The sequence below is a fragment of the Streptomyces sp. NPDC046465 genome, assembly GCF_040646035.1.
Classification (GTDB): Bacteria; Actinomycetota; Actinomycetes; order Streptomycetales; family Streptomycetaceae; genus Streptomyces.
The window spans coordinates 112,112-167,651 of record NZ_JBEYZK010000002.1; the positions used below are offsets into that span (position 1 = coordinate 112,112).

Here is a 55,540-nt window from a genome sequence, read left to right on the forward strand (position 1 = left end):
AGACGCAGCCGCTGTTCGCGCCGAACATCCTCACCGGCTTCGGCCGCATCGAGGGCCGCCCGGTGGGCATCGTCGCCAACCAGCCGACGCAGTTCGCCGGGTGTCTGAACATCGACGCCTCCGAGAAGGGCGCCCGCTTCGTCCGCACCTGCGACGCGTTCAACGTCCCGGTCATCACGTTCGTCGACGTGCCGGGCTTCCTGCCGGGCGTCGAGCAGGAGCACACGGGCATCATCCGCCGCGGCGCGAAGCTCATCTACGCGTACGCGGAGGCCACCGTCCCGCTGATCACGATCATCACGCGCAAGGCCTTCGGCGGCGCGTACGACGTGATGGGCTCCAAGCACCTGGGCGCCGACCTGAACCTCGCCTGGCCGACCGCGCAGATCGCGGTCATGGGCGCGCAGGGGGCGGTGAACATCCTGCACCGCCGCACGATCGCCGAGGCCGGGGACGACGTCGAGGAGGTCAGGGCGCGGCTGATCCGGGAGTACGAGGACGCCCTGCTCAACCCGTACACGGCGGCCGAGCGCGGCTACGTCGACGCGGTGATCATGCCGTCGGAGACCCGGTCACACCTCGTACGCGGGCTGCGTCAGCTGCGGACGAAGCGGGAATCCCTTCCTCCGAAGAAGCACGGCAACATCCCCCTCTAGTCCCTCAGGGAGGGCTCATGATCAAGGTCGTACGGGGCAACCCGACCCCCGAGGAGCTGGCCGCCGCCCTGGCGGTGGTCCAGGCGCGCGCCGCGGCCCTGGCCGACGGGCCGGCCGGCGCGCCCGCGCTGCCCGACTCCTGGGCCGACCCGGCGCGCGTGGCCCGCCACCGGCTCCCCGCGCCCTCACCCACGGCGTGGGGCCGTAGCTACTGGCCCGGCTAGGGCCACCCGTCCTGGGCACGTCGGGCCGGGGAACTTGAGTACGCGTACTCAGGTGTCCCGGCCCGCCCGGTCGCAGTATCGATTGCATGCTGTGGTCGGACCCTGAGAACAACCCTCCCAAGGACATGCGGGACCTGCAGGCGAAGATGCGCCGCGCGGGCCTCGTCCTTGCGCTCGCCATGGTCGTGGCGATGTTCGTGCTGGGCATCCGCTGAGTGCCCCGCCGCCCCGCGCAGCGCCTACGCTGACCCGCATGAATGATCAGCCCCGCCGTCTCGTCCTCGCCTCCCAGTCGCCCGCCAGGCTCGGCCTGCTCCGGCAGGCGGGCCTCGCCCCCGAGGTGATCGTCAGCGGCGTCGACGAGGACAAGGTGACCGCGCCGACGCCCGCCGAGCTCGCCCTCGCCCTCGCCGAGGCCAAGGCCTCCGTGGTCGCCGCGCGGCCCGAGGCCAAGGGCGCGCTGGTCGTGGGCTGCGACTCGGTCCTTGAGCTGGACGACCGGGCGCTCGGCAAGCCCGCCGACGCCGAGGAGGCCACCGCCCGCTGGAAGGCCATGCGCGGCCGCGCGGGCGTACTGCAGACGGGCCACTGCGTCTACGACACCGTCTCGGGGCGGTACACGTCGGCGACGGCGTCGACGGTGGTCCGTTTCGGCGAGCCCTCCGACGACGAGATCGCCGCGTACGTCGCGAGCGGTGAACCGCTGCACGTGGCAGGGGCGTTCACCCTCGACGGCCGCTCGGCGCCGTTCATCGAAGGCATCGAGGGCGACCACGGCAACGTCATCGGCCTCTCGCTGCCACTGCTCCGCCGCCTCCTGGGCGAACTGGGAGTGGGCATCACGGAGTTGTGGCAGCGGTAGGTGTCGGGACCGCCCGGGAGGGGCTCAGGCCGTCTGGGGCGCCCCCACCGCGTCGTCCGCCCCGCCGTCCCGCTGCGCCTTCTTCTCGTACGCCACGAGCGGCAGCACGATCAGGCCGAGCACGACCATCATGAAGACGAACGCGACCCAGCCCACCAGGCCGACGCAGAAGGCGCCGAGCAGTCCGTGTACGACGGCGCAGCTGATCAGGAGCAGTCGGCCGAAGGTGCCGGGGGCGCGGTCGCGGACGGCGGTGCGGGCCAGGACGACGGCGCACAGCGCTAGGTAGCCGCCGAAGAGGAGGCCGGCGATCCAGGTCGAGACGGTCATCGCGTGCGGGTCGAGGCCCGCGAGGGACATGTCCTGCTTGTCGACGACGAGGCCGAGGAACCAGTTGAGGAGTGCGATCCCGACCGCCTCCGCGAGAAGTACGATCGCGCCCACCCAGGCCACCGGTCTGCGCGCCACGGCGCCCCACCCACTCTCCGCTGCTGTTACCCCAAGTACGTTCGAGCCACGGCGAACGCTACTAACGGGTAAACCCCGGGACAAGAGCTGTGCCACAGGCAAAGAATCGTTGAGCCATTCGTAGGGACTCCACAAAGAAAGCCGTGCCGCCGCAGCGCGGACACACAGAGACCTTGACCACACCGGCGGGCTACGCTGCCGTGGAGAGACCCCGTCTACTCCGGTACGACAAGGGATTTCGCGGACCTAGCCGGCCTCGAGTCACACTCCGTGTGGGCAAGCTCACCATTGGGGACGGGTCGTAAGCCCGTGTCGGCAGTCCCTAAACTCGGCTTGTTTCAAGGAGGGAGCCATCGTGCGCAAGGTGCTCATCGCCAACCGTGGCGAAATCGCTGTCCGCGTTGCTCGGGCATGCCGGGACGCAGGGATCGCGAGCGTAGCCGTCTACGCAGACCCGGACCGGGACGCTCTGCATGTACGGGCAGCCGATGAGGCGTTCGCGCTGGGCGGTGACACTCCGGCCACCAGCTACTTGGACATCTCCAAGGTGCTGGCCGCGGCCAAGGACGCGGGGGCGGATGCCATCCACCCCGGCTACGGCTTCCTTTCGGAGAACGCCGACTTCGCGCAGGCCGTCATCGAGGCGGGCCTGAACTGGATCGGCCCGCCGCCGCAGGCCATCCGCGACCTGGGTGACAAGGTCGCCGCGCGGCACATCGCGCAGCGCGCCGGTGCCCCGCTGGTCGCCGGTACCCCCGACCCCGTGTCGGGCGCCGACGAGGTGGTGGCCTTCGCCGAGGCGAACGGCCTGCCCATCGCCATCAAGGCCGCCTTCGGCGGTGGCGGGCGCGGCCTGAAGGTCGCCCGCACCCTCGAAGAGGTCCCCGAGCTGTACGAGTCCGCGGTCCGCGAGGCCGTGGCGGCCTTCGGCCGCGGCGAATGCTTCGTCGAGCGCTACCTCGACAAGCCGCGGCACGTGGAGACCCAGTGCCTGGCGGACAAGCACGGCAACGTGGTCGTCGTCTCGACCCGTGACTGCTCGCTGCAGCGCCGCCACCAGAAGCTCGTCGAGGAGGCGCCCGCGCCGTTCCTGACGCCCGAGCAGAACGCCGAGCTGTACGCCGCGTCGAAGGCCATCCTCAAGGAGGCCGGGTACGTGGGCGCGGGCACCGTCGAGTTCCTCGTCGGCGTCGACGGCACGATCTCCTTCCTGGAGGTCAACACCCGCCTGCAGGTGGAGCACCCGGTCACCGAAGAGGTCGCCGGCATCGACCTGGTGCGCGAGATGTTCCGCATCGCCGACGGCGAGGAGCTCGGCTACGGGGACCCCGAGCTGCGCGGGCATTCCTTCGAGTTCCGCATCAACGGCGAGGACCCGGGGCGTGGCTTCCTGCCCGCGCCCGGCACCGTCACCACGTTCGCCGCGCCGAGCGGCCCCGGCGTCCGCCTGGACGCGGGCGTGGAGTCCGGCTCGGTCATCGGCCCGGCCTGGGACTCGCTGCTCGCCAAGCTGATCGTCACCGGCGCGACCCGCGAGCAGGCGCTGCAGCGTGCCTCGCGGGCGCTGGAGGAGTTCACCGTGGAGGGCATGGCCACCGCCATCCCCTTCCACCGTGCGGTCGTCAAGGACCCGGCGTTCGCGCCGGAGCTGACCGGCTCCAGCGACCCGTTCACCATCCACACCCGCTGGATCGAGACGGAGTTCGTCAACGAGATCCCGCCGTTCACGTCCGCCTCGGACACCGAGACGGACGAGGAGCCGGGCCGCGAGACGGTCGTCGTCGAGGTGGGCGGCAAGCGCCTCGAGGTCTCGCTGCCGTCCTCGCTGGGCATGACCATCGCGCGCACCGCGGCGGCGGGCGGCGCCCGTCCCAAGCGGCGCGCGGCCAAGAAGTCCGGCCCGGCCGCCTCCGGTGACACCCTCGCCTCGCCCATGCAGGGCACGATCGTCAAGGTCGCGGTCGAGGAGGGCCAGGAGGTCAACGAGGGCGACCTGATCGTCGTCCTGGAGGCCATGAAGATGGAACAGCCCCTGAACGCGCACCGCTCGGGCACCATCAAGGGCCTCACCGCGGAGGTGGGCGCGAGCCTGACCTCCGGTGCGGTGATCTGCGAGATCAAGGACTGACCTTCGACGGCGCGAGGTCTCCCGGGGCTCCGCCCCGGACCCCGCTCCTCAATCGCCGGAGGGGCTGAATTCTCAGCCCCTCCGGGTGATTTCGGCGCAACCACCCCGCTCCCGCCCCGCGTCCTCCCCCCGTAGAACCGAAGACCACGGGGGGACTTCAGTGAAACGCACGGGGGACATATTCGGCCTGCTCGCCGCGGCGGGCGCCATCACCACCGGCGGCTGGCTCGCGGCGACCGCCCATGCCGGGCAGCGCTACGAGGCGGGACTCGTCCTGGGCCTTGCCGCAGGCCTCTCCGTGGCGCTCCTGCGCCGCTTCACGCACCTGCCGCTTGGCAGGCGCCGCCCCTACACCTTCGCCCTGCCGCGGCCCGCGCCCGACTGGCGCGCACCGCTGCCGGATCCGGGGGGCGATCCCGAGGCCCTGCGCCCGGACGCCGAGCGGCGCGCGGAGCTCCTCAGCGACGCGGCCGCGCTCGGCGACACCCTGCACCACACCTGCTCGCTCGCGGGGCAACTCCGTGCCGAGCTCGCCTCCTTCGCCGTCACGGCGGCCATCCAGGCGAGCAATTCGGTGATCCGCCCGGCCTGCGACGGGCCGCGGAGCCCGGACCCCGCCTACGACTCCGCGTACGCCCTCGGGGAACTGGTGGCGGCGGTCGAGTTCAGCCGCATCGGGATGCGCGCCCTGGCGGCCCTGGTGACGGAACAGCCGCTGCGGCCCGATCCGCCCTGCTACTTCAACCCGCTGCACGAGCGCGGGCACGCGCGCGTGGCGCTCCCGGACGCACCGGACATCCCGGACGGCGTCGAGGAGGTCGCCGCCTGCCACGCCTGCGCACGGCGGCCCGCGCCGCTCCTGGTGCCGTCGGCGGCGGGCCCGGTGCCGTATTACGAGAGCGACGCCGTGGACGTCCGCTGGCGGCTGCTCGGTTATGGCGCGGTGGTGCCGGACAACGGCGCCACGATGATCGACACGGCCCGCGACGGCTTCCACCATCCGAACTCGGCCAATTCTGGCAAAACCCCCAAAAAGCTCCACACGAAGGCGAGTTGATGATCATGAGCGAGTTGGCCGCCGGAGTGCTGAGCGGTGCGCTCATCGGCACCTGCGTCACGTATCCGCTGGTCCTGTGGCTGACCCGGAACCTGCGCGGGGGCGCCCTGCCGCCGCACCGGCGCGAGCGCAGGGCCAGGGCCGAGCTGGACGCGTTCTTCACCCGCGGGGAGCCCTGACCGGACCCGCCCGCACCCCCGCCCTCACCCGTGGGGGCCGCGCGGTCAGTGGCATCCTTGAGGTACGCGTACGTTCACGAAGGGTGCGGGGATGACCACCGGCACGGGCCAGCAGGCGAGAACGCCGCAGCAGACGGCACAGTCGGCGCGGGCCATGCGGGCCGACGCCCGCCGCAATTACGACCGGCTCCTCGCCGAGGCGCGCTCCGCCTTCGCCGAGCACGGCACGGGCACGTCCCTGGAGGACGTGGCGCGCCGGGCGGGCGTCGGCATCGGCACGCTCTACCGGCACTTCCCCAACCGGCACGCGCTGATGAGCGCGGTGTGGGAGGACGCGGTGAGCGATCTGCTCGCGCGCTCGCACGCGCTGCTCGACGACCCGCAGCCCTGCGCCGCACTGGTGGTGTGGCTGCGCGCCATCATCACTCATGCGGGTGAGTATCGCGGTCTGTCGAGCGCCCTCATGTCGGCGTCGCACGACGACACTTCGGCGCTCGCGCGGTGCAGCAAGCCGATGCGCGAGGCGGGCGCGGCACTGCTCGCCCGCGCCCAGGAGGCAGGGACCGTGCGCCCCGACGTCTCCATCTCCGACCTGCTCCAGCTGACCAACGCGATCTCGCTGGCGGCCGAAGAGACCCCGGACGATCCGGAGTTGGCCGACCGCCTGCTCACGCTGACCCTGCGGGGCCTGAAGGCGGACGGACAGCTCTGAAGGCGGGCGGGCAGCTCTGAAAGCTGACCGGCAGCTCTGAAAGCTGACGGGCAACTCTCAAGGCGGACGGGCAGGCGGCGGCGTGACACCACCTGCCACGCCACCCGCCACACCAGCCGTCCGGCTCAGCGGCGGCGCAGGTCGGCGACGCGCGCGGCCCGCTCCCCGGGCGGCTGCTCCCCGAGGACGGCGCTCCGGAGCTGCTGGCCCGGTCCCGCGCCGTGGTTGCGGCGCTGACCCGGCAGGGGCACGTCCCGGCGCGGCTGGCGCCCCTTCTGGACCGCGTCGGGACCGGGCCCCGCGTTAGGGCCGACGGCACCGCCCGCCACCGCGATCTGCACGCCCTGGTCGGCCAGGGCCTGCAGTTCCGTTGCCGCACGGTCGTCGTGCCCCGGTGGCTCGTCGGTGACCAGGCGCGTGATGACGTCCGTCGGCACCGTCTGGAACATCGTGTCGGTGCCGAGCTTGGTGTGGTCCGCCAGGACCACGACCTCGGCCGCCGCCTGGACCAGCGCGCGGTCCACGCTCGCGGAGAGCATGTTGGACGTGGAGAGGCCGCGCTCCGCGGTCAGACCACTGCCCGACAGGAACGCGCGGGTCACCCGCAGCCCCTGGAGGGACTGCTCGGCACCGCTTCCCACGAGCGCGTAGTTCGAGCCGCGCAGGGTGCCGCCGGTCATGACGACTTCGACCCGGTTGGCATGGGCCAACGCCTGAGCCACCAGCAGGGAGTTGGTGACGACGGTCAGGCCGGGAACCCGCGCGAGCCGTCGGGCCAGCTCCTGCGTGGTCGTACCCGCCCCGACGACGATGGCTTCGCCTTCTTCGACGAGACCCGCCGCGAGATCGGCGATAGCCGTCTTCTCGGCGGTCGCGAGATGTGATTTCTGCGGAAAGCCGGACTCCCGCGTGAATCCGCCCGGCAATACCGCACCGCCATGTCGGCGGTCGAGGAGTCCTTCTGCCTCCAGCGCGCGCACGTCCCGCCGTACGGTCACTTCGGAGGTCTGGACGACGCGGGCGAGCTCACGGAGCGATACCGCCCCGTTGGCCCGCACCATTTCGAGGATCAATTGGCGACGTTCTGCAGCGAACACGAAACTGACAGTAACCCCAACGACCGTCTGCTTTCAGCAGTTTGCGCCGAATTACAGAAGTTGTTCGCACGACAGGGTGGGAAGTGGTATAGGTGCTTACGCCCGGCGCCTATGCCGCGCGAATGGGCGACAACACTCCGTGACCTGCAAAGAGTTGTTTCAGGCCGCGGCCCGGATCAGCCCTCGCCCGCCGTCTTCCGCGTGTGGAGCTGACGCGCCACCTCGGCGATCGACCCCGAAAGCGAGGGGTACACGGTGAACGCATTCGCGATCTGCTCGACCGTCAGATTGTTGTCGACCGCGATCGAGATGGGATGGATCAGTTCCGAGGCGCGCGGTGCTACGACCACACCGCCGACCACGATCCCCGTTCCCGGCCGGCAGAAGATCTTGACGAAACCGTCGCGGATGCCCTGCATCTTCGCGCGCGGATTGCGCAGCAGCGGCAGCTTGACGACGCGGGCGTCGATCTTGCCGCCGTCGACATCGGCCTGGCTGTAACCGACGGTCGCGATCTCCGGGTCGGTGAAGACATTCGCCGAGACGGCCTTCAGATTCAGCGGCTGCACCGCGTCGCCCAGGAAGTGGTACATCGCGATGCGGCCCTGCATGGCGGCGACGGAGGCCAGCGCGAAGATCCCGGTCACGTCACCGGCGGCGTACACACCGGGGGCGGAGGTCCGCGAGACCTTGTCGGTCCAGATGTGACCCGAGTCCTTCAGCTTGACCCCGGCCTCCTCCAGGCCCATGCCGCTGCTGTTCGGGATGGCGCCGACGGCCATCAGGCAGTGCGTGCCGGAAATGACGCGGCCGTCGTTGAGCGTGACCTCGACCCGGTCCCCGACCCGCTTGGCGGAGGCGGCGCGGGAGCGGGACATGACGTTCATGCCGCGGCGACGGAAGACGTCCTCAAGGACGGCGGCGGCGTCCGGGTCCTCGCCCGGCAGCACGCGGTCCCGGCTGGAGACGAGCGTGACGTTGGACCCGAGGGCCTGATAGGCGCCGGCGAACTCGGCACCCGTCACGCCCGAGCCGACCACGATGAGCTCTTCGGGCAGCTCGTCCAGGTCGTACACCTGGGTCCAGTTCAGGATCCGCTCGCCGTCGGGCTGGGCGTCCGGGACCTCGCGCGGGTGCCCGCCGGTCGCCAGCAGCACCGCGTCCGCGACGAGGGTCTCCTCGCTGCCGTCGGCGGCGCGCACCACGACCTTGCGCGAGCCGTCGGTGTCCTGCTGGCCCTCCAGACGGCCGCGACCGCGCAGCACGCGCGCACCGGCCCGCGTGACGGACGCGGTGATGTCGTGGGACTGCGCGAGCGCGAGCCGCTTCACACGGCGGTTGACCTTGCCCAGGTCGACACCGACCACGCGCGCGGGGGTGTCGATGTGGGGGGTGTCGTCCGCGACGATGATCCCCAGCTCCTCGTACGAGGAGTCGAAGGTGGTCATCACCTCGGCCGTGGCGATCAGAGTCTTGGACGGCACGCAGTCGGTGAGCACCGACGCCCCGCCCAGACCGTCGCAGTCGACGACGGTCACCTCCGCGCCGAGCTGGGCGGCCACAAGGGCCGCCTCGTATCCGCCGGGTCCGCCGCCAATGATCACGATCCGAGTCACGTACTCCATTGTCCCGCACGCTTCAAGGTGCTCACGCGCGGGGGCCCTCCGTCCGTGGCACCGCCCCCGTGCGAGCGGTCCTCCCGCTACGTGAGGGGCCTACGTGATTGCTGCCGTACCCTCGACCACATGTCGCTCTACGCCGCGTACGCCGGCAATCTGGATCCGCGGCTCATGTCACGCCGCGCCCCGCACTCACCGCTGCGCGCGACCGGCTGGCTGACCGGCTGGCGGCTCACGTTCGGCGGGGAGCACATGGGCTGGGAAGGCGCGCTCGCCACGCTGGTCGAGGCGCCCCGTTCCCAGGTCTTCGTCACGCTCTACGACATCGCTCCCATGGACGAGGACTCCATGGACCGGTGGGAGGGCGTGGGCATGGACATCTACCGGCGCATGCGGGTCCGCATCGACACGCTGGAGGGCGAGGAACCCGCCTGGGTGTACGTCCTCAACGGATACGAGGGCGGGCTGCCCTCGGCGCGGTACCTGGGCGAGCTGGCCGACGCGGCGGAGTCGGCGGGCGCCCCCCACGACTACGTGATGGAACTGCGCAAGCGCCCCTGCTAGCCGCGAAGGCCCCGGGTACCGGCTGCGGTCACCACGGCTGCGATCACCACGGCTGCGGCCACCACGGCTGCGGCCACCACGGCTGCGATCGCCCTCGTCGGAAACGACAAGACAACGATCGCAATCCCGTAAGCATCGTCATCTACGCGCGTAGGCCCTGAGCGGCTACTCTCGTCCGCGTGAACGCTTCAGTTATTCCGGACCACATCCAGGGCGACCCCTACGCCGCCGCCGACGCCGCCGCCGCGCGCCTGCGTGAGCTGACGGGCGCCGAGACCCACGACGTCGCCCTCGTGATGGGCTCCGGCTGGGCCCCCGCCGTCGGCGCGCTGGGCGAGCCCGAGGCGGACTTCCCCGTCACCGAGCTGCCCGGCTTCCCGCCGCCGGCCGTCGAGGGCCACGGCGGCCGCATCCGCTCCATCAAGATCGGCGACAAGCGCGCGCTGGTCTTCCTGGGCCGCACCCACTACTACGAGGGCCGTGGCGTGGCCGCCGTCTCGCACGGTGTCCGCACCGCCGTGGCCGCAGGCTGCAAGACCATCGTCCTGACCAACGGCTGCGGCGGCCTGCGCGAGGGCATGCGCCCCGGCCAGCCGGTGCTGATCAGCGACCACCTCAACCTCACGGCGACGTCCCCGATCGTCGGCGCGAACTTCGTCGACCTGACGGACCTGTACTCGCCGCGGCTGCGCACCCTCTGCAAGGAGATCGACCCCTCCCTCGAAGAGGGCGTCTACGCGCAGTTCCCCGGCCCGCACTACGAGACGCCCGCCGAGATCCGCATGGCCCGCACGATCGGTGCGGACCTGGTCGGCATGTCGACCGTCCTCGAGGCCATCGCCGCGCGCGAGGCGGGTGCGGAGGTCCTCGGCATCTCCCTCGTCACGAACCTCGCGGCGGGCATGACCGGCGAGCCGCTCAACCACGAGGAAGTCCTCCAGGCGGGCCGCGACAGCGCGACGCGCATGGGCGAACTCCTCGGCAAGGTGCTGGGCCGGATCTAACGGGCGGGGCGCTCCCGCGGTGGGGCGGGAGGCTAGTCCTCCCACCCACCCACCCACCCGTTTGCCCCGCGACGTTCAGCGGGAGTAGGGGCATGAGCAAATGCCCCCCATCCGCAGCCGCCCACGCCCCGCACCACGAGAGGCTGAAGAACCCGTGCAGGACACCGAACTCATCGCACGTGCCCAGGCCTGGCTGGCCGAGGACCCGGATCCCGAGACCCGCGAAGAGCTGGCCAAGCTCATCGACGCCGAGGACACCGCCGAACTGACGGCCCGTTTCGCCGGCACCCTCCAGTTCGGCACCGCCGGCCTCCGCGGCGAGCTGGGCGCGGGCCCCATGCGCATGAACCGCTCCGTGGTCATCCGCGCCGCCGCGGGCCTCGCCGCGTACCTCAAGGCGAAGGGGCAGACGGGCGGCCTGGTCGTCGTCGGCTACGACGCCCGCCACAAGTCCGCCGACTTCGCCCGCGACACGGCCGCCGTGATGACCGGCGCCGGTCTCCGCGCGGCCGTCCTGCCCCGCCCCCTGCCGACCCCCGTGCTCGCCTTCGCCATAAGGCACCTCGGCGCGGTCGCGGGCGTGGAGGTCACGGCCAGCCACAACCCGCCGCGCGACAACGGCTACAAGGTGTACCTCGGCGACGGCTCCCAGATCGTGCCGCCCGCCGACGCGGAGATCGCCGCCGAGATCGACGCCATCGCGAGCCTGAACGACGTACCGCGCCCCGAGGCGGGCTGGGAAACCCTCTCCGACGACGTCCTGGCGGCCTACCTGGCCCGTACGGACGCCGTCCTGGCCCCGGGCTCCCCGCGCACCGCCCACGCCGTCTACACGGCCATGCACGGCGTCGGCAAGGACACCCTCCTGGCCGCCTTCGCCCGCGCCGGGTTCCCCGCGCCCACGCTCGTCGCCGAGCAGGCCGAGCCCGACCCGGACTTTCCCACGGTCGCGTTCCCGAACCCGGAGGAGCCGGGCGCGATGGATTTGGCCTTCGCGACGGCGTCCCGCACCACGCCCGCCCCGGACCTGATCATCGCCAACGACCCGGACGCGGACCGCTGCGCGGCAGCGGTCAGGGACGGTGACGGCAACGGCAACGGCAACAGCAACAGCAACAGCAACAGCAACAGCAACAGCAACAGCAACAGCAACAGCAACAGCAACAGCAACAGCAACAGCAACAGCAACAGCTGGCGGATGCTCCGGGGCGACGAGGTGGGCGCGCTGCTCGCCGCGCACCTGGTCGGCCGCGGCGCCCGCGGCACCTTCGCCGAGTCGATCGTCTCCTCCTCGCTGCTCGGCCGGATCGCCGAGAAGGCGGGCCTCCCGTACGAGGAGACCCTGACCGGCTTCAAGTGGATCGCCCGCGTGGACGGCCTGCGCTACGGCTACGAAGAGGCGCTCGGCTACTGCGTGGACCCCGAGGGCGTACGCGACAAGGACGGCATCACCGCCGCCCTGCTCCTCACGGAGCTCGCGTCCGAGCTGAAGGAGCAGGGCCGTACGCTCCTCGACCTCCTCGACGACCTGGCCGTGGAGCACGGACTGCACGCCACCGACCAGCTGTCGGTGCGCGTGGAGGACCTATCCCTGATCGCGGACGCGATGCGCCGCCTGCGCGAGCAGCCGCCGACGGAGCTCGCGGGCCTGCCCGTGACGAAGGCGGAGGACCTGACGCGGGGCACGGACGCCCTGCCGCCCACCGACGGCCTGCGCTACACGCTCGACGGCGCCCGGGTGATCGTGCGCCCGAGCGGCACGGAGCCGAAGCTCAAGTGCTACCTGGAGGTGGTGGTCCCGGTGGCGTCCACGGCGGACCTCCCCGCGGCGCGCGCCGAGGCGGCCCGGACGCTCGCGACGATCAAGCGCGACCTGTCGGCGGCCGCGGGCATCTGACGGCGGCGCACCACCACGCGCCGCCCCCGGAACCGCCACAGCCACCCGTGCGAGTGGTTCCGCTAGCGCAGCTGCCGCAGTGATCCGGTGCGCTGCCGGTCCCCCAGGAAGGGACGACCGGTAGCGCACGATCACGTTCCGGGAGCTGCCGCAGTGCCGTACGGAATCTCCGAGTCCTCGACCGCCACCGCCGCCCCGTCCCGCGTACCCGTACCCGTACCCCCGTCCAGGGGCCCCGGCAGCGTCGCCCGCCCGCCCGCGGGCTTCGGGGGGCGCGTGGTCCGGGCCCTGCGGCACGCCTCCCCCGCGCTCCTCGCGTACGCGGCCGTGCGCACCCTGGGCCTGCTGGTCCTCACCGAGTGGGCGCACCGGGAGCACCGCGGGGTCCGGCACCTGCTGATGAGGTCCTGGGACTGCGACTGGTACCTGAGGATCGCCGCGCACGGGTACGCGCACACCCTCGGGGACCGGATCGACGCGAACAACCTGGCGTTCTTCCCGCTGCACCCGATGCTCGTCAGGGCGGGCGACACGCTGTTCCCCTGGCTGCCGCGCGGCGCGGCGGGCCTGGGCGTCGCGCTGGTCTGCTCCTTCCTCGCGGCGTGGGGGATCTTCGCGGTGGGCGACCGGCTGTACGGCCGCCGGGCCGGAGTCGTCCTCGCGGTTCTCTGGGGCAGCCTGCCGGTCGCCCTGGTGCAGTGGATGGGCTACACGGAGTCGCTTTTCACGGCGCTCACCGCGTGGTCGCTGTTCGCGGTGCTCACCGGCCGCTACGTGTGGGCGGGCTCCCTGGCCGCGCTCGCGGGGCTCACCCGTCCCACGGGGGTGGCGCTCGCCGCGGCGGTGTCCGTGACGGCGCTCCTGTCGCTCTGGGGCCGCTTCTCCGTACCCCGCTCGCCCCACCCTTCCCTGCACCCCTCCCCTCACCCCCTGCGCCCCGTCCTCGGCGCCCTGCTCGCCCCGCTCGGCTGGCTCGCGTACGTCGCGTGGGTGGGCCTGCGCCTGGGCCGCTGGGACGGCTACTTCGCCGTGCAGAAGCTGTGGCGCAACGACTGGGACGGCGGCGTGGAGACGCTCCGTCGCATGCAGGGCGTACTCGTGGTCGAGCGGCCGCCGCTGTTCCTGGCCATGGTGACGGTGACGCTGCTGGGCGCGGTGGTCCTCTTCGCACTCTCCGCGGGCGACCGGCAGCCGCTGCCGCTGCTCCTGTTCACCGGCCTGCTGCTGCTGATCGTCCTGGGCAGCAGCGGGGTCTACTTCCCGCGGGCCCGCTTCCTGCTGCCCGGCTTCCCGCTGCTGCTGCCGCTCGCCGCGGCGCTCGCGCGGGCGAGGACGCGGGTGATGGTGACGGTGCTGACGGTGGGGGCTCTCGGTTCGGCGGCGTTCGGCGGCCACATGCTTCTGGGGTGGCTGGGCCCGCCGTAGTACGACGGTCAGCCCCGCCCCGACCGCGTCACGTCACGTCACGTCACGTCACGTCACGTCACGTCACGTCACGTCACGTCACAGCGAGCAGCACCGCGAGCAGCACCGCACCCGCGAGGGCCGGCGCGATGATCTCGTACGCCCAGCGCACCACCGGCTCGCCCTGCGCGGACTCCTCGGCGGCCTGGCGTTCGGCGAGTTCGCGGAGGTCGTCCATGGACTGGTCGCCCGCGGAGCGCGTGGACGGCGCGTTGGGGTCGAGGAAGGTGCGGCCCGTCGTCGGGTCGCCGGCCGCGGCGGCCTGCGACTGCCTGCGCGCCGCCCTCTTGCGGCCGCGCAGCGAGACGGGGATCGCCCAGAGCTGGAACTTGGCGCCGGTGCCGGTCAGGACCTCGTTGGAGTATCCGGAGCGGAGCGTCGCGACGGAGGCCCACGGCAGCGTGATGGTGCGGAACGGGTTGCGGATGCGGAGCCGGTCGTCGTTGGCGTACACGACGGGCCGCACGGTGTACGCGACGACCAGCGGCACCGCGAGCAGCAGCCCGGCGAGCGCGAGCCACGGGGCGCGGCCCTCGCCGCGGACGGCGGCGTCGATGCCGAGCCAGGCGCCCAGGGCGAGCAGCAGGACGCCGCCGGCGATGCCGGCGGGGGACCGGAAGGTGCGGTCCTTGTACGCGGGCTCCGCCACGGGGTTCTGGGGGTCGCTCATACCCTGATTCTGCCTGAAGCCCGCCCGGCCCCCCAGCGCCGGTACCCACCCACCCCGGCGAGCACCCCACCCCTGTACAGCAGCTACGCGCGTAGATATGCTCCCCTCGTGACCATGCCCACTGCATTCGCTGACGTGACAGCGTCCGACAGCACGCTCCGCCGCTTCCTTCACGGGCTGCCCGGCGTCGACGCGGTCGGCCTGGAGGCGCGTGCCGCCTCGCTCGGTACCCGTTCGATCAAGACCACGGCGAAGGCGTACGCCATCGACCTGGCCATCTCGATGATCGACCTGACGACGCTCGAGGGCGCCGACACTCCGGGCAAGGTCCGGGCGCTCGGCGCGAAGGCCGTGCACCCGGACCCGACCGACCGTGAGACCCCGCGCACCGCGGCCGTCTGCGTCTATCCGGACATGGTCGCCACCGCGAAGGAGGCCGTCGGGTCCAGCGGCGTGAAGGTCGCCTCCGTGGCGACCGCCTTCCCCGCGGGCCGCGCCGCCATCGACGTGAAGCTCGGCGACGTGCGCGAGGCCGTCGCGGCGGGCGCCGACGAGATCGACATGGTCATCGACCGGGGAGCCTTCCTCTCCGGCGACTACATGACGGTGTTCGAGCAGATCCGGGCCGTGAAGGAGGCCTCGGGCACCGCCCGGCTGAAGGTCATCTTCGAGACCGGTGAGCTCTCGACGTACGACAACATCAAGCGCGCCAGCTGGATCGGCATGATCGCGGGCGCCGACTTCATCAAGACCTCGACCGGCAAGGTCGGCGTCAACGCCACCCCGCCCAACACGCTGCTGATGCTGGAGGCCGTCCGCGACTTCCGCGCGCAGACCGGCGTGCAGATCGGTGTGAAGCCCGCGGGCGGCATCCGCTCCACCAAGGACGCGGTGAAGTTCCTCGTCCTGGTGAACGAGACGGCCGGGCCCGACTGGCTGGACAACCACTGGTTCCGCTTCGGTGCCTCGTCGCTCCTCAACGACCTGCTGATGCAGCGCCAGAAGCTGGCCACAGGACGCTACTCCGGCCCTGACTACGTGACGGTGGACTGACCCATGACCTCCACTCCTTTCGAGTACGCACCCGCGCCGGAGTCCCGCTCCGTCGTCGACATCGCGCCCAGCTACGGCCTGTTCATCGACGGCGAGTTCACCGAGGCCGCCGACGGCAAGGTCTTCAAGACGGTCTCCCCGTCGACCGAAGAGGTCCTCTCCGAAGTCGCGCAGGCCTCCTCCGAAGACGTCGACCGCGCCGTGCGGGCCGCCCGCAGGGCCTTCGAGAAGTGGTCGGCCCTGCCGGGCGCCGAGCGCGCCAAGTACCTCTTCCGCATCGCCCGGATCATCCAGGAGCGCAGCCGCGAGCTGGCCGTCCTGGAGACCCTCGACAACGGAAAGCCCATCAAGGAGACGCGCGACGCCGACCTCCCCCTGGTCGCCGCGCACTTCTTCTACTACGCGGGCTGGGCCGACAAGCTCGACCACGCGGGGTACGGCCCGAACCCGGCGCCGCTCGGCGTCGCGGGCCAGGTCATCCCCTGGAACTTCCCGCTTTTGATGCTGGCCTGGAAGATCGCCCCGGCGCTCGCCACCGGCAACACGGTCGTCCTGAAGCCCGCCGAGACCACCCCGCTCTCCGCCCTCTTCTTCGCGGACATCTGCCGCCAGGCGGGCCTGCCCAAGGGCGTCGTCAACATCCTTCCCGGGTACGGCGACGCGGGCGCGGCGCTGACCTCCCACCCCGACGTGAACAAGGTCGCCTTCACCGGCTCGACCGCCGTCGGCAAGGCCATCGCGCGCCAGGTCGCGGGCACGGACAAGAAGGTCACGCTCGAACTGGGCGGCAAGGGCGCGAACATCGTCTTCGACGACGCCCCCATCGACCAGGCGGTCGAGGGCATCGTCACGGGGATCTTCTTCAACCAGGGCCAGGTCTGCTGCGCGGGCTCGCGCCTCCTCGTACAGGAGTCGGTCCAGGACGAGGTGCTCGACGCGCTGAAGCGGCGCCTCTCCACCCTGCGCCTGGGCGACCCGCTCGACAAGAACACCGACATCGGCGCCATCAACTCCGCCGAGCAGCTCGCCCGCATCACCGCGCTCGCCGAGACCGGTGAGGCGGAGGGCGCCGAGCGCTGGTCGGCCCCGTGCGACCTGCCGTCCTCCGGCTACTGGTTCGCGCCGACGCTCTTCACCAACGTCACGCAGGCGCACACCATCGCCCGCGACGAGATCTTCGGCCCGGTGCTCTCCGTGCTGTCCTTCCGCACGCCGGACGAGGCGGTCGCCAAGGCCAACAACACCCAGTACGGGCTCTCCGCCGGCATCTGGACGGAGAAGGGCTCGCGCATCCTCGCGGTCGCGAACAAGCTCCGGGCGGGCGTCGTCTGGGCCAATACTTTCAACAAGTTCGACCCGACCTCGCCGTTCGGCGGCTACAAGGAGTCGGGCTACGGCCGCGAGGGCGGCCGGCACGGCCTGGAGGCGTACCTCGATGTCTGACCGACTCACGGTTCTCAAGACCTACAAGCTGTACGTCGGGGGCAAGTTCCCCCGCTCCGAGAGCGGCCGGGTGTACGAAGTGACGGACTCGAAGGGCACGTGGCTCGCCAACGCGCCGCTGGCGTCCCGCAAGGACGCGCGTGACGCCGTGGTGGCCGCCCGCACGGCGCAGGGCGGCTGGGCGGGCGCGACCGCGTACAACCGCGGCCAGGTCCTCTACCGCGTCGCGGAGATGCTGGAGGGCCGCAAGGACCAGTTCGTACGGGAGGTGGCGGACGCGGAGGGCATCTCCAAGCCCAAGGCCACCGCGGTCGTGGACGCGGCGATCGACCGCTGGGTCTGGTACGCGGGCTGGACCGACAAGATCGCCCAGGTCGTGGGCGGGGCGAACCCGGTGGCGGGCCCGTTCTTCAACCTCTCGACGCCGGAGCCGACCGGTGTGGTCGCGGTTGTCGCGCCCCAGGAGTCGTCGTTCCTCGGCCTCGTGTCAGTGCTCGCCCCGGTGATCGCGACGGGCAACACGGCCGTCGTCATCGCCGCCGAGAAGTCCCCGCTGCCCGCGCTGTCCCTCGGGGAGGTCCTCGCGACGTCCGACGTGCCCGGCGGCGTGGTCAACATCCTGACCGGCAAGACCGCCGAGATCGCGGCCCCGCTCGCCGCCCACCAGGACGTCAACGCGATCGACCTGACGGGCGCCGGGGCCGACCTGGCGCGCGATCTGGAGATCGCCGCCGCGGACAACCTCAAGCGCGTGCTGCGTCCACAGCCTGTGGACTTCTCCGCCGACCCCGGCACGCACCGTCTGACGGCCTTCCTGGAGACCAAGACGGTCTGGCACCCGACGGGCTCGCTCGGCGCGTCCGGCTCGGCGTACTAGTACGGGCCACTCCCGGCCTCCCGCACCGCGAAGCCCCGGTCTCCTCCGTCCAGGAGGCCGGGGCTTCGTCATGCCGGATGTCATGCCGGATGTCATGCCGGTCCGTGTCCGCCGGACAGGTGCTCACAGGCGCTCACAGGTGCTCACAGGCCGAACCGCGCCGCGATCCCGTCGAGCACGCAGTCGAGGCCCGTCTCGAACTCCCACGCGGGGTCGTCCTTGCGCCGCGCCTCGTGGATGTAGCGCCGGTAGGTGGGGTAACGCCCGGTCTCGATCAGGTAGTTCATCTGCGGGGCGAGGCCGCGCCGCATGTCGTCCGGGCTCTGCCAGTCCTGCTGCCGCAGATACTCGCTCAGCGCCACCTCGGACCGGACCATGGCGCCCACATAGGCGGTGACGGTGCGGAAGACGACCATCAGCGTGTCGACGTCCAGACCGTGCCCGTCGAGCGCGGCGAGCTGACGCTCCGCGGACGCGAACCGGTTCGGGGTCAACGCGTGCAGCGGAGTGGGCAGTTCGGCCATCCACCGGTGACGCAGCGTCATCTCGCGGGTCGCGTGCGCGGACTCCCGCAGCACCTCGCGCCAGCCCGTCACCTCTGCGGGCGGCCCCAGTTCGGCCGAGACGGTGTCGACCATCAGCGCCAGCAGGTCGCCCTTTCCCGAGACGTGGCGGTACGCGGCCATGGGTGCGACGCCGAGCTCGGTGGCGAGGCGGCGCATGGTGACGGCCGCGATGCCCTCGGCGTCGGCGACCTGGACCGCGACGGTGGCGATGCGCTGCGGAGTCAGGGTGGTGCGGGGCGCGGACGCGGGGCGCTCCAGGCGCTCCCAGAGGGTGACCTCCGGGCTGTCCTTCTTCTGCGTGACCATGCGTACAGCGTATCCCTTGTGGACGCCGTACACATTGGTGTGTACGTTGTACGCATACCGATACGGCGTACACGACCGTGTCGTCCACACCAGGCCGTCCACACCAGGTCGTCCACACCAGGTCGTCCACACCAGGGGGTCCCCATGAGTACTCAGCCGCAGAAGCTCCGTATCGCCGTCATCGTCGGCTCCACCCGCGAGGGCCGCTTCGCCCCCGTCGTCACCCGCTGGGTCAAAGGCCACCTCGACCAGCGCGACGACATGCACGTCGACGTCGTCGATCTCGCCGAGACCCCGCTGCCCGCGGTCCTCCCCGCCTTCGGGCAACCACCCGCACCCGGCACCACCGAGGCCCTCGCGCTGGTCACCCCGCGTCTGGCGGCGGCCGACGCCTTCGTCTTCATCACACCGGAGTACAACCACAGCTACCCGGCGTCCCTGAAGAACGCCATCGACTGGCACAACGGGGAATGGCATGCCAAGCCGATCGGCTTCGTCTCCTACGGCGCGATCTCCGGAGGGCTGCGTGCGGTCGAGCATCTCCGGGTCGTCATGGCCGAGTTGAACGCGACGACCATCCGCAACACGGTCAGCCTGCACAACGCCTGGGGCCTGTTCGACGCGGACGGGCGCATGACGGAACCGGCCAGCGACGCCGCCGTCAAGACCATGCTCGACCAGCTCGCCTGGTGGGCCCTTGCACTGCGCGACGCGAAGGCCGTCCGCCCGTACGCCGCCTGACGTCACGTCACCCATCGCGAGGACGCCATGAACCAGCGCACGGAAACCACCGCGCCCGCCACCCCCAGCACCCCCAGCACCCCCAGCGCCCCGGAACCCCCCTCCCGCCTCGCCCTCCTCGGACTGCTCCTCGGCATCATCCTGGCGACGCTCGACGGCACGATCGTCGGCACCGCGCTCCCGACGATCGTCGGTGACCTCGGCGGCCTCGGTCACTTCTCCTGGGTGGTGACGGCCTATCTGCTCACCGCCGCCGTCTCCACCCCGATCTGGGGCAAGCTGGGCGACCTCTACGGCCGCAAGGGCAACTACCAGACCTCGATCACGGTCTTCCTCGTCGGCTCCGTGCTCTGCGGACTCGCCCAGAACATGGAGCAGTTGATCGCCTTCCGCGCCCTGCAAGGACTCGGCGCGGGTGGGCTCTTCGTGGGGGCGATGGCGCTCATCGGGACGCTGCTGCCACCCGCGCAGGCGGGCCGCGCACAGTCCATGATCGGTGTGCTGCTGCCCGTCGCGATGATCGGCGGCCCGCTGCTCGGCGGCTTCCTCACCGACCAGTTGGACTGGCGCTGGGTCTTCTACGTCAACGTGCCGGTCGGCGTGGCCGCGCTCCTGATCGTCGGCCTCCTCGTCCACGTGCGCGGCGAGCGCAGCACGGCCCGTATCGACGTCGCGGGCGCCGCTCTGCTCACGGTGGGCATCCTGGCCCTGACGCTGCTCGGGACCTGGGGCGGCGCGACGTACGACTGGCTCTCCCCGCAGATCGGCTCGCTCACGCTGCTCGCGGTGGCCGCGCTCGCCGCCTTCGCACGGGTGGAACGGCGCGCCCCGGAACCGGTCATCCCGCCCCGCCTGTTCCGCGACCGCAACTTCACGCTCGCGCAGGTACTCACCTTCCTCGCGGGCGCGGCGATGCTGGGCGCCGCCAGCTATCTGCCGCAGTACATGCAGTTCGTCCGCGGCCAGTCGTCGACGGCGAGCGGCCTCCTGCTGCTCCCGCTGATGCTGGGCATGATGGGCGCGCAGCTATACATCGGGCGGGCGGTCGGCAACGGCGGCGGGTACCGCGCGTACCCGATCGCGGGCGGCGCCATCGCCACGGTGGGCGCCCTCGCCCTGCTTACGGTCGACGTGGACACGGCCACGCCCGTCGCCTCCGCGCTCACGTTCGTGCTCGGCGCGGGCCTCGGCTGCCTGTTGCAGCCGTCGCTGCTGATCACCATGAACAGCGCGGAACCCCGCGACCTGGGAGCCGCGAGCGGCACCACCACGCTGCTGCGCACCGTCGGCGGCTCGCTCGGCGTCGCCGTGCTCGGCTCGGTCTACACCGGCCGCGTCACCGACACCGTCACCGACCGGCTCGGCCCGGACGGCGAGCGTCTCGCGGGCGGCCACGAGCTGACCCCCGCGGTCCTGCACGGCCTGCCCGAACCGGTGCGGGACGCCTTCCGGTCCGGGGTCACCGGCGGACTGCACGGCGTCATGGCCGGTACGGCCGTCCTGTGCGCCGCCACCTTCGCGGCCGCCTGGCTGATCCGCGAGGTGCCGCTGCGGTCCTCCCGCACGAACCCGGAGCCGCCGACGGAGACGGGGGCCGCCACCGCCGACTAGCCGGGCAGCAGCTTCGTCACCGGGCCAAGCGCGGGCAGGTCGGCCAGCGAAGCGCCTTGGGTCAGCGGGCCGGTGACGAACCCCGTACTGACCGGCTTGAAGTCGGCGATCTGCGTGCCGAGCGTGTTGTCGAGCGGGTCTGCGCTCGTGTTCGCCAGCGGGTCGAGCTGGAGGTTCTTCACCGGCCCGAGCCCACCCGCCGTCGAGTGGTGCACGGCCGACGAGAGGACCTGGAGGGGCATCCCCGCGTCGACGGCGCCGAGCGGCGTGGCGAACCCTGCGGGCGCCGCCGCCGGTCCCGGCTCCACCGCGGCGGCGGCACCCGCGCCGCCCACCCCGAGCGCGGCGCCCGCGGCCGTGACGGTGAGGCCCGCGCGCAGCAGTGCGCGCTTGGCGGGCCGGTGTGACGAGGTTGCTGCGTGTCGTGCCAGTCGTGCCATGGGTACCGCCCATATCCGTGCGTAGTGAGTGATCGAGCGAGCACGTAGCGTAGTTGAGTGACAAGGCGGGAGCCAAAGGCCGACTCGCCCGGTACGGCCCGGGGGCGCCGCCCGCGGACGGTGCGCGGACCGTACGCACACCGGTGTGGCGCGGCTCGTGCATCCTGCTGAGTTCTGCCCCCGACCTTTTCGGTCGCACCGGTCGCGCCCGTCGGACCACGCCACGATGGACCGCATGAACGAGGCGGCCCGCGGGCCGTGGCGGGGGTGACGGAGTGGGGTTCTTCAAGTCCATCGGTGAGGGGATTCGGAACCTGGGCGAAGCCGGGAAGGAGCTCTTCCGCGGGATCGGTGACGCCATCGCGGGGGTGCCGCGCACCGTTTCGGAGACGTACACGCAGCGTCAGAAGACGGTCCGGCAGCGCGAGCGCCTCGCCTCCTTCGAACGTACCGAGTCGAGCCGCGCCGTGGCGACGCGTCAGGACAGCGGGGCGCCCGCCCCTTCCGTCGGCGTCCTGCCCGCAACGACGGTGGCCGGGGCCCTGTGGGATCCGGCGCAGGCCCGGCACGAGATGGACCTGGAGCAGCGCCGTTCGGAGCTGCGCCTCGGCGAGATGCACGCGCAGCATCTGCTCAACCTCAAGGAGATCGCCGAGCGGGGCGTGGTCGAGCGGACGAACGCCACGCACGGTGCGGAGCTCGAACGCGGCACCGCGACGCACCGGGCCGAGCTGGCGCGGCGGGCGGCCGAGCACCGGGCCGAGCTGGCCCGCGAGAACCAGCGGTACACCGCCGACCTGGAGTCGGAGACGGAACAGACCCAGTACGACACGGAGTTCTACCGCGCCGTCTCCCCCTTCGCGGAGCTGCACCCCGTACGCGCGGCGGCACAGGTGGCCGCCCAGGCCAAGGCGACGGCGCCCACGCTCGTCCTCGCCCCGATGCGCGTCGTCGGTGCGCCCGGCGGCGACCCCTCGCACCGCGACGAGGTGTTCGAACGCATCCTGGAGGAGCAGCTCGCGCAGGACCTCCGCTCCCCCGGCCTCGCCCACGTCTTCTCGGGGCTGTTCCGCCGTCCCTTCACGCAGAGCGAAGCGGACGTCGGCCGGGTCCGGGAGGCGCTGTGCGGGCTCCCGGTGATCCTGCTGCACGGCGAGATCGTCGACGGCTACCGCGCCTGGATCCACCTCCTGGCGTGGAACGTCTTCACCGACACACCGGCGACGGCCCCGGCACCCGAACCGGCACCCGACGCCTCCGGCCCGTCCGGCGCTTCCGACGGGCGGGAACGGCCCCTGCACGAGGCCGCCCGCCCCCAAGGGCTGCTGCTGCCGCCCGCGGTGCGCCTCACGCTGCCCTTCCCGGTGCCCGACGCGTCCGGCAAGCGCGCGCACCGCAAGAGCCAGGAGCAGATCGCCAGGGCCGCGGGCGCCGTGTCGGCCATGCTGGCCCAGTGGTACGGCGTGGCCGCGGGGGAAGCACCCCGGGCGACGGGCGGCCTGCCCGACAGCCTCGCCCCCGTACCGGAGGCCACCGCGCTGGGCACCGGCGCGGTCCTCGACCTCTGTGTGGACCGCGGGCTGCGGGACGAGAGCGACGCCCTGATCCACCAGGCGGACGTGTACCGGCAGAGCGGCTTCACCGAGTACGCCCTGGACAGCGCGCGGCGGGCGGCCCGGATCATCACCCCCGGCGACCCGCACGACCAGCTCGCCTACCTGGACCGCGTCGACCGCCTGGTCACCGTCCTGGAAGCGCTCAACGAGCACCGCACGGCCGGTGACGTGCGGGCGCGGGCGGAGCAGGCGGCGCGCCGCAGCACCCGCAGGCATCTGTACGGCTCGGACGACGAGGGGCCCGACTCGTGACGCTCCCCACCACCTTCCTCGCGGCGGGCGGCCACCGCGTCGCGGCGGCGGTCGACTTCGGCACCTACGCGTCCGGGTACGCCTGGGTCGCCATCGACGCGCGCGGCGTCCCGCGCCCCGACCGGATCGTCGACCGTACGGGTTGGCCGGGCGCCCCGGACCCGGCGTACCCCAAGAACCTGACGGCGCTCCTCCTCGACGAGCGGGGCGACGCCGTCGAGTGGGGCCACGCCGCGAAGGACCGCGTCGACGAACCCGGCACCCGCCTGGTCCTCGGCATGAAGATGTCGCTGCGCCCGCAGCGCTCCCGCGAGGAGGTCGCCGACGCGCGCACGGCCCTTGACCGCGTCGAGGACTCCCTCACGGACCCGGTCCCGCTGATCGCGGAGTACCTGAAGCGGCTCCGGGAGGTCGCGCTCGCCGAGATCACGCGGTACCACTACCGCGCCGAGGACGTCCGCTGGTGCATGACGGTCCCGGCCATCTGGTCGCCCAAGGCCCTGGCCGCCATGCGCGGCGCCGCCGGGCAGGCGGGCTTCGCCGCGGACCACGAGAACCTGCTCCTGCTCCCCGAACCGGACGCGGCGGCCCTCGCCTGCCACATCGAGCAGTCCGCCGGATCGCCCTTCAGGGAACTCCTGCGCACCTTCAGGCGCCCCGAGCGGCGCTTCGTGGTGGTGGACTGCGGCGGCGGCACGATCGACGTGGTGAGCTACCGGGTCGCCCGCGACGGCACGCTGGAGCAGATGCGCGCGCCGTCGGGCGGTCCGTACGGGGCCGAGTACGTGACGCGCCGCTTCGTGGAGGACGTCCTCGCCCCGCGCCTGGGCGGCATCCTCCAGGTCAACCGGATCACGGCCGAGAACAAGAAGGCGGTCGAGGCGCTGCTCCGCTCCTGGGAGACGGCACGGAACCGCTTCGCGGGCCCCGGCGACGGCCCCGCCCTCGTCGACCTGGACAGCGTCCGTGATCTCCTGACGACGGAGCAACTGGCGCGGCTGCGCCAGGTCCAGGACGGTGACGACCTCAGCATCGCGGTCACCCCGCGCGAGATGACCGAGCTCATGGACGCCGCCGTCGAACCGCTGCTCGGCTGCGCCGACCGGCATCTCGCGGCCGTACGCCAGGGACGCGAACGCGAGAAGGACAAGCCGGTGCTCTACCTCGTCGGCGGCTTCTCCCAGTCGCCGTATCTGCGCGGCCGGGTCGCCGCCCACGTCGGGACGCGCGCGACCGTCCACCACCCGGGACGCCCCGAACGCGCGGTCCTGCACGGCGCGGTGCACCACTGCTACGCCCCGGCCGTCTCCGCCCGCCGCTCGCCCGCCACCTACGGGGTGCGGGTGGCCGAGCCGTACGAACCCCAGGACGGGGAGCGGTTCTGGAAGAGCAGTGACGAACGCGCCTACTGCCCCGACCGGTTCCTGAAGCTGGTGACCCTGGACGAGCTGCTGCCCCTCGGCACGGTCCGCCCGCACCGCGGCCTCGTACCCACCGACCCTCTCATCAGCAGCGTCGACGTATACATCTACGAGACGTCGCTGCCGGACCCCCACTACTACGACGAGGGCCCGCACCGTCTCCTCGGCACGGTGCCCGTGGATCTGAGCGACTGCATGGACCTCGACGTGACGGACCGCCGGATGGACATCGAGCTGATCTTCGGGGACACCGAGATCCGTGTCAGGGCGGTCAACGTCCGCACCCAGGAGGTCTCCGAGCGCGTCATGGACTTCAAGGGGACCTACTGATGCCCCGGGGCAAGCACACTCCGGCGGACGAGGCGCAGCAGCTCGCGGCCGGGTTCGCCGACCACGCGGCGGCCACGCTCCGTCTGGCGGACGCGCTGGCGGGGGTGACAGCGGCACTGGAGGCGACGGCACACGCCCTGACCGCCGCGGTGACGCGACAGCACGACCGGAGCACCGAGCTGGCACACCTGACCGAGCTGGTCCAACGGCACGAAAGCGACCTGCGCACCCTCCTGGCCGACGCGAACGACCGACGGGATGACCTCCTCGCCGAACAGAGCCGCCGGGCCCAGGACGTGGCCACCGCCCTGCACCAGTTCTTCCTCAGGGCCCGGCGCATCGGCAGGGCGTCCGGCGGCCCGTTCAGCGGCCGCACCCAGCCCGACCCCGAGCAGGCCCTGTTCGCCGCCCGCGTGCTGTGGGCGCTGCTGTCCCCCACCGGGGCCGTGGACGACCAGGTGACCCGGCCCGCCGTCCGGCGGCCCGCGGAGGAGGCCGAGGCGTCGGCCGAACTGGCCGCTGAGGCAGCCCAGTTGCTCGCGACGGCGCGCGCCGCGGACGCGGACTTCGTCTGGCACACCCCGCTGCCCCCGGACCGCTGGTCAGGCTGCCCCCACGACGGCGCCGTGGCGTTCGCGGTACGCCCGGGAGTCGTGTCCCGCGGCACCACGTTCCTGCCCGCCCTCGTCTACACGATCACGCCACCCGCGCCGCCGGTTCGGGGCAGCGGGGTGGGCTCCGTGGACGGCTCGGTTGATAATGACTCCCGTCCACGCTGACGAGCCGTGTCGGGAGATGCGGTCCATCCCAGGTGAAAAGGTTCACGACATTGGGTTCCCATCCCCCGATACCGACCCGCGTCGTGCTGCTCGCGGGCCCCTCCGGCTCGGGCAAGTCCTCCTTCGCGGCCCGCTGCGGGCTGCCCGTCCTGTGCCTGGACGACTTCTACAAGGAGGGTGACGACCCGACGCTGCCGCAGGTGCCGGGCAGTTCGGACATCGACTGGGACTCCGTCGACTCCTGGGACGCGGACGTGGCGGTCGCCGCGATCGAGGAGCTGTGCCGTACGGGGCGCACGAAGGTGCCGGTGTACGACATCGCGACCAGCGCGCGCGTCGGGCAGGAGGCGCTGGACGTCGAGCGCACGCCGCTGTTCATCGCGGAGGGGATCTTCGCGGCCGACATCGTGCGGCGGTGCGAGGAGCTCGGCGTGCTCGCCGACGCGATCTGTCTGCGGGGCAGGCCCACGACCACGTTCCGGCGGCGGCTCCTGCGGGATCTGCGGGAGGGGCGCAAGTCCGTGCCGTTCCTGCTGCGGCGGGGGTGGCGGCTCATGCGGGCCGAGCGCACCATCGTGGCGCGCCAGACCGAGCTCGGCGCGTACCCCTGCGCCAAGGAAGAGGCGCTCGGCCGGGTCGCGGCCGCGGCGGCGGGCCGCCACGTGCGGGCGCGGGCCAAGGCCTGAAGGGCCGGGGCCCGAGACCCGAGAGGGCCCGAGATCCGGGAAAGAGCAGGCGCGAAAAGCAGAAGGACCGGAGAGACCCCCCGGTCTTCCGGTCCCGCTGCCTTGTCCCCCCGTGCTTTCCCCCGTGTTCTTCCCCCCTGCTCCCGCCGCGTCCCCCCGGAGCGGCGGCCCCCGTGTCTCCCCCTGCCCTCAGGCGACCAACTCGCCGAAGGACTCCTCCTGGTCACGGCCGAAGCTGAGGACGTCGTCCTCGCGCAGCCGGCGGAGCGACCGCCAGATGCTGGACTTCACCGTGCCCACGCTGATGTCGAGGATGTCCGCGATCTCCGGGTCGGTGCGGCCCTCGTAGTAACGGAGGACCAGCATCGTGCGCTGGAGTTCGGGCAGCCGGGCCAGGGCCTGCCACAGCACGGCGCGCAGCTCGGTGCCGCGCATCGCGTCCGTGTCGCCCACCGTCTCCGGCAGCTCCTCGGTCGGGTACTCGTTCAGCTTGCGGCGGCGCCACGCGCTGATGTGCAGATTGGTCATGGTGCGGCGGAGGTAGCCCCCGACCGCGGCCTTGTCGCTGATCCTGTCCCAGGCCCGGTACGTCGAGAAGAGGGCGCTCTGCAGCAGGTCCTCGGCCTCGAAGCGGTCACCGGTCAGGTGGTAGGCGGTTGCGTACAGAGAGGCGCGGCGATCCTGTACGTAGGCGGTGAACTCCGCCTCCGACAGGGACTTCCGCTCCCCCGTGGTGTCGACCACCGTCATGATCCCGGTGTGCTGACGCCCGGTGTTGCGAGCGCACCCCCGTCCGCTCACAACACCGGACTTCTCAGGACTGCGTCCGACGTCGTGGAGACGCGTGACAACTGCGCGTGTGCTGGTGCTGTGCAGCGTATTCATCTTGCGCCCCCCGTCGGTGGAGTCCGGTTCTTGTTCCGTCGTGCTGTCGTGCTGCCGTGCTTCTTGCTTGTGACCAGAACTCTGCCGGAGCCACTTCATGACGGTGTCCGTCGACTGTCACAGGCCTGTCACAGGGGTTCGAGGGGGCTTCCACCTGTGAAGGTCGCGTGTGGGTGCGGGTACCTACCAGGCCTTTCGGGGCCCGGGGAGGGACCAGTAGTCGAACTGAGGCCGTGGCATGGGACAGAATGACGTCTGTGCCTTCCCTGTTGCTGATCGAGGACGACGACGCCATCCGGACGGCCCTGGAGCTTTCGCTCACGCGCCAGGGGCACCGGGTGGCCACTGCTGCCACCGGCGAGGACGGCCTGAAGCTGCTCGGCGAGCAGCGGCCGGACCTGATCGTGCTGGATGTGATGCTGCCGGGCATCGACGGCTTCGAGGTGTGCCGTCGCATCCGGCGCACCGACCAGCTGCCGATCATCCTGCTGACCGCGCGCAGCGACGACATCGACGTGGTCGTGGGTCTTGAGTCCGGGGCCGACGACTATGTCGTCAAACCCGTGCAGGGCCGCGTCCTCGACGCCCGGATCCGGGCCGTGCTGCGGCGCGGCGAGCGCGAGGCCAATGACGCGGCGACGTTCGGTTCGCTCGTCATCGACCGCGCCGCGATGACCGTGACGAAGAACGGCGAGGACCTGCAGCTCACGCCGACCGAGCTGCGGCTGCTCCTGGAGCTGAGCCGCAGGCCCGGCCAGGCCCTGTCGCGCCAGCAGCTCCTTCGTCTGGTGTGGGAGCACGACTACCTCGGTGACTCGCGGCTCGTCGACGCGTGCGTGCAGCGACTGCGCGCCAAGGTCGAGGACGTGCCGTCGTCGCCGACCCTCATCCGTACGGTGCGCGGCGTCGGTTATCGGCTGGACACACCTCAGTGACCAAACCGCACGACAAGCTCCGCGGCTGGGCCGCGGCGCGCAAGGCGATACTGGCGGGGCTGCGTTTCACGAGCCTGCGGCTGCGGCTCGTCGTGGTGTTCGGCCTGGTGGCGCTCACCGCCGCCGTCTCCGCGTCCGGCATCGCGTACTGGCTGAACCGCGAGGCGGTGCTCACGCGCGCCCAGGACGCGGCGCTCAAGGACTTCCGGCAGCAGTTGCAGAGCCGGGCGGGGGCGCTGCCCGCGCGCCCCTCGCAGGACGAATTGCAGTCGGCCGCCGAGCAGATGGGGAGCAGCGGCCAGCGTTACAGCGTGCTCCTGGTCGCCGAGAAGAAGACGGGCGGCCAGTTCGTCGGCTACTCCGATCTGGACGCCTTCACGCTCGCCAAGGTGCCCGCTTCGCTACAGAAGGCCGTGAACGACAAGCAGCAGCTCACCTCCGGCAACAAGAGCCCGTACCACCTGTACTGGCAGCGGATCGACGACCACGGCACCCCGTACCTGGTGGGCGGCGCCACGGTGATCGGCGGCGGCCCGACGGGCTACATGCTCAAGTCCCTGGAGCCGGAGGCGAAGGACCTCAGCTCCCTCGGCTGGTCCCTCGCCATCGCCACGGGGCTCGCGCTGATCGGTTCCGCGCTGCTCGCGCAGGCCGCGGCGACGACCGTGCTGAAACCCGTGCACCGCCTGGGGGTGGCCGCGCGGCGGCTCGGCGAGGGCAAGCTGGACACCCGGCTGCGGGAGTCGGGGACGGATGAACTCGCGGACCTGTCGAGGACGTTCAACAGGACCGCCGAGAACCTGGAGAAGAAGGTCGCCGACATGAGCGCCCGTGACGAGGCGTCCCGGCGCTTCGTCGCCGACATGTCGCACGAGCTGCGCACTCCGCTGACCGCGATCACCGCCGTGACGGAGGTCCTTGAGGAGGAGCTCGACGCGGAGACCGGCTCGGTGGACCCGATGATCGAGCCAGCCGTACGGCTCGTGGTGAGCGAGACCCGCCGGCTGAACGACCTCGTGGAGAACCTCATGGAGGTCACCCGCTTCGACGCGGGCACCGCGCGCCTGGTCCAGGACCGCGTCGACATCGCCGACCAGATCACCGCGTGCATCGACGCGCGCGCCTGGCTGGACGCGGTCGACCTGGACGCCGAGCGCGGCATCATGGTCCGCCTCGACCCGCGCCGCCTCGACGTGATCCTCGCGAACCTCATCGGCAACGCCCTCAAGCACGGCGGTTCCCCGGTGAAGGTCTCGGTCCGCCTTGAGGACGCCAAGCTGGTCATCGCCGTACGCGACCACGGCCCCGGCATCCCGGAAGAGGTCCTGCCGCACGTCTTCGACCGCTTCTACAAGGCGAGCGCGTCCCGCCCGCGGTCCGAGGGCAGCGGCCTCGGCCTCTCCATCGCCCTGGAGAACGCGCACATCCACGGCGGCGAGATCACCGCCGCCAACTGTGAGAAGGGCGGCGCGGTCTTCACACTGTGGCTGCCGCGCGACGGCGAGGGCATCGACGATTCCGAGGACGACGCCGAAGGGGGCGAGGCGTGAACAGGCGAAGGATGCGTGCCGTGGCCGCCGCGGCGGTGCTCGCCGCCGTGCTCGCCGGGTGCGGGATCAGGCCGACCGAGGTGCCGACGGACTACGGCGCCGCGCCCTCCCGGGTGCCGTGCGCGCTTTCGGGCTCCGGGATCGCCTCGCGGTCGGGCAGCGGTGTGCCCGTGGAGGTGTTCATGGTCTGCGCGGCGCAGCTGGTGGCCGTCGACCGGAACCTGCAGATCCGTAACGACAAGGCGAGCGACGACCGGGTGCGCATCGCCCAGGCGCTCCTCGACGAGCTGGCGACGCCCCCCTCCGACCCCGAGAAGCAGGCGGGCTTCGCCACGGACGTGCGCGACGGCACCACCGTCTCAGGGCCGCGCAAGGGCGACCCGGACGACGCGCTGCGCCTCGGTACGCCGCCGGAGGGCCTGTCGTCGTTCGCGCTCGCCCAGATCGTGTGCACGCTGGCTGAGAACGCGGCGTCGGACGACCGGGCGGTGGTCATGGGCGGCCCCGGAAGCAGCGGGCTGCGGCGGTACGAGTGCACCACGGAGGTCCGCTCCCGGCCCGGGAGCGTGGCGCCGCCCGCGAGCCCGGTCGAGTAACCGCCGTATCCGCTGTAACCGCTGTATCCGCCGTAGGCGCCGTAGCTGGCGCCGTGTACACGGAACCGATCCTGCCGCCTGTGACGTCTTGGGGGGCGTGCGTCAAGGCTCAGGCGACCGTGTGGCCGCCATTCGCTTCCGTGCGGCAGGGGGATTCCTCCTCGTCGCGCACCTTCTGCTCGTCGCGTGGATCACGCTGCGTCCGCTGGACGTCCCCTGGGTGAGCGCCGCGAATCTGCAGCCGCTCGCCGGGATCAAGGCGGACCTGGCGATGGGCGGTGTCCAGGCGGCCCGCCGGATCGGCGAGAGCGTGCTGCTGCTCGCCCCGCTGGGTGTGCTGCTGCCGCTGGCCGGCGGCCGGGTCGTGGTCTCGCCGTGGGGCTCTCTGGTCCGCACGGTCGCCGCCGGAGCACTGCTCTCCCTCGGCATCGAAATGCTGCAGACCGGGGTCCCCGGGCAGGTCGTCGACATCGACTCGCTGCTCCTGAACACCCTCGGGGTGACCGTCATGCACCTCGCCGTGGTGCCGACGGTCAGGGCTCGGCTCCGTCGTGACGAGGACGGGGGGCGCCGCCCGGCCCTCCCCCGGGAGGAGCTGTCTCAGGGTGTGACCCCGACAATTCCCAGGGTCGGCGTCGCACCCTAGAGCGATGCTTTGCCCCGCTTCGTGAACGTACTGTCGAAGTATCGGGGCACACAGAGAGGCCTCGCACCTACGGTTCGCGAAGGAGCCCGACATGACCGCCCTTGCCCGCCCCACCCACGGCCGGATGATCGGCGGAGTGTGCGCAGCCCTTGCCAGGCGCTTCGGCACCTCCGCGACGACGATGCGCGTGATCTTCGTCGTCTCGTGCCTGCTGCCAGGACCGCAGTTCCTTCTCTATCTCGCGCTGTGGGTCCTGCTGCCCTCCGAGGGCAAGGCCCGCCAGGCCTGGTGACACAGGCGGTACGTACGCCGATGGGGCGCCCCTCACGTGAGGGGCGCCCCATCGGCGTATGCGCTGCGTCCGGTCAGCCGAGCGGCAGGCCGTTGATGCCGGTGCCGCCCAGGGGCAGGCCGCCGAGCAGGCCCGAGACCGGGGAGGAGGGCTTCGCGTTCGACGTGGCGGGCTTCGCGGTCGACTTGTTCGCGGTCGACTTGATCGGGGGGATGGCCTTCTTGTCGCCGAGCAGCGAGGGGACGGCGTCGCTGAGGGCCGGCTGGGCGGCCTGCACGCCGTTGCTGAGGGCGTTCTGTCCGGCGGCCAGGGACTCGGTGGCGCCGGCCAGGCCCCCGGCGGGCACCACGGCGGAGACGGGGCCCAGGGCGGCGGCGGGGTCGGGAACGCCGGCGGCGGCGTGCGCGGCACCGGCACCGGTGGCGGCGAAGGCGGCGCCGAGAGCGGCGACACCGAGGGTCTTGGCGGCAGACTGCTTCATCTTCAATGCGTCCTTGCGTCTTGGCGTCGAGGTCGTTCGGCGGTTCAACGACCGTGCGCAGCCCCGATCACGGTTCGCGGGCGAAACAAAGCGGCCGGGAGCACCAGGCTCCCGGCCGCCGACGCGTCACGCAGAGGCGGACGCTTTCCCTCAGCTCTCGACAGAAGCGCTGGTCGAGACCGTCTGGCGGAACAGCCACTCGGACTTCAGCTCGGCATAACCGGGCTTGATCACGTCGTTGATCATGGCAAGGCGTTCATCGAAAGGAATGAATGCTGATTTCATCGCATTGACTGTGAACCACTGCATGTCATCGAGCGTGTAGCCGAACGTGCCGACCAGGTGCTCGAATTCGAGGCTCATGCTGGTGCCCGACATCAGGCGGTTGTCGGTGTTCACCGTCGCGCGGAAGTGCAGCTTGCGCAGCAGCCCGATGGGGTGCTCGGCGTACGAAGTGGCCGCGCCCGTCTGGAGGTTGGAGGTCGGGCAGAGCTCCAGCGGGATCCGCTTGTCGCGGACGTACGACGCGAGGCGGCCGAGCTGGACCGAGCCGTCCTCCGCGACCTTGATGTCGTCGATGATGCGCACGCCGTGGCCGAGGCGGTCGGCGCCGCACCACTGCAGGGCCTGCCAGATCGACGGCAGGCCGAAGGCCTCGCCCGCGTGGATCGTGAAGTGGTTGTTCTCGCGCTTGAGGAACTCGAAGGCGTCGAGGTGGCGGGTGGGCGGGAAGCCCGCCTCCGCGCCCGCGATGTCGAAGCCGACCACGCCGAGATCGCGGTAGCGGTTGGCCAGTTCGGCGATCTCCAGGGCGCGGGCCGCGTGCCGCATGGCGGTGAGCAGCGCGCCGACGCGGATGCGGTGGCCGTTGGCCTTCGCGCGGCGCTCGCCCTCGCGGAAGCCGTCGTTGACCGCCTCGACGACCTCTTCGAGGGTGAGGCCGCTCTCCAGGTGCTGCTCGGGCGCGTACCGGATCTCGGCGTAGACCACGCCGTCCTCGGCGAGGTCCTCGGCGCACTCGGCGGCCACGCGCTTGAGGGCGTCCTTCGTCTGCATCACCGCGCAGGTGTGGGCGAAGGTCTCCAGGTAGCGCTCGAGGGAGCCGGAGTCGGCCGCCTCGCGGAACCAGATCCCGAGCTTGTCGGGGTCGGTCTCGGGCAGGCCCTCGTACCCGCACGCGCGGGCGAGGTCGACGATCGTGCCGGGGCGCAGGCCGCCGTCCAGGTGGTCGTGGAGGAGCACCTTCGGGGCGCGGCGGATCTGCTCGGCACTGGGCGTTTCCCGGTCCGTGTGACCGGTCGTGTGTGTCTGGCTCGTCATTTCGGCACTCTAGCGCCTACGCGCGTAGAACTCACCGGTCGATACGTAACAGTGACCCTGCGGACGGGTGGCGTACACGATGGCTTCTGACACTGTTCTGTCATGGCACAGGACGGGACCGCGGGGCCGGCGGGCGCGGCCAGGCTCGGGCGCGTGATCGGGACGGCACCTCCGGCGGTGAGCGGAGCGGTGCTCCTGCTGCCCGGCGGCGCCGAGACGTCCACGCGCAGGCCCTCGCCCCTCGCGGGTGCGGGCGTGCGGGCGCTGGGGCGCAGACTCGCCCACGACGGGCGCGACGCGGGCCTCGCCACGCATGTCGTGCACTACGGCTGCCGCGGCTGGAACGGCGCGCAGGCGCAGCTCGCCCACGACACGGCCTGGGCGGCGGACGAGATCGTACGTCTCTACGGAGACGTCCCCGTCTGTCTGGCCGGGGTGGACATGGGCGGCCGTGCGGCGCTTCGCGCGGGCGGCCACGAGGCGGTCAACTCCGTCCTCGCGATGGCTCCTTGGCTGCCCGAGGACGATGTGGCCGCGCCGCCCGAACCGGTGAAGCAGCTCGCGGGGCGGCGGGTCCTCATCGTGCACGGCACGAACGACGAGCGGACCGACCCCGAGCTGTCGTTCCGGTTCGCGGAACGGGCGAAGAAGGCGAACCGGGACGTGTGCAGGTTCGAGGTGCACTCCGACGGGCACCGGCTGCACCAGCACCAGTCCGAAGTCCTCGCGCTGGCTTCGGACTTCGTGCTGGGGACGTTGTTCGGGGCGGACTTCGCCCGGCCCCTGGAGGACGCGTTGGCGGCTCCGCCGCCGTTGGGGCTGCGGATGCCTCTTGCCTCCGGCTTTGGGCAGTCGCTTCGGAGGTGACCCCGTCACGGGGCTCGGTCGATCACCGGCTTCGTCGAGTTCGCCCTCGATCGCCGGACGGGCTCAATTCAGCAGCCGACCCTTTCTACTCAGCAGGAACGCCTTGAACGCCGCCACCGGCGGCGTGTCCGGGTGGCCGCCCAGCCAGGCCACGCCGATCTCGCGGACCGCGCGCTGGCCCGTCACGGTCAGCTCCACGACTCCCGGACGCGGTACGGCGGGTGGCGGCAGGAGCGCCACCCCGAGGCCCGCCGCGACCAAGCCGCGCAGCGTCTCCGCCTCCTCGCCCTCGAAGGCGATGCGGGGCTTGAAGCCCGCATCCCGGCAGAGGTCGTCCGTGATGCGGCGCAGGCCGTAGCCGGGCTCCAGCGTCACGAACGCCTCTTCGGCCGCCTCGGTGAGGCGGACCCGCTTGCGCGAGGCCAGGCGGTGGTCGTCGGGCACCACCAGGCGCAGGCGCTGCTCGTCGAGGCGGCGGGCGACCAGGTCGGGGGCGTCGGGCACGGGCGAGGTGAGGCAGAGGTCGAGCTCGCCCGCGCGCAGCCGCTCGATCATCGCCTCGCCGTAGTTCTGGACGAGGCTGAACCGTACGCGCGGATGGTCGGCGCGGAAGGCGCGGATCAGCCCTGGCACGGTCTCCGATCCCATCGTGTGCAGAAAGCCGAAGGCGACCTTGCCGGACTCCGGGTCGGCGTCCGCGCGCACCGACTCGGCGGCGCGCTCCACCTCGCCGAGCGCCCGCTCGACCGAGGCGAGGAAGGTGCGGCCCGCCGGGGTGAGCGATACCGTGCGGCCGCGCCGGGCGAACAGGTCGACGCCGAGGTCCCGTTCCAGCCGGACGAGTGCGCGGGAGAGCGTCGACTGGGGGATCCGCATCTGGTGCGCGGCGCGCGTCACGTGCTCGGTGCGGGCGACTCCCGCGAAGTACGCGAGGCGTGGCGCGAGCAGCGTCACGATGTCCTCCGGGTCACTGTTCTGTGACACGCGCGGCTGTGACCTGTGCTGATGCTCCATGGAATGGATTATGGCGTTTCCATGCATTGGACGCATCAAAAAGTCAGCCGTACGTTCGTGGCATGCCTGCTGCCAGTACTGGGGCGTCCGCCACCCATGCGGTCGCCCCCGCCCCGTCGTCCCCCGCTCTCTCCCCCTCCCCCTCCGCCCCGGCATCCGACTCCCGGATGACCCCCGGCGGGCCCGGCTACCGCCGGATGAGCTTCGCGCTCTTCCTCGCGGGCGTCGCCACCTTCGCCCTCCTCTACTCCACGCAGGCCCTCCTCCCCCTCGTCTCCGCCGACTTCGGCGTGAGCGCGAGCACGGCGAGCTGGACGGTGTCGGGGGCGACGGGCGCACTGGCCCTCTTCGTCCTGCCGCTGAGCGCGCTCAGCGAACGCTTCGGGCGGCGTGCGGTGATGACCGCCTCGCTGACCGTCGCCGTCGCCGTCGGCCTCCTCGTCCCCTTCGCCCCCTCGGTCGAGGTGCTGATCGCGCTGCGCGCGCTGCAGGGCGCGGCCCTCGCCGGGCTGCCCGCCTCCGCCATGGCGTTCCTCGCCGAGGAGGTGCGGCCCAAGGCGCTGGTCGCCGCGATCGGCATGTTCGTGGCAGGCAACTCGATCGGCGGGATGAGCGGGCGCATCGTCACCGGCTGGGTCGCGCAGGCCTGGGGCTGGCGCGCGGCGGTCGGCGTGGTCGGCATCGTCGCGGTGCTGTGCGCGGTCGCCTTCCGCGTACTGCTGCCCGCGCCGCGGCACTTCACCCCGGGGCCGCTCAGCCCCAAGGCTCTCGCCCGTACGGTGCGCGGCCATCTGTCGAACCCGCTCCTGTGCAGGCTGTACGCGATCGGCGCGCTCTTCATGACCGTCTTCGGCGCGGTCTACACGGTGATCGGATACCGCCTCACCGAGGCGCCGTTCTCGCTGCCGCAGGGCGTCATCGGCTCGATCTTCCTCGTCTATCTCGTCGGCACGGTCTCCTCGGCGGCCGCCGGGAAGCTGGTGGCGCGGCTCGGGCGGCGCGGGGCGCTGTACCTGGCGGTGAGCACCACGGCCGGCGGCCTGCTGCTCTCCCTCTCGTCCTCTCTGGTCATGGTCCTGCTGGGGCTCGTGCTGATCACCGCGGGCTTCTTCGCCGGGCACGCGGTCGCCTCCTCGTCGGTGAGCCGTACGGCCACCGAGGGCAGGGCCCAGGCGTCGGCGCTCTACCAGTCCGCGTACTACCTGGGCTCCAGCGCGGGCGGCACGCTCGGCGCGGTCGCCTTCCACGCGGGCGGCTGGGCCGGGACCGTGAGCCTCGGCGTCCTCGCGGTGCTCGGCGTCGTGTCGGTGACGGCGTGGGGCTCGCACGCGGCACGGGTGAAGGAGCGGCGCGAGCGGCGCGCCTTCGTCGCCCGCTCCTGCTGACAACACCTGCGGGTTTCCCCACTCCGAGGGCCGTTGTCAGTGGGCTGCGGTAGCTTCCGATGTGTTGGGCCTCACATCGGGCTCTTCTCGGTTTCCGCAGGGGTGGGTGGGGATGGGCGACATCGCAGGGACGACGACCGATCTGGACGGCACGCTGGAGAAGCACCGGGTCGAACTGACCGGGTACTGCTATCGGATGCTGGGCTCCGCCTTCGAGGCCGAGGACGCCGTGCAGGACACGATGGTGCGGGCCTGGCGCAGCTTCGAGAAGTTCGAGGGGCGCTCCAGCATCCGCTCGTGGCTGTACCGCATCGCGACGAACGTCTGCCTGGACATGTTGAACGCGGGCAACCGCCGCGCCCGCCCCATGGACCTGACCGCGGCCGCCCCGCTGGCCCAGGCCGCGCTCAGCCCGCGTCCCGACAACACCTGGCTGGAGCCGATGCCGGACGCCCGCATCCTGCCGATGCCCGACGATCCCGCCGAGGCCGCGGTCGCCAAGGAGTCGGTGCGCCTGGCGTTCGTGGCCGCCCTGCAGAGCCTGCCGCCCAAGCAGCGGGCGGTGCTTATCCTGCGCGAGGTCCTCGCGTGGAAGGCCAGCGAGGTCGCCGAGCTGATCGACACGTCCGTCGCCTCGGTGAACAGCGCGCTGCAGCGGGCCCGCGCCACCCTCGCCGAGCGCCCGGCGGACGGCACGGCCGTCTCCGACCCGCTGGACGAGGAGCAGCAGAAGCTCCTCGACCGCTATGTCGCCGCCTTCGAGGGCTATGACATGGCGGCGCTCACGGCGCTGCTCGCCGAGGACGCCATCATGACGATGCCGCCGTTCGACCTGTGGCTGCGCGGTACGGCGGACATCACGGGCTTCATGACCACCGTGGGCTCGGCCTGCGCCAACAGCCGCCTCTTCCCGGTGAACGTGAACGGCACGCCGGGCTTCGCGCACTACAAGCCCGACCCCGACAACGGCGGATTCGCCCCCTGGGCGATCCAGGTCATCGAGATCTCAGAGGGCCGGATCACCGGTTTCCACTGTTTCCTGGACACGCCCCGGTGGTTCCCGCTCTTCGGTCTGCCCCTCCATCTCGACGACCAGGCCCAGTAGTTCGACCAGTCCGACGAGTCCGAGGAGGGCCAGCAGGGCGGGGGCGGGATTTCTGAGACGTATCCGGCCCCCGTGCCGGTGTGCCGCGAGGTGCAGGCGGGCGATGGCGTCGACGGTGGTGAGGTCGGCGGTGGTGACGGCGCCGACGTCGCAGACCACGTCGGCGCCACGGGGCCCGTGCCGGGCCGCCGCGACCCGCTCGCACAGGCGCGGGATGTCGCCTGCGCGCAGCGGGCCCTCGATACGGATGAGGTTCTCTTCGGAATCAGCCACGCAGGGGTGACCGGTCCAGCGGGCGAAACTCATCGCTACGGGCCTGCGCCGAAGTCGCCCCGCCCCCCGCACCACCCCTGGGGCTCCGCCCCAGACCCCGCTCCTCGATCGCCGGAGGGGCTGAAATCCCTCAGCCGATCCGCCCCCGCACGATCGCCACCGGCGAGAACTCCGTCCCCGCGGGAGCGACCTCGTACGAGCCCTCCACCGACTGGAGCGCGTAGGCGAAGCGGTCCGGCGTGTCCGTGTGCAGGGTCATCAGTGGTGCGCCCGCCTCGACGGAGTCGCCCGGCTTCGCGTGGAGCTCGACGCCCGCGCCCGCCTGCACCACGTCCTCCTTGCGCGCACGCCCCGCGCCGAGGCGCCACGCCGCGACCCCGATGTCGTACGCGTCGAGGCGGGTCAGCACGCCGGACGACGGCGCGCGGACGACGTGGGTCTCGCGGGCCACCGGCAGCGCCGCGTCCGGGTCGCCGCCCTGGGCGGCGATCATGCGGCGCCACACGTCCATCGCGGAGCCGTCCGCGAGGGCCTTCGCGGGGTCCGCGTCCTTCAGGCCCGCCGCGTCGAGCATCTCGCGGGCCAGGGCCAGGGTGAGCTCGACGACGTCGGAGGGGCCGCCACCGGCGAGGACCTCGACCGACTCCCGTACCTCAAGAGCGTTGCCTGCCGTCAGGCCCAGCGGGGTCGACATGTCCGTGAGCAGGGCGACCGTGCGGACGCCGCTGTCGGTGCCCAGTTCGACCATGGTGGAGGCCAGTTCGCGGGCGTCGTCGAGGTTCTTCATGAAGGCGCCGGTGCCGACCTTGACGTCGAGGACGAGCGAGCCCGTCCCCTCGGCGATCTTCTTCGACATGATGGAGGACGCGATCAGCGGGATCGCCTCCACCGTGCCGGTCACGTCCCGCAGCGCGTAGAGCTTCTTGTCGGCGGGGGCCAGTCCGTCGCCCGCAGCACAGATCACCGAGCCGACGCCTTCCAGGACGTTCAGCATCTCCTCGTTGGAGAGCAGCGCGCGCCAGCCGGGGATGGCCTCCAGCTTGTCCAGGGTGCCGCCGGTGTGGCCGAGGCCGCGTCCGGAGAGCTGCGGGACGGCCGCGCCGCACGCGGCGACCAGCGGGGCGAGCGGCAGCGTGATCTTGTCGCCGACGCCGCCCGTGGAGTGCTTGTCGGCGGTGGGGCGGGAGAGGGAGGAGAAGTCCATGCGCTCGCCGGACGCGATCATCGCGGCGGTCCAGCGGGCGATCTCCTTGCGGTTCATGCCGTTCAGGAGGATCGCCATCGCGAGGGACGACATCTGTTCGTCGGCGACCGCGCCGCGCGTGTACGCGTCGATGACCCAGTCGATCTGCTCGTCGCTGAGTTCGCCCCGGTCGCGCTTGGTGCGGATGACAGAGATGACGTCCATGGCGGTCCTTCCAGCAGTACAACGGCGTACGTACGTAGATATGCCGCGACTCTACGCGCATAGAGCCGGGAGATGAAGGCGGCCCCGCACCCGAGATCTCCAAGGGGGCGGGGCCGCACTTCAGTTGAGGTGCCGCACCTCAGTTGAGGTGCCGCACCTCAGTTGAGGTGCTGCGGTCCGAACGCGTCGGGGAGCATGTCGCCCAGCGTCCGCACCCCGGACGACGTCTCCAGAAGGAGCTCCGCGCCGCCGAACTCGTACAGGAGCTGGCGGCACCGCCCGCACGGCATCAGGATCTCGCCCTTGCCGTCCACGCAGGTGAAGTGCGTGAGACGGCCGCCGCCGGTCAGCTGGAGCTGGGAGACGAGACCGCACTCGGCGCACAGGCCGAGGCCGTAGGACGCGTTCTCCACGTTGCAGCCGGAGATGGTCCTGCCGTCGTCGACCAGGGCCGCGGCCCCGACCGGGAAGCCCGAGTACGGGGCGTACGCGCGGGACATGGCCTCGCGCGCCGCTTCCCGCAGGGCGTCCCAGTCGGTGTCGCCGGGCACGTACGTCACTTGCCTTGTCCCCTTCGGTAGGGCATTCCGTCCGCCTTCGGCATGCGCAGCCGCTGGGCGGAGAGCGAGAGGACCAGCAGGGTCACCACGTACGGAGTGGCGGTGACGACCTGGTTGGGCACCTCGTCGGTCAAGCCGTACCACAGGAACATCAGCGCCGAGACGGCCGCGGTGATCGCCGCGGGGACGTACCGCTTGCGCCAGGCGAGGTAGACCGCGCCGATGACCAGCAGGATCGCGATGAGCAGAAGGAGCGCGTGGACGTTCGTGCCGCCACCCCGGAGCTTCAGGCTGTCGGTGTAACCGAACAGGCCCGCGCCGAGCGCGAGTCCGCCCGGCATCCAATTGCCGAAGATCATCGCGGCGAGGCCGATGTAGCCGCGCCCGCCGGTCTGGCCCTCCAGGTAGATGTTGGAGGCGACAAGCGAGAGGAACGCGCCGCCGAGGCCCGCGAGGCCGCCGGAGATGACCACGGCCAGGTACTTGTACTTGTAGACGTTGACGCCGAGCGACTCGGCGGCGATCGGGTTCTCACCGCAGGAGCGCAGGCGCAGGCCGAACGAGGTGCGCCAGAGCACCCACCAGCTCAGCGGCACCATCGCGACGGCGACCACGGTGAGCGGCGACAGGTTGGTGAACAGGCCGCCGAGCAGGCCCGCGAGGTCGGAGACCAGGAACCAGTGCTTACCGTTGAGGTCCATCAGCCAGTCGGAGAGGCCCGGCACGGAGAAGTCACCGAGCGAGTCGACGGGCGGCGACTGCTTCGACGTACCGCCCTCCTCGCCCTCGAAGGCGAACGTCGCGAGGTAGCGCGTGACGCCCAGGGCGAGGATGTTCAGGGCCACACCGGAGACGATGTGGTTGACGTTGAAGGTGACCGTCACGATCGCGTGCAGCAGGCCACCGAGCGCACCGCCGAGGATGCCGAAGAGGACACCCACCCACGGGCCCCACTGGAAGCCCGCCCAGGCGCCGAACCAGGTGCCGAGGATCAGCATGCCTTCGAGGCCGATGTTGACGACGCCCGCGCGCTCGGCCCACAGGCCGCCGAGGCCCGCGAGGCCGATCGGCACGGCGAGCTTGAGGGCCGTCGACATCTGACCGGTGGACGTGATGCCGTCGGCGCCGGTGGCGATGCGGACCACGGAGGTCAGCACCAGGACACCCGCGATGATCAGCAGGAGGACGGGGAGCGAGACGCGGCGGCGGCCCGGCGCGGGCTGCTTGGCCGGGGACTTGGCGACGGATGCCGTGCTCATCGGGCAGCCACCTCCTTCACGGAGTCGTTGTTGCCGTTGTTGCCGTTCGCCCGAGCGGCGGCGGCCAGTTCCTCACCGACGCGCCGCTGCTGGCGGCGCAGGCCCCAGCGGCGTACGGACTCGGAGGAGACGACGACCGCGATCACGATGAGGCCCTGCATGATCACCGCGATCTCCTTGTCGTACGCGACCGGAGACGCGTAGTCCAGGGCGGGCGACGCCTTGTCGAGGAAGGCCCAGAGCAGCGCGGCGAGCGCGATGCCGACCGGGTTGTTGCGGCCGAGCAGCGCGATGCCGATGGCGGTGAAGCCGAGCCCGGCCGGGAAGCTGAGGCTGTAGGTGTGGGTGTCGCCGAGCAGGATCGGCAGGCCCGCGAGGCCCGCCATTCCGCCGGAGACCAGCATGGCGGTGAACACCATGCGCTTGGCGTTCACGCCGGAGGCCGCGGCGGCCGACTCGGAGGCGCCGGTGGCGCGCAGGTCGAAGCCGAACCGGGTGCGGTTGAGGACCAGCCAGTACAGGACGCCCGCGGCGACGGCGACGAAAACGAACCCGTAGACCTCGCCGCCGGCCAGCTTGATGCCGGGGAACCAGCCGGACTTCTCCATCACGCCGGTGGTCTGGTTGTTGCCGACCGGGACGCCGAAGTTGTCGGTGAGGGTGAGGTAGCCGATGACGCTCGTCGCGATGGAGTTGAGCATGATCGTGGCGACGACCTCGCTGACCCCGCGGGTGGTCTTGAGGATGCCCGCGATACCGGCCCAGAAGGCGCCGGTGAGCATGGCGACCACGATGAGCAGCGGGATCTGCAGGGCGGCCGGGAGCGCGACGTGCGCGCCGACGACCGCGGTGACCATCGCGGCGAGGCGGTACTGGCCGTCCACGCCGATGTTGAACAGGTTCATGCGGAAGCCGATGGCCACCGCGAGCGCCGCCAGGTAGTACATCCCGGCCTGGTTGATGGTCAGGACCTGGACGTCGGAGTAGGAGATCTGCTCCAGCATCAGGGTGTACGGCTCGATCGGGTTCTTGCCCGACGCCAGCAGCACGACCGAGGTCAGCGCCACGGCCACGACGAGGGCGATGACCGGTCCGGCCACCGCGAGGAGCACGCGCTCCTTGTCGAACTTCTTCATCGGGTCTCGTCCTCCTCGGAGCCGTCGCCGGACTCGGGGTGTTCCAGGTGGCCGGAGGCGGCACCCGTCATCGCAGACCCCAGCTCCTCCGGCGTGATGGTGGCCGGGTCGGCGTCCGCGACGAGCCGGCCGCGGTAGATCACGCGGAGGGTGTCGGAGAGGCCGATCAGCTCGTCCAGGTCGGCGGAGATCAGCAGGACGGCGAGGCCCTCACGGCGGGCTTCGCGGATCTGGTCCCAGATCTGCGCCTGCGCCCCGACGTCCACACCGCGGGTGGGGTGGGCGGCGATCAGGAAGCGCGGCTTGTGGCTCATCTCGCGGCCGACGATCAGCTTCTGCTGGTTGCCGCCGGAGAGGGAGGCGGCCGTCACGTCGATGCCGGGCGTACGGACGTCGTACTCCTCGACGATGCGGCGGGTGTCGGCCTGGGCGCCCTTGGGGTCCAGCCAGAAGCCTCTTGCGTTGGGCTTCTCGGTGACGTGGCCGAGGATGCGGTTCTCCCACAGCGGGGATTCGAGCAGCAGGCCGTGGCGGTGGCGGTCCTCGGGGATGTACCCGATGCCGTCCTCGCGGCGCTTGCGCGTGGGCACGGCGGTGATGTCGTCGCCCGCCATGCGGATCACACCGGAGTCGGCGTGCTTGAGGCCGATGAGCGCGTCGATCAGCTCGGTCTGGCCGTTTCCCTCGACGCCCGCGATGCCGAGGACCTCGCCCTCGTGGATGGTGAAGGAGATGTCGTCGAGCAGGGCGCGGCCCGCGTCGCCCCCGGCGAGCAGCTTGAGGCCCTCGACCTGGATCATCGCCCGGTCCGTGACCGTCGACTCCGCCGTCTCGGGGGTGGGCAGTTCGCTGCCCACCATCAGCTCGGCGAGCTGCCGCGGCGTCGTCTCGGACGGGATCGCCGTGCCGACCGTCGTGCCGCGCCGGATGACGGTGATGTCGTCGGCCACGGAGAGGACTTCGCCCAGCTTGTGCGAGATGAAGATGACCGAGAGTCCCTCGGCCTTGAGCTCGCGCAGGTTGTCGAAGAGGGCGTCGACCTCCTGCGGCACGAGCACGGCCGTGGGCTCGTCGAGGATCAGCGTGGTGGCGCCGCGGTAGAGGACCTTGAGGATCTCCACGCGCTGCCGGTCGGCGACGCCGAGGTCCTCCACGTACGCGTCGGGGCGCACCCCGAGGCCGTACCGCTCGGAGATCTCGGCGATCTTGCGCCGGGCGGCGCCGCCGATGCCGTGCAGCTTCTCGCTGCCGAGCACGATGTTTTCCAGGACCGTCAGCTGGTCGGCGAGCATGAAGTGCTGGTGCACCATGCCGATGCCGCGCACGATCGCGTCGGCGGGGCTGCCGAAGGCGACCTGTTCGCCGTCGACGGTGATGGTGCCCTCGTCCGGCTTCTGCATGCCGTAGAGGATCTTCATCAGGGTCGACTTGCCCGCGCCGTTCTCGCCGACGAGGGCGTGCACGGTGCCTTTGCGGACGGTCAGGTGGATGTCGTGGTTGGCCACGACGCCCGGGAACCGCTTGGTGATGCCGACGAGTTCGACGGCGATGGGCGGAGGGTTGGTGGACGCGTCGATGGCGCACTCTCCTCGGGGGCCTGAAGGAAAGGGGCCGCCTACGCGCGCAGTGCCCCTGCTAATACCGGGAAGTCCCTGCACGAAATCGCCTCGTGGCAGGGGGTGTTGAGATGTGGCTCGCGCCAACGGGGCGCGGGTGAACCATCGTCCCCCACACCCCGTTGCACGAGAATCACGCTGCCGTTACGGCAATCGACCGTTATGGCCGTCGGCCGTCACGGCAGTCGGTAAGGCGGCTGCGCCTTACGGTTACGGCGTGGTCTTGACCTTGATCTTGCCGCCCTTGATGCCCTCTTCGGCCTTCTTCACCGCGGCCTGGACGTCCTTCATCTTCTGGAACTCGGGGTTCGAGCCCGCGAGCGCGACGCCACCGGTCTTGAGGTCGGCGCGGACGACGCCGCCCTTCGCGCTGCCGTCCTCGACGGCCTTCGCGAGGTTGTAGACCGAGCCCGCGACGTCCTTGGTCGCCGAAGTCAGGATGTACTTCTTGTACTTGGCGAGTGCGTCCTGCTTGTACTGGTCGGAGTCGACGCCGATCGCCCAGACCTTCTTGGCGGCCGCGGCCTCGATGACGCCCTGACCGGAGAGGCCCGCGGCGTGGTAGACCACGTCGGCGCCCTTCTCGATCTGGCCCTGGGCGGCGGTCTTGCCCTTGTCGGGGCTGGAGAAGCCGCCGTCCTCGGCCTTCTCGGTCAGGTACTGCTTGACGACCTTGACCTTGGGGTCGGTGTCCTTGACGCCCTGCGTGAAGCCCGCCTCGAACTTGTGGATCAGCGGGACGTCCACGCCGCCGACGAAGCCGACGGTCTTGGACTTGGAGGACTTGGCGGCCACGACGCCCGCGAGGTAGGACGCCTCCTGCTCGCTGAAGACCAGGTCGGAGACGTTGTCGGACTTGACGGTCTCGTCGTCGACGATGCCGAAGGTGGTCTTCGGGAACTTCGCCGCGACCTCCTTGATGGCGGGCGCGTACGCGTAGCCGACACCGATGACCGGGTTGTAGCCCTGCTTGGCGAGCTGCGTCAGGCGCTGCGCCTTGTCGGCGTCGGACTCGCCGTCGACGGGCTCGACGGCCTTCTCGCCGGTCTTGAACTCCTTGGCGGCCTTCTTCATGCCGACGGTGGCGGCATCGTTGAAGGACTGGTCGCCTGCGCCGCCGACGTCGTAGGCGATGGCGATGCCCTTGTTCTTGTCGTCCTTGCTCGCGGCGGCGTCGCTGGACGTGCCACCACAGGCGGAGACGGTTACGGCAAGAGCGGCGGTCGCGGCGCCCGCGACAGCTATTCGAGACACCCGGCGCATAGAGACGAACTCCTTGAGTCAAGCAAGCACAAGCACGTACGAGCAAGCATCGGCGCCTGCCTGGCGCTGATTTCGCCGCAGCGTAACGCGCGTAGACCTGACATAAGAACCCTTCTGTCCGCTCCGTTATCGAGCTGTGGCCACCGGGTGTCGAGTGCCCGAACGACGGGTGGGCGCCCCCTTCGCAGGGGACGCCCAGTCGCCACAAGAAGTACTACGTAAAACGTCTCGCAACCGCACGCTACGGGACGATCTTCACCTCGACCTTTCCGCCGACGATGTCCTTCCTGGCCTTCTCCACGGCGGCGACGACGTCCTTCATCGCGGCGTACTTCGGGTTCGAGTCGGAGAATCCGACGCGGCCGGACTTCAGGTCGTACCGCTGCTCGCCCTTCATCGGCTTGCCCTCGACGACCGACTTCGTCAGGTCGTACACCGCGCCGCCGACGTCCTTGAAGGCGGAGCCGAGGATGTACTGCTTGTACTTGGCGAGGGCTTTCTGCTTGTACTGGTCGGAGTCGACGCCGATCGCCCAGACCTTCTGCGATCCCGCTTCCTGGATCACTCCCTGACCAGAAAGGCCCGCGGCGTGGTAGATCACGTCGGCGCCCGCCTCGATCTGTCCGCTCGCCGCGTTCTGCCCGCGGTCCGGACTGGAGAATCCGCCCTCCTCGGGCTTTTCCGTCAGATACCGCTTCTCGATTTTGATCTTGGGATCGACCGACTTCACGCCCTGCACGAATCCGGCCTCGAATTTGTGAATGAGCGGAATGTCCACGCCGCCCACGAATCCCACGTGTTTGGCCTTGCTCACCTTCGCCGCGGCGACGCCCGCCAGATAGGAGCCCTGCTCCTCGTGGAAGACCAGGTCGACGACGTTGTCCGCCTTCACGGTGTTGTCGTCGATGATCCCGAAGGTGGTCTTGGGGAACTTCTTGGCGGCCGCCTGCACGGCGGGCGCGTAGACGAAGCCGACGCCGACGACCGGGTCGTAGCCCTGCCGGGCGAGCTGTTCGAGGCGCTGGACCTTGTCGGTGCTGGACTCGCCGTCGCCCGGCTCCATGTCCACTCCGCCGATCTTGAACTCCTTGCGGGCCTTCGTGTAACCCGCGTAGGCGGCGTCGTTGAAGGACTGGTCGCCCTGCCCGCCGATGTCGTACGCGAGACCGATGCCCTTGGCCTTGTACGACGACGAACTGCCGGAGCCCTTGTCCTTGCCGCCGTCGTCGTCCTGCGAGGCCTCGCTGCTGGTCTTGCCGCAGCCGGCCGCGGCGAGGGCGAGAACGGCGAGTGTCGCGGTGATGTGGGTGGCGCGAGATGTCCGGGCGCGTGCTGGTCGCGACCGGTGGGATTTCGAAGAGAGACGACGCACAGGAAGCACCCCTTGATCGCCAACGCGCCGCGTGCGGCGCTGATTTCGGCGCACATTAACGCGCGTAGAAAGGGAGGGGAACGGGTTTTCGCGGTGCTGTTACCTCTTCGTGCTTTTCGCGGTGATTTTCGCGGTGATTTCGCGGCGGGGGCCGGTTGTGTCCGCGTGGACGGCTCGTACACAACCGGCCCTGTCGCACCTCGCGCCGCTGCGGCCTCGCGCTCTCGCTCTCGCTCTCGCTCTAAAGATTGGCGTCCAACAGGGCGGCGGCGGTGAAGAGTTCGACGCCGACCGCGATCGCCGTCTCGTCCACGTCGAAGTCGCCCTGGTGGAGATCCCGTACGGTCCGCTCCCCCGGCTTGCGCACCCCGAGCCGGGCCATGGCGCCCGGCACCCGCTCCAGGTACCAGGAGAAGTCCTCGCCGCCGAGGCTCTGCTCGGTGTCCTCGACGGATGCGCGACCGCGCCGCGCCGCCATGGCATCGCCCAACAGGTCGGCGATCGCCGGGTCGTTGACGACGGGCGGCACCCCGCGGATGTAGTTGACCTCGCACTTGGCGCGGTAGAGGTCGGCGATCTCCTGGATGGCGCCGTGCACCAGGTCGGGCGCGTCCCGCCAGGCCCTGAGGTCGAGGCAGCGCACGGTGCCGGAGAGGTCGGCGCGCTGCGGGATGACGTTCGGGGCGTGGCCCGACGCGATGTGGCCCCAGGTGAGGGCGAGGCCGGAGCGCGCGTCGACGCGGCGGCCGACCAGGGCCGGGACCTCGACGGCGACCTTCGCGGCGGCGGTGACCAGGTCGGTGGTGAGGTGCGGGCGCGCGGTGTGCCCGCCGGGCCCGGCGAGCGACACCTCCAGGCGGTCGCAGGCGGAGGTGATGGGCCCGTGCCGCAGCCCGATGCGGCCCGCGTCGACGCGGGGGTCGCAGTGCACGGCGACGATCCTGCCGACCCCGTCCAGTGCGCCCGCCTCGATGGCGTCGGTCGCGCCGCCCGGAAGGAGCTCCTCGGCGGGCTGGAAGATCAGCCGCACGGGACGCGGCAGCTGCCCCTTCCGCGCCAGTTCGGCGAGGATGAGCCCGGCGCCGAGGACGACCGTGGTGTGCACGTCGTGCCCGCAGGCGTGGGCGCGGTCGGGCACGGTGGAGCGGTACTCCACGCCGAGCTTGGTGTCCGGGATGGGCAGCGCGTCGATGTCGGCGCGCAGGGCGAGCACGGACCGCACCCCGCCCCCGATGCCGTCCCCGCCCCCGCCCCCGTCCCCATCCCTCATGCCGATGTCGCAGACGAGCCCCGTACCACCGGCGAGCACATGGGGCGCGAGGCCCGCCTCCTCGAGCCGGGCCTTGATGGCCGCGGTCGTACGGAACTCCTGGTTGCCGAGCTCGGGGTGCATGTGCAAGTCGCGTCGGAAGGCGACGAGTTCGGCGCGCAGCTCTTCGGGCAGCGCGCCGGGGAGCATGTCCGCCGGAGCGGACTCCGATCCGGACACGTCGTCGGCCACCTCTTCGCACACCTCTTCGGACGCGAGGGACATCAGTTGGTTCACCCTTTGAAGGGTAGGGCGACACACCGGCCAACTGACCCACGATCAACAAAAGTTCAGCCCGATAGGGGAAGAAAATGTGGCCGCGTGGCGCATGACCGTTGGTCGCGATGGGTAAACATTTACGCCGCCTCGGGGGATGCGGGGGCTGGGGCCCGCCTGTTAAGGGGGCGGGGGTTAGCCCTACCTGCGGTCGGGCGGGTAGCCGGATCGTCCCGGAGGCGGTGCGCGAGACAGGCTGGCACTCCGATCACCCCTCTCCTTCCTCTCTCATTCCTCAAGCTACCCCTGGAGTTGGCTCGTGCGCGATCAGGCATCGCAGAGGCCCCGTCTGTCCTATACGGCTACGTCTACGTCTACATCCCGTGTGTCGAGTCGCCGGAAGGGAAAGGGCTGGCGCAGAGCGGTGCCGGTGGTGGCCGCCGTGGCGGTGGGCGTGGTGACGGCGGGCGTGGTGACAGCAGGCGTGCTTGCCCCCTCCGCGGCGTCGGCCGCCGACCGGCCGGACCCCGTCGAGCGGGGTCTGAACGCGCTGGTCAGCTCCGGTGACCTGCCTGGGGCGCTGGCGAGCACCCTGGATCCCGAAGGACGTACCCGTCACTACACAGCGGGCGTCGGCGACATAGCGACCGGCACGAAGGTGCCCACGGACGGCCGGGTGCGGATCGGCAGCAACACCAAGGCGTTCACCGCGGTGGTCATGCTGCAGCTGGTCGCCGAGGGCAAGGTCCGCCTCGACGCCCCGGTGGACGACTACCTGCGGGGGCTCGTCCGCGAGAACGGCAACGACGGGCGCCGCATCACCGTCCGCCAGCTCCTGCAGCAGACCAGCGGGCTCCCCAACTACAGCAACTACCTGGGCGAGGAGGTCCGGTACTTCACGCCCCACGAGCTGGTCGGCATCGCACTGCAACACCCGTCCGAATCCGAGCCCGGAAAGAAGTGGAAGTACAGCAACACGAATTACGTCCTGGCAGGCCTGATCATCGAGAAGGTCACGCACCACACCCTGGCCGAGGAGATGGACCGCCGCATCATCCAGCGCATCGGCCTGCGCCACACCTATTTCCCGGCCCCCCGTGACGCGACCATCAAGGGCCCGCACCCCAAGGGCTACTACCGCGTCTCGCCGGACAAGCCCCTGCTCGACGTCACGGAGACGGACCCCTCGTGGGGCTGGGCGGCGGGCCAGCTGATCTCCACCGACTCCGACCTCAACCGCTTCTACACCGCCCTCCTGAGCGGCGATCTCCTGCCGCGGGCCCAGCTCGCCCAGATGCGCAGGACGGTCCCCGCCGAGGCCACGTTCGGCGACGGCGCCCGCTACGGCCTGGGCCTCGTGAGCAAGCCGCTGCCGTGCGGCGGCCTCTACTGGGGCCACGGCGGCAGCTTCCCGGGGTACGAGACACGGGGCGGCGCCACGGACGACGGCCGGGCCGCGAACGTCGCGGTGAACATCCAGCTGGATGACGAGGCGACCAGGAGCCGGGTCGACGGGGTCGTGAACAGCGCTCTGTGCCGCTGAGTTCCCACGCCCCGGCCACTCAGGTGCGGGCGGCCTCCGGCGTCGGCACCGTCACGCGGCGAGCCGACTCCCCTGCCCCGTCCGCCACCTCTCCCGCCACCTCTCCCGCCATCTCCCCCACCCTCTCTCCTGCCATCTCTCCCGCTACCTCCCGCGCCGACCTCGCGAACGCCGCCACCGCTCCCGTGTCGTGGCCCCGGCGCCACACCAGGCCGTAACCCGTCGGCTCCACGTCCGCGAAGGGGACGTACGCGATGCCGGGGCGGGCGGAGTACGTGGCCGTGTGGGCGGGGGCCAGTACGGCGCCCTTGCCCGCGGCCACCAGCGTCAGGGCCTCCTGCATGGTCGTCATGCCGGGCCCGCGCTCGACCGGGCGGCCGCTGGGGGTGCGGGCGGGCGCGTGGTGTGCCAGCCAGTAGTCGGGGACCTCGCCGACGATCTCCAGGAGCGGGACGTCCGCCAGGTCCTCCGGCGTCACGCGGGGCCTGGCGGCCAGCGGGTGGGCCGAGGGCAGAGCAAGGACCCGCCCCTCCGCGAGCAGCACCGATCCGCCGCCCAGGTCCTCCTCACGTACCGGCACCTCGGTGAGCTGCACGTCGAACTCGCCCTTGCGCAGCGGCCCGTACGGATCGGCGAGCGGCACCTCGCAGACCTCCACGGCCAGGCCGGGGTGGCTGACGCGCAGCATGTCCGTCGTCTTCATCACGACCTCCCCGGCGAGCGGGGTGGAGAAGCCGACGTGCAGGACGGCCTCGATGCCGCGTGCCGTGGCCGTCGCCCTGACCAGGGCGGCCTCGATGGCGCGGTGGTGCGGTTCGAGGTCGGCGCGCAGTTGCCGGCCTAGGGCGGTCAGGGCGACGCGGCGGCTGGTGCGCAGGAACAGGGGCGCGCCGACACGGCGTTCGAGGCGCTGCACGAGCTGGCTCACCCGGGCCCGGGACAGCCGCATGCGGTCGGCCGTGCGGCCGAAGTGCAGTTCCTCGGCGAGCAGGAGAAAGCACTCCAGTTCGTCGCGTTCCATCGACGTACCCCCTGGTCAGTCTGTATCGGTCAGCCTGGCTGAACGAACGTTGCGATGTTCGCCGTTGTTCCGCGGTGGGCGTCGGCCGAGGGTGGCGCCATGAGCCACATGAGCCAGAAGAACCCGGCGTCGCGTAAGCCCGCGCCCCCTGCCGATGCCTCCCCTGATACCGATGCCTTCCCCGACCGCTTCACCGGCCGCCAGTGGGGCGTCCTCCTCGTCCTGTGCGGCGCCATCTTCCTGGAGGGCATCGACATCGCGATGCTCAACGTCGCCCTGCCCTCCATCCGCGCCGACCTCGGCCTGTCCACCGGTTCGCTGCAGTGGGTGATGAGCGCGTACGTGCTGGGGTACGGCGGGTTCATGCTGCTCGGCGGGCGGGCCGCGGACCTCTTCGGGCGCCGTCGGATGTTCGTGCTCTGGCTCACCGTCTTCCTGGCCTTCTCCGGCCTCGGCGGCCTCGCCACGGAGGGCTGGATGCTGATCGTGGCGCGCTTCGTCACCGGTGTCGCCGCCGCGTTCATGACCCCGGCGGGCCTGTCCATCATCACGACCGGCTTCGCGGAGGGCCCCCGGCGCAACAAGGCCCTCCTCTTCTACTCCGGCACCGCGGCCGGTGGCTTCTCGGTGGGCCTCGTCGTCGGCGGGCTGCTCACGTCGGTGGGCTGGCGCTGGGTGTTCTTCGCACCCGTCGTCCTCTCCGCCGTCATCCTGCTCGCCGCGCTCGCCTTCGTGCCGAGGTCGCCGCGGCCGGACCGGAGGGGGCGGCGCGTCGACGTGGCGGGCGGGCTCGCGATTACCACCGCGATCGTGCTGCTGGTGCTCGGCGTGGAGCGCGCCACGCACGCGGCGCCCGTCTGGACCGTGCTCACGCTGGGCACCGGGCTCGCCCTCCTCGCGGTGTTCGTCGCGGTCGAACGCCGTGCGGCGGACCCGCTGGTCCGCCTGGGCATCCTTCGCTGCGCTCCCCTGGTCCGCGCCAACCTCTCGGGACTGCTCTTCGCGGCGAGCTTCTTCGGGTTCCAGTTCCTGGTCGTGCTCTACCTGCAGGAGCTGCGGGGCTGGTCGACGCTGGAGACCAGCCTCGCGATGCTCGCCATGGGGGCCGACGCGATCCTCTCCCCTCTCCTCACGCCCAAGCTCGTCGCCCGCTTCGGCAACGCGCGGGTGATCTTCGGCGGTCTGCTGCTCGCGGCACTGGCGTACGCGCTGTTCCTGCCGGTCGGCGCGGACTGGACGTACGCGCTGATGCTCCCGAGCCTGATCCTCATCGGCATCGCCTTCTCACTCGCCTACGGCCCGCTCACGATCGTGGCCACGGAAGGCGTGGCCGAGGAGGAACAGGGCCTGGCGGGCGCGCTGCTCTACACGTGCTTCCAGTTCGGCGCGGCGTTGGGCCTGTCGGCGGCGACGGCGGTGAACGTGGCGGCGACGGGCTCGGACGCGACGGGGTCCGCGCTGGACGGCTACCGGGCGGCGCTGTGGGTTCCGTTCGTGGCGGCGGGGGTGGCGGCGGGGATCAGCGGGTTCGGCCTCCGTACGGGGCGGGGGGCTCCGCCGGTGGCGTCGGGCGGCTCCGGCTCGGGCTCCGGTTCTGGCTCCGGGGAGCAGGTGCTCGGCGAGGTCCCGGCGGCGCGCTGACCTCTCCTCCAGAGGCGACTAGGCGCTGAGCAGGTGACCGTGATCGTGCAGCAGATCGCGGATCTCCGGCACTTGCTGGAAGTCCTGTAGGCGTCGGAGAACGATACGGGAGCGCTCGGCGGTGCGCTCACTGGTCACCTTGGAGGACAGCGATACGACACGACGGGCTTCCTCTGCGGCCTGCTCGGGTTCGTTGGCGTCGGCCAGGGCAATAGCGAGCCATGACCGGTACAGGGCGACTTCGCGGGCGTGTGTCGCGTCGTACCGGCTGAGAACGTCCGTCAAAAGCGGGACGGCTCGCAGTGGGCGGTGCAACTCGGTGAAGACTCGGGCGTCCATGACCTCCAGCTCTTCACGGCTCACCCAGTACGCCCACGGTGGTGCTGCGTCCTCGGTCGACTCGGACAGAGCGTCGTGAGCCTCGCCCAGAGCGCGCACCGCAGGTTGGGCCTCGCCTGCGCGCGTGTGTGCCCAGGCAAGTCGATCGAAGAACAGGGCCCGGGTCTTGGGCGGTGCGTCCGGTCCTGCTTCGTCCAGTGCTGCGCGGGCGAGGTCGACGCCCGCGCGCTCCTGCCCGGTGTTGCTGAACTGGTAGGCGAGGCTACCCGCGAGATTGCCGACCAAGGTCGTGTCACCGGCCTGTCGCGCCGCTGCGATCCCTATGCGATACGCCCGTTCGGCTTGGCCGTGCTGTCCGGCGTCGCTCGCGATCCAGCCTGCGATCTGGGCCAGTTCGCCGACCTGTACGAGAAGTGCGCGGCCGATGTCCTCGGTGTGTGCGCTTTCCCGGTACAGCTGTAACGCCGAGTTGAGTTCCCGGAAGGCGGCGCCCACCAGGTCGCCTCCGGCCAGCACATCATCGGCGAGGCGCAGGCCGTGGACACGTGCGGCGAGAGCAGCTACCTCGCCGGCGCCGATGTGACGGCCCGTGCACGCCGGGAGTGGGCCCAAGGGGGCGCCAGGCGGCAGTAGTTCGGCGAGGGTGACGGCCGGACCCCCAAGAGGCCCTGCGATGTCTCCACGTGCGTATGCGGCGGCCCGCTCCAGGTCACTCGGTGAGACCTCCAGAGCTTCGGCGATGAACGGGAGCCACGATTCCGGGAGACGTTCTCCACGCTCCCAGCGTGAGACCTCGTTGCGTGTCACGGACTGGACTCCGGACAGTGCGCAGAGCGTCGCGGCGAGCTGCCGTTGGCTCTTGTGAGCGTCCCGCCGCAACCGTGCCAAGTACGCGCCGAACTGCTGTCGACGGTCATCACTCATGGCTGGCCCCTCCCTCCCCTCAGTGTGGCCCCTCCCTGGCCCCCTGTCCGGCTCCTCTGCCGGGCCTGCCCCAAACGGTTCGATGAGGTTTCTGTCTTCGACAGACCCCCTCGACCGCGCTGACGGCCTGGGGCGTGGACAACCTGAAAGAGCTTGGTGACGGCATGACCTCTCCCATGCGGGTAGCGCGGCGGTTGCCGTGGTCGACTCTGGAAGGCAAACCCTGTTACCTGATCGGCAGTGGAAACGGGTTCCTGTCCAATGTGGCTGACACCATCGAGAGCATCCAACTCGGGATGGCCGGGGACCTTCTGGGACACGCGGGTGATCTGCTCGCCGATCCCAAGGCCACGCCCGCGGAAGTCCGTTTCGTGGCCGCCCGGCTGACCGAGTCGCTACGCGAAGTTCAACGCATCGCAGAGAGCCGGGGCGACCGCTTGTCTCAACTCGACTGCGACGATGCGGACGAGGGTGACGACCATGGCCCACGGCTTCCGGCGGGGGCTATCGGATGAGTGAGGGCAGCTTGCCGTGGGGCCGCTACGTGCCGCTTGAATGGACGCTGGCGGCCGTGCCTGAGATGACCGTGCGGCATGTCGGCAAGTGTCTCGTCTGTGGTCATCACTCGCTGGATACGGCTGATCCGGATGAGGCGCAGTTGTGGTGTCTCAAGCACGCAGGGATCACGCACCACAGCGGTTATGAGCTGTCGGCGTTTCAGTTCTTCAGCGCCACGATCACTGACCCTGCGGTGGGCGAGGCGGGCTCGCTGCCGTAGAGCGGGGCGGGGCTGACGTGGCCTCGCTCCGCCAGTCCCGCCCGTTGGACTCCCCTGGCTTGGGAGAGGAGAGCGGTAGGGGCTAGCCCCCGGTCTGCCGCTGCGGCCCCGGCCCCCTCTTGCCTGGTGGGAGAGCCGGGGTCGTGTCGTGATACAGCCAAGAGGCCTCCTCCTGCGTCAACATCGCCATCGCCCCCGACGGCTCCATCCTCCTCCGCGAGAGCGATGACCCCGAGGTCGTCATCACCGCGTCCCGTACTCAACTCCGGGCACTCATAGGGGCAGCGCAGGCGAGAAGAGGATGAGGAGAGCCACGCGATGTCGCAGAACGAACCAAGCTTCGGCGAACTACTGGCATCGGCCAGGCAGTCGGCCGTCCACCTGGAGATGCGGGACTCGTACGGCGTCGGCGATGAGTCGGCGGACTTCGAGCACTGGAAGCGCACGGGACGACGTGACGTCGACCCCGTATCCACGTACTGGAGGCCCTGGGTCGAGTTGATTCGACGCACCGTGGCGCGAGGCGTCACCGTCCGCCGCGCCCGGGTCGTCTCGGAGCCGGTGACCGACTACATCCGGTACGAGCACGCCGGCACGGTGGTCAATGTGCACGCGGGAGAGCAGGTCCGCTGGTTGCCGAGGCGGCATGTGTCGGCCTTGGCGCTGCCCGGAAACGACTGCTGGGTGTTCGACGACGAGACCGTGCTCTTCAATCACTTCTCGGGGAACGGCGACTGGTCCGAACCCAGCTGGGAAGTACGGACCGAGCCGACCGTCGCCCGGCTGGCCTCGTCCGCCTTCGAGGCAGTCTGGGAACGGGGCATCCCGCACGAGAACTACGTGGTCTGATCAGCATCCACCCCCAAGAACGACCCCACCCCGCGAGAGCGACGACGGAGAGGCGGCAAGTGCAGCCACCGGCACGTAGCGCCCTGGCGAAGGCCCGACGCTCGGCGGTCCACCTTGAAATGCGCGACAGCTATACGCCTGACGACCCCGAGTTCATCGCGTGGCAGCGAGGCAAGCGGCTCGTGCCGTCGGACCAGGCCTCGTGGTGGGGCGGCTGGCATGACGTGGTGCGCGG

General features: G+C 71.1%; 56 protein-coding genes and 2 pseudogenes (2 of these 58 cut by a window edge). 36 read left to right on the plus strand and 22 right to left on the minus strand.

The genetic code is table 11. The features are described from left to right. From ABZ953_RS03440 to ABZ953_RS03455, 4 genes are all read left to right on the plus strand, one after another. Window positions 1–656 carry the final stretch of an acyl-CoA carboxylase subunit beta gene (locus ABZ953_RS03440; RefSeq protein WP_361715990.1) on the plus strand. The gene continues 985 nt to the left of window position 1, outside the view, so 656 of the gene's 1,641 nt are visible here — the last part of the coding sequence; its start codon lies off the left edge, out of view; the stop codon is at window positions 654–656. A 17-nt stretch (window positions 657–673) separates the two neighbouring features. Continuing rightward, the gene (locus ABZ953_RS03445) at window positions 674–880 is read left to right on the plus strand and encodes an acyl-CoA carboxylase epsilon subunit (protein WP_361715993.1); all 207 of its coding nucleotides are present in this window, start codon (window positions 674–676) and stop codon (window positions 878–880) included. Between the two features lie 86 nt (window positions 881–966). After that, complete coding sequence (locus ABZ953_RS03450) at window positions 967–1,095, plus strand: hypothetical protein (RefSeq protein ID WP_361715996.1); 129 nt, start codon at window positions 967–969, stop codon at window positions 1,093–1,095. Window positions 1,096–1,133: 38 nt separating this feature from the next. Beyond that, window positions 1,134–1,742, plus strand: coding sequence for a nucleoside triphosphate pyrophosphatase (locus tag ABZ953_RS03455; protein ID WP_361715999.1), 609 nt, complete (start codon window positions 1,134–1,136; stop codon window positions 1,740–1,742). 24 nt (window positions 1,743–1,766) lie between these two features. Here the strand turns inward: ABZ953_RS03455 and ABZ953_RS03460 are convergent, their stop codons facing one another. Further along, a complete protein-coding gene (locus ABZ953_RS03460; RefSeq protein ID WP_361716002.1) occupies window positions 1,767–2,210 on the minus strand; it encodes a hypothetical protein in 444 nt (147 codons plus the stop codon). A 355-nt stretch (window positions 2,211–2,565) separates the two neighbouring features. Between ABZ953_RS03460 and ABZ953_RS03465 the strand changes: the two genes are divergently transcribed. The 4 genes from ABZ953_RS03465 to ABZ953_RS03480 all read left to right on the plus strand — a co-directional run bounded on the left by ABZ953_RS03465 (window position 2,566) and on the right by ABZ953_RS03480 (window position 6,286). Beyond that, on the plus strand, window positions 2,566–4,338 hold the full coding sequence (locus ABZ953_RS03465) for a biotin carboxylase N-terminal domain-containing protein (protein WP_361716005.1): 1,773 nt from the start codon (window positions 2,566–2,568) through the stop codon (window positions 4,336–4,338). A gap of 160 nt (window positions 4,339–4,498) precedes the next feature. Continuing rightward, window positions 4,499–5,395 (plus strand): hypothetical protein, encoded by an 897-nt coding sequence (locus ABZ953_RS03470; RefSeq protein WP_361716008.1) that lies wholly within the window; start codon window positions 4,499–4,501, stop codon window positions 5,393–5,395. A gap of 5 nt (window positions 5,396–5,400) precedes the next feature. Further along, window positions 5,401–5,574 carry a hypothetical protein gene (locus ABZ953_RS03475; RefSeq protein ID WP_361716011.1) on the plus strand — a complete coding sequence of 58 codons (174 nt, stop codon included), beginning with the start codon at window positions 5,401–5,403 and terminating at the stop codon, window positions 5,572–5,574. 154 nt (window positions 5,575–5,728) lie between these two features. After that, window positions 5,729–6,286: a helix-turn-helix domain-containing protein gene (locus ABZ953_RS03480; protein WP_361717026.1), complete on the plus strand. Its 558-nt coding sequence runs from the start codon at window positions 5,729–5,731 to the stop codon at window positions 6,284–6,286. Window positions 6,287–6,411: 125 nt separating this feature from the next. Here the strand turns inward: ABZ953_RS03480 and ABZ953_RS03485 are convergent, their stop codons facing one another. Together ABZ953_RS03485 and ABZ953_RS03490 are read right to left on the minus strand one after the other, a co-directional pair. After that, window positions 6,412–7,383: a DeoR/GlpR family DNA-binding transcription regulator gene (locus ABZ953_RS03485; RefSeq protein ID WP_361716014.1), complete on the minus strand. Its 972-nt coding sequence runs from the start codon at window positions 7,381–7,383 to the stop codon at window positions 6,412–6,414. Between the two features lie 176 nt (window positions 7,384–7,559). Continuing rightward, a complete protein-coding gene (locus tag ABZ953_RS03490; protein ID WP_361716017.1) occupies window positions 7,560–9,008 on the minus strand; it encodes an NAD(P)H-quinone dehydrogenase in 1,449 nt (482 codons plus the stop codon). A 120-nt stretch (window positions 9,009–9,128) separates the two neighbouring features. On the opposite strand from ABZ953_RS03490, the gene ABZ953_RS03495 reads away from it, so the two are divergent. The 4 genes from ABZ953_RS03495 to ABZ953_RS03510 all read left to right on the plus strand — a co-directional run bounded on the left by ABZ953_RS03495 (window position 9,129) and on the right by ABZ953_RS03510 (window position 13,892). Further along, window positions 9,129–9,566 (plus strand): gamma-glutamylcyclotransferase, encoded by a 438-nt coding sequence (locus ABZ953_RS03495; protein ID WP_361716020.1) that lies wholly within the window; start codon window positions 9,129–9,131, stop codon window positions 9,564–9,566. Window positions 9,567–9,745: 179 nt separating this feature from the next. Further along, window positions 9,746–10,570 carry a purine-nucleoside phosphorylase gene (locus tag ABZ953_RS03500; RefSeq protein ID WP_361716023.1) on the plus strand — a complete coding sequence of 275 codons (825 nt, stop codon included), beginning with the start codon at window positions 9,746–9,748 and terminating at the stop codon, window positions 10,568–10,570. A gap of 154 nt (window positions 10,571–10,724) precedes the next feature. Continuing rightward, entirely contained in the window at window positions 10,725–12,467 is a 1,743-nt protein-coding gene (locus ABZ953_RS03505) for a phospho-sugar mutase (RefSeq protein ID WP_361716026.1), read from the plus strand. A 153-nt stretch (window positions 12,468–12,620) separates the two neighbouring features. Continuing rightward, entirely contained in the window at window positions 12,621–13,892 is a 1,272-nt protein-coding gene (locus ABZ953_RS03510; RefSeq protein ID WP_361716029.1) for a hypothetical protein, read from the plus strand. Window positions 13,893–13,965: 73 nt separating this feature from the next. Here the strand turns inward: ABZ953_RS03510 and ABZ953_RS03515 are convergent, their stop codons facing one another. Beyond that, window positions 13,966–14,601, minus strand: coding sequence for a PH domain-containing protein (locus ABZ953_RS03515; RefSeq protein WP_361716032.1), 636 nt, complete (start codon window positions 14,599–14,601; stop codon window positions 13,966–13,968). Window positions 14,602–14,715: 114 nt separating this feature from the next. Between ABZ953_RS03515 and deoC the strand changes: the two genes are divergently transcribed. From deoC to ABZ953_RS03530, 3 genes are read left to right on the plus strand one after another with little or no spacing between them, the layout of a single operon-like run. Next, a complete protein-coding gene (deoC, locus tag ABZ953_RS03520) occupies window positions 14,716–15,654 on the plus strand; it encodes a deoxyribose-phosphate aldolase (RefSeq protein ID WP_361717029.1) in 939 nt (312 codons plus the stop codon). A gap of 3 nt (window positions 15,655–15,657) precedes the next feature. Further along, on the plus strand, window positions 15,658–17,097 hold the full coding sequence (locus tag ABZ953_RS03525) for an aldehyde dehydrogenase family protein (protein ID WP_361716035.1): 1,440 nt from the start codon (window positions 15,658–15,660) through the stop codon (window positions 17,095–17,097). Beyond that, on the plus strand, window positions 17,090–17,974 hold the full coding sequence (locus ABZ953_RS03530) for an aldehyde dehydrogenase family protein (RefSeq protein ID WP_361716038.1): 885 nt from the start codon (window positions 17,090–17,092) through the stop codon (window positions 17,972–17,974). Before ABZ953_RS03525 ends, ABZ953_RS03530 begins: the two co-directional genes overlap by 8 nt. Window positions 17,975–18,117: 143 nt before the next feature. Here ABZ953_RS03530 and ABZ953_RS03535 read toward each other — a convergent pair whose 3' ends face one another. Next, on the minus strand, window positions 18,118–18,846 hold the full coding sequence (locus ABZ953_RS03535) for a TetR/AcrR family transcriptional regulator C-terminal domain-containing protein (protein ID WP_361716041.1): 729 nt from the start codon (window positions 18,844–18,846) through the stop codon (window positions 18,118–18,120). 144 nt (window positions 18,847–18,990) lie between these two features. On the opposite strand from ABZ953_RS03535, the gene ABZ953_RS03540 reads away from it, so the two are divergent. After that, the gene (locus tag ABZ953_RS03540) at window positions 18,991–19,587 is read left to right on the plus strand and encodes an NAD(P)H-dependent oxidoreductase (protein ID WP_361716044.1); all 597 of its coding nucleotides are present in this window, start codon (window positions 18,991–18,993) and stop codon (window positions 19,585–19,587) included. A gap of 27 nt (window positions 19,588–19,614) precedes the next feature. Next, window positions 19,615–21,198 (plus strand): MDR family MFS transporter, encoded by a 1,584-nt coding sequence (locus ABZ953_RS03545; RefSeq protein WP_361716047.1) that lies wholly within the window; start codon window positions 19,615–19,617, stop codon window positions 21,196–21,198. Here ABZ953_RS03545 and ABZ953_RS03550 read toward each other — a convergent pair. Then, a complete protein-coding gene (locus ABZ953_RS03550; protein WP_361717032.1) occupies window positions 21,195–21,629 on the minus strand; it encodes a hypothetical protein in 435 nt (144 codons plus the stop codon). The genes ABZ953_RS03545 and ABZ953_RS03550 overlap by 4 nt on opposite strands. 284 nt (window positions 21,630–21,913) lie before the next feature. Between ABZ953_RS03550 and ABZ953_RS03555 the strand changes: the two genes are divergently transcribed. From ABZ953_RS03555 to ABZ953_RS03570, 4 genes are read left to right on the plus strand one after another with little or no spacing between them, the layout of a single operon-like run. Further along, window positions 21,914–23,506, plus strand: a complete 1,593-nt coding sequence (locus ABZ953_RS03555) for a hypothetical protein (protein WP_361716050.1) — start codon at window positions 21,914–21,916, stop codon at window positions 23,504–23,506. Next, a complete protein-coding gene (locus ABZ953_RS03560; RefSeq protein ID WP_361716053.1) occupies window positions 23,503–25,257 on the plus strand; it encodes a hypothetical protein in 1,755 nt (584 codons plus the stop codon). The genes ABZ953_RS03555 and ABZ953_RS03560 overlap by 4 nt, the downstream gene beginning before the upstream one ends. Next, a complete protein-coding gene (locus ABZ953_RS03565) occupies window positions 25,257–26,036 on the plus strand; it encodes a hypothetical protein (protein ID WP_361716056.1) in 780 nt (259 codons plus the stop codon). Before ABZ953_RS03560 ends, ABZ953_RS03565 begins: the two co-directional genes overlap by 1 nt. Before the next feature lie 50 nt (window positions 26,037–26,086). Then, complete coding sequence (locus tag ABZ953_RS03570) at window positions 26,087–26,722, plus strand: ATP-binding protein (protein WP_361716059.1); 636 nt, start codon at window positions 26,087–26,089, stop codon at window positions 26,720–26,722. Between the two features lie 189 nt (window positions 26,723–26,911). Here ABZ953_RS03570 and ABZ953_RS03575 read toward each other — a convergent pair whose 3' ends face one another. Continuing rightward, window positions 26,912–27,607: a SigE family RNA polymerase sigma factor gene (locus ABZ953_RS03575; protein ID WP_361716062.1), complete on the minus strand. Its 696-nt coding sequence runs from the start codon at window positions 27,605–27,607 to the stop codon at window positions 26,912–26,914. Between the two features lie 257 nt (window positions 27,608–27,864). Between ABZ953_RS03575 and afsQ1 the strand changes: the two genes are divergently transcribed. From afsQ1 to ABZ953_RS03600, 5 genes are all read left to right on the plus strand, one after another. After that, window positions 27,865–28,542, plus strand: coding sequence for a two-component system response regulator AfsQ1 (gene afsQ1 / locus ABZ953_RS03580; protein ID WP_030779097.1), 678 nt, complete (start codon window positions 27,865–27,867; stop codon window positions 28,540–28,542). Next, entirely contained in the window at window positions 28,539–30,092 is a 1,554-nt protein-coding gene (locus tag ABZ953_RS03585; RefSeq protein ID WP_361716065.1) for a HAMP domain-containing sensor histidine kinase, read from the plus strand. Before afsQ1 ends, ABZ953_RS03585 begins: the two co-directional genes overlap by 4 nt. After that, complete coding sequence (locus tag ABZ953_RS03590) at window positions 30,089–30,688, plus strand: hypothetical protein (RefSeq protein WP_361716068.1); 600 nt, start codon at window positions 30,089–30,091, stop codon at window positions 30,686–30,688. Before ABZ953_RS03585 ends, ABZ953_RS03590 begins: the two co-directional genes overlap by 4 nt. Before the next feature lie 121 nt (window positions 30,689–30,809). Next, complete coding sequence (locus ABZ953_RS03595) at window positions 30,810–31,334, plus strand: VanZ family protein (RefSeq protein WP_361716071.1); 525 nt, start codon at window positions 30,810–30,812, stop codon at window positions 31,332–31,334. Window positions 31,335–31,425: 91 nt separating this feature from the next. Next, window positions 31,426–31,626, plus strand: coding sequence for a PspC domain-containing protein (locus ABZ953_RS03600; RefSeq protein WP_361716074.1), 201 nt, complete (start codon window positions 31,426–31,428; stop codon window positions 31,624–31,626). A 73-nt stretch (window positions 31,627–31,699) separates the two neighbouring features. Here the strand turns inward: ABZ953_RS03600 and ABZ953_RS03605 are convergent, their stop codons facing one another. Then, window positions 31,700–32,107: an ATP-binding protein gene (locus tag ABZ953_RS03605; RefSeq protein ID WP_361716077.1), complete on the minus strand. Its 408-nt coding sequence runs from the start codon at window positions 32,105–32,107 to the stop codon at window positions 31,700–31,702. A 150-nt stretch (window positions 32,108–32,257) separates the two neighbouring features. Continuing rightward, window positions 32,258–33,427 carry an adenosine deaminase gene (locus ABZ953_RS03610; protein WP_361716080.1) on the minus strand — a complete coding sequence of 390 codons (1,170 nt, stop codon included), beginning with the start codon at window positions 33,425–33,427 and terminating at the stop codon, window positions 32,258–32,260. A 102-nt stretch (window positions 33,428–33,529) separates the two neighbouring features. Here ABZ953_RS03610 and ABZ953_RS03615 point away from each other — a divergent pair, with 102 nt between their 5' ends. Continuing rightward, the gene (locus ABZ953_RS03615; protein ID WP_361716083.1) at window positions 33,530–34,294 is read left to right on the plus strand and encodes an alpha/beta hydrolase; all 765 of its coding nucleotides are present in this window, start codon (window positions 33,530–33,532) and stop codon (window positions 34,292–34,294) included. 63 nt (window positions 34,295–34,357) lie between these two features. Here the strand turns inward: ABZ953_RS03615 and ABZ953_RS03620 are convergent, their stop codons facing one another. After that, window positions 34,358–35,308 carry a LysR family transcriptional regulator gene (locus ABZ953_RS03620; protein WP_361716086.1) on the minus strand — a complete coding sequence of 317 codons (951 nt, stop codon included), beginning with the start codon at window positions 35,306–35,308 and terminating at the stop codon, window positions 34,358–34,360. Window positions 35,309–35,370: 62 nt separating this feature from the next. On the opposite strand from ABZ953_RS03620, the gene ABZ953_RS03625 reads away from it, so the two are divergent. Together ABZ953_RS03625 and ABZ953_RS03630 are read left to right on the plus strand one after the other, a co-directional pair. Next, window positions 35,371–36,693, plus strand: coding sequence for an MFS transporter (locus tag ABZ953_RS03625; protein ID WP_361716089.1), 1,323 nt, complete (start codon window positions 35,371–35,373; stop codon window positions 36,691–36,693). Window positions 36,694–36,805: 112 nt separating this feature from the next. Next, the gene (locus ABZ953_RS03630) at window positions 36,806–37,798 is read left to right on the plus strand and encodes a sigma-70 family RNA polymerase sigma factor (RefSeq protein ID WP_361716092.1); all 993 of its coding nucleotides are present in this window, start codon (window positions 36,806–36,808) and stop codon (window positions 37,796–37,798) included. Here ABZ953_RS03630 and ABZ953_RS03635 read toward each other — a convergent pair. The 9 genes from ABZ953_RS03635 to ABZ953_RS03675 all read right to left on the minus strand — a co-directional run bounded on the left by ABZ953_RS03635 (window position 37,700) and on the right by ABZ953_RS03675 (window position 48,144). Next, window positions 37,700–38,071, minus strand: coding sequence for an STAS domain-containing protein (locus ABZ953_RS03635; protein ID WP_361716095.1), 372 nt, complete (start codon window positions 38,069–38,071; stop codon window positions 37,700–37,702). The two genes, ABZ953_RS03630 and ABZ953_RS03635, sit on opposite strands and share 99 nt — an antisense overlap. Window positions 38,072–38,201: 130 nt before the next feature. Further along, complete coding sequence (locus ABZ953_RS03640; RefSeq protein ID WP_361716098.1) at window positions 38,202–39,479, minus strand: thymidine phosphorylase; 1,278 nt, start codon at window positions 39,477–39,479, stop codon at window positions 38,202–38,204. 158 nt (window positions 39,480–39,637) lie between these two features. Next, the gene (locus ABZ953_RS03645; protein WP_361716101.1) at window positions 39,638–40,039 is read right to left on the minus strand and encodes a cytidine deaminase; all 402 of its coding nucleotides are present in this window, start codon (window positions 40,037–40,039) and stop codon (window positions 39,638–39,640) included. Then, on the minus strand, window positions 40,036–41,298 hold the full coding sequence (locus ABZ953_RS03650; protein ID WP_361716104.1) for an ABC transporter permease: 1,263 nt from the start codon (window positions 41,296–41,298) through the stop codon (window positions 40,036–40,038). The genes ABZ953_RS03645 and ABZ953_RS03650 overlap by 4 nt, the downstream gene beginning before the upstream one ends. Then, on the minus strand, window positions 41,295–42,434 hold the full coding sequence (locus ABZ953_RS03655) for an ABC transporter permease (protein WP_361716107.1): 1,140 nt from the start codon (window positions 42,432–42,434) through the stop codon (window positions 41,295–41,297). The genes ABZ953_RS03650 and ABZ953_RS03655 overlap by 4 nt, the downstream gene beginning before the upstream one ends. Next, window positions 42,431–44,011: an ABC transporter ATP-binding protein gene (locus ABZ953_RS03660; protein ID WP_361717035.1), complete on the minus strand. Its 1,581-nt coding sequence runs from the start codon at window positions 44,009–44,011 to the stop codon at window positions 42,431–42,433. Before ABZ953_RS03660 ends, ABZ953_RS03655 begins: the two co-directional genes overlap by 4 nt. 249 nt (window positions 44,012–44,260) lie before the next feature. Beyond that, complete coding sequence (locus tag ABZ953_RS03665; protein ID WP_361716110.1) at window positions 44,261–45,313, minus strand: BMP family ABC transporter substrate-binding protein; 1,053 nt, start codon at window positions 45,311–45,313, stop codon at window positions 44,261–44,263. Between the two features lie 241 nt (window positions 45,314–45,554). After that, window positions 45,555–46,616 (minus strand): BMP family ABC transporter substrate-binding protein, encoded by a 1,062-nt coding sequence (locus ABZ953_RS03670; protein ID WP_361717038.1) that lies wholly within the window; start codon window positions 46,614–46,616, stop codon window positions 45,555–45,557. Window positions 46,617–46,926: 310 nt separating this feature from the next. Further along, entirely contained in the window at window positions 46,927–48,144 is a 1,218-nt protein-coding gene (locus ABZ953_RS03675) for an amidohydrolase (RefSeq protein WP_361717041.1), read from the minus strand. A gap of 451 nt (window positions 48,145–48,595) precedes the next feature. Between ABZ953_RS03675 and ABZ953_RS03680 the strand changes: the two genes are divergently transcribed. Continuing rightward, window positions 48,596–49,753, plus strand: coding sequence for a serine hydrolase domain-containing protein (locus ABZ953_RS03680; protein ID WP_361716113.1), 1,158 nt, complete (start codon window positions 48,596–48,598; stop codon window positions 49,751–49,753). Between the two features lie 19 nt (window positions 49,754–49,772). On the opposite strand, the gene ABZ953_RS03685 is transcribed toward ABZ953_RS03680, so the two are convergent. After that, window positions 49,773–50,774, minus strand: coding sequence for a LysR family transcriptional regulator (locus ABZ953_RS03685; RefSeq protein ID WP_361716116.1), 1,002 nt, complete (start codon window positions 50,772–50,774; stop codon window positions 49,773–49,775). A gap of 99 nt (window positions 50,775–50,873) precedes the next feature. Between ABZ953_RS03685 and ABZ953_RS03690 the strand changes: the two genes are divergently transcribed. Next, window positions 50,874–52,415, plus strand: a complete 1,542-nt coding sequence (locus ABZ953_RS03690) for an MFS transporter (protein ID WP_361716119.1) — start codon at window positions 50,874–50,876, stop codon at window positions 52,413–52,415. 18 nt (window positions 52,416–52,433) lie between these two features. On the opposite strand, the gene ABZ953_RS03695 is transcribed toward ABZ953_RS03690, so the two are convergent. Next, complete coding sequence (locus ABZ953_RS03695) at window positions 52,434–53,249, minus strand: hypothetical protein (protein ID WP_361717044.1); 816 nt, start codon at window positions 53,247–53,249, stop codon at window positions 52,434–52,436. 216 nt (window positions 53,250–53,465) lie between these two features. Continuing rightward, window positions 53,466–53,678 (minus strand): annotated as a pseudogene (locus tag ABZ953_RS03700) (helix-turn-helix transcriptional regulator); the annotation flags it as partial. 134 nt (window positions 53,679–53,812) lie between these two features. Here ABZ953_RS03700 and ABZ953_RS03705 point away from each other — a divergent pair. From ABZ953_RS03705 to ABZ953_RS03725, 5 genes and pseudogenes are all read left to right on the plus strand, one after another. Further along, window positions 53,813–54,193, plus strand: a complete 381-nt coding sequence (locus ABZ953_RS03705; protein ID WP_361716122.1) for a hypothetical protein — start codon at window positions 53,813–53,815, stop codon at window positions 54,191–54,193. After that, window positions 54,190–54,456, plus strand: a complete 267-nt coding sequence (locus ABZ953_RS03710) for a hypothetical protein (RefSeq protein ID WP_361716125.1) — start codon at window positions 54,190–54,192, stop codon at window positions 54,454–54,456. The genes ABZ953_RS03705 and ABZ953_RS03710 overlap by 4 nt, the downstream gene beginning before the upstream one ends. Window positions 54,457–54,620: 164 nt before the next feature. Then, window positions 54,621–54,761: pseudogene (locus tag ABZ953_RS03715) on the plus strand (DUF397 domain-containing protein); the annotation flags it as partial. 13 nt (window positions 54,762–54,774) lie between these two features. Continuing rightward, window positions 54,775–55,305 carry a DUF6879 family protein gene (locus ABZ953_RS03720; RefSeq protein WP_361716128.1) on the plus strand — a complete coding sequence of 177 codons (531 nt, stop codon included), beginning with the start codon at window positions 54,775–54,777 and terminating at the stop codon, window positions 55,303–55,305. Window positions 55,306–55,364: 59 nt separating this feature from the next. Further along, window positions 55,365–55,540, plus strand: the start of a protein-coding gene (locus tag ABZ953_RS03725) for a DUF6879 family protein (RefSeq protein WP_361716131.1). It continues 367 nt past the right edge of the window; 176 of the gene's 543 nt are visible here — the first part of the coding sequence; it begins with the start codon at window positions 55,365–55,367; its stop codon lies beyond the right edge, outside the window.

Coding starts and splice junctions, on each gene's coding strand:
- ABZ953_RS03480 (WP_361717026.1), top strand. CDS start 5,729: ATGCGGGCCGACGCCCGCCGCAATTACGACCGGCTCCTCGCCGAGGCG.
- ABZ953_RS03475 (WP_361716011.1), top strand. CDS start 5,401: ATGAGCGAGTTGGCCGCCGGAGTGCTGAGCGGTGCGCTCATCGGCACC.
- ABZ953_RS03640 (WP_361716098.1), bottom strand. CDS start 39,479: ATGGACGTCATCTCTGTCATCCGCACCAAGCGCGACCGGGGCGAACTC.
- ABZ953_RS03675 (WP_361717041.1), bottom strand. CDS start 48,144: ATGCTCCCCGGCGCGCTGCCCGAAGAGCTGCGCGCCGAACTCGTCGCC.
- ABZ953_RS03690 (WP_361716119.1), top strand. CDS start 50,874: ATGAGCCACATGAGCCAGAAGAACCCGGCGTCGCGTAAGCCCGCGCCC.
- ABZ953_RS03685 (WP_361716116.1), bottom strand. CDS start 50,774: ATGGAACGCGACGAACTGGAGTGCTTTCTCCTGCTCGCCGAGGAACTG.
- ABZ953_RS03565 (WP_361716056.1), top strand. CDS start 25,257: ATGCCCCGGGGCAAGCACACTCCGGCGGACGAGGCGCAGCAGCTCGCG.
- ABZ953_RS03655 (WP_361716107.1), bottom strand. CDS start 42,434: ATGAAGAAGTTCGACAAGGAGCGCGTGCTCCTCGCGGTGGCCGGACCG.
- ABZ953_RS03490 (WP_361716017.1), bottom strand. CDS start 9,008: ATGGAGTACGTGACTCGGATCGTGATCATTGGCGGCGGACCCGGCGGA.
- ABZ953_RS03515 (WP_361716032.1), bottom strand. CDS start 14,601: ATGAGCGACCCCCAGAACCCCGTGGCGGAGCCCGCGTACAAGGACCGC.
- ABZ953_RS03535 (WP_361716041.1), bottom strand. CDS start 18,846: ATGGTCACGCAGAAGAAGGACAGCCCGGAGGTCACCCTCTGGGAGCGC.
- deoC (WP_361717029.1), top strand. CDS start 14,716: ATGCCCACTGCATTCGCTGACGTGACAGCGTCCGACAGCACGCTCCGC.
- ABZ953_RS03625 (WP_361716089.1), top strand. CDS start 35,371: ATGCCTGCTGCCAGTACTGGGGCGTCCGCCACCCATGCGGTCGCCCCC.
- ABZ953_RS03665 (WP_361716110.1), bottom strand. CDS start 45,313: ATGCGCCGGGTGTCTCGAATAGCTGTCGCGGGCGCCGCGACCGCCGCT.
- ABZ953_RS03495 (WP_361716020.1), top strand. CDS start 9,129: ATGTCGCTCTACGCCGCGTACGCCGGCAATCTGGATCCGCGGCTCATG.
- ABZ953_RS03450 (WP_361715996.1), top strand. CDS start 967: ATGCTGTGGTCGGACCCTGAGAACAACCCTCCCAAGGACATGCGGGAC.
- ABZ953_RS03610 (WP_361716080.1), bottom strand. CDS start 33,427: ATGACGAGCCAGACACACACGACCGGTCACACGGACCGGGAAACGCCC.
- ABZ953_RS03615 (WP_361716083.1), top strand. CDS start 33,530: ATGGCACAGGACGGGACCGCGGGGCCGGCGGGCGCGGCCAGGCTCGGG.
- ABZ953_RS03455 (WP_361715999.1), top strand. CDS start 1,134: ATGAATGATCAGCCCCGCCGTCTCGTCCTCGCCTCCCAGTCGCCCGCC.
- ABZ953_RS03720 (WP_361716128.1), top strand. CDS start 54,775: ATGTCGCAGAACGAACCAAGCTTCGGCGAACTACTGGCATCGGCCAGG.
- ABZ953_RS03710 (WP_361716125.1), top strand. CDS start 54,190: ATGAGTGAGGGCAGCTTGCCGTGGGGCCGCTACGTGCCGCTTGAATGG.
- ABZ953_RS03620 (WP_361716086.1), bottom strand. CDS start 35,308: ATGGAGCATCAGCACAGGTCACAGCCGCGCGTGTCACAGAACAGTGAC.
- ABZ953_RS03600 (WP_361716074.1), top strand. CDS start 31,426: ATGACCGCCCTTGCCCGCCCCACCCACGGCCGGATGATCGGCGGAGTG.
- ABZ953_RS03630 (WP_361716092.1), top strand. CDS start 36,806: ATGGGCGACATCGCAGGGACGACGACCGATCTGGACGGCACGCTGGAG.
- ABZ953_RS03605 (WP_361716077.1), bottom strand. CDS start 32,107: ATGAAGCAGTCTGCCGCCAAGACCCTCGGTGTCGCCGCTCTCGGCGCC.
- ABZ953_RS03575 (WP_361716062.1), bottom strand. CDS start 27,607: ATGAATACGCTGCACAGCACCAGCACACGCGCAGTTGTCACGCGTCTC.
- ABZ953_RS03650 (WP_361716104.1), bottom strand. CDS start 41,298: ATGAGCACGGCATCCGTCGCCAAGTCCCCGGCCAAGCAGCCCGCGCCG.
- ABZ953_RS03525 (WP_361716035.1), top strand. CDS start 15,658: ATGACCTCCACTCCTTTCGAGTACGCACCCGCGCCGGAGTCCCGCTCC.
- ABZ953_RS03540 (WP_361716044.1), top strand. CDS start 18,991: ATGAGTACTCAGCCGCAGAAGCTCCGTATCGCCGTCATCGTCGGCTCC.
- ABZ953_RS03530 (WP_361716038.1), top strand. CDS start 17,090: ATGTCTGACCGACTCACGGTTCTCAAGACCTACAAGCTGTACGTCGGG.
- ABZ953_RS03445 (WP_361715993.1), top strand. CDS start 674: ATGATCAAGGTCGTACGGGGCAACCCGACCCCCGAGGAGCTGGCCGCC.
- ABZ953_RS03545 (WP_361716047.1), top strand. CDS start 19,615: ATGAACCAGCGCACGGAAACCACCGCGCCCGCCACCCCCAGCACCCCC.